The sequence below is a fragment of the Klebsiella sp. MBT K-1 genome (genome assembly GCF_002556465.1).
Lineage (GTDB): Bacteria > Pseudomonadota > Gammaproteobacteria > Enterobacterales > Enterobacteriaceae > Klebsiella > Klebsiella grimontii.
On the sequence record NZ_PDEL01000011.1, the window covers coordinates 55,055 to 112,725 of the forward strand.

Below are 57,671 nucleotides of genomic sequence, written 5' to 3' on the forward strand. Positions count from 1 at the left end.
TTTGGCCCTCACCAGATTTTGTCCATTGTGCAGTGGACTGAGAGCGGTGTGCCGTGGACCGTTCTCACCCTGTCCGGTGATGCCTCTCTTTATGCCATCGACTCCACGACAGATTCTGCCGCCGTTATTCCCTGGAATGCCGGTGTTTATCACGCTGAGATTGATATGACGTTGTTCATGACGGATGAGCCGGTTCTGAACGAGGGCATAATCTCTCTCACGCTGACCCAGAGAGGTTAACCGGATGAACGACACATATTATTATGGTCAGGGCAGAGTTTTCCTTTCCGTGCGGAACCCGGTAACAAACAAATCCGAAATCTGGCGCTGGATTGGTGACGTCTCGGCTCTGACGCTGAAACTCTCATTCGAACAGAGTGAAAGAAAAATATCCCGGGCTGGCGTGGTCATGACGTCTGACCGCCGGTACACCTCTTTTGCCGCTTCACTCGCCTCGGTCTGGCACGATTTCTCCGCTGATAACCTGTCGCTCCTCCTCTTCGGGAAGACCAGCCGGATTGCGCAGAGCTGGCAGAACGATGAAGCGTTGCCGGAGGGCATCACAGCGGGGGATCGTGTCGCGCTGGCCTATCAGAACGTCCGGGAAGTCAGTATCGATGGGCTTGCAGAGGGGACAGACTACGAGGTTGATTATGGTTTCGGTGCGATCAGCTTTCTGACCACCCCACAGAGTCAGCCCGTCAAAGTGACGTATGACTATGCTGGCAGTCAGTCCGTCAGCCTGCTTAATGCCAAATCTCCGGAGGTTTCACTTCGGTATGAAGGTATTAACCTGGCTGAAGGGGGGAAAAAAGTGCTCCTGGAACTCTGGCGAATGACATTCGATCCCCTGACGGTTCTGGAACTCATTAATAACGCCACCTCGCTTTCAGGAATGGAAACCTCATCGGCGGTCTTACCTGACCTGAACCGCCAGGCGGCGGATGTTTTTGGCCTGTTTGGCCGGATCGTAATGATAGAAGACTTCATGACTATCACTTACGACGGCACCATCGACTTCGATGGTAAATACAATTTTGCTTATTAGAGGATGTCCTGATGGCCTATTTACCTGAACAACCGGAATGGACCGATGGCGTCTATCAACTGGAAAAGAGCGATCCTGTTCGCGGTGGCGTTGACGGCCCGGCGAACCGGCCTTTAATTGACCTTCTGAAGCGTACGGCGTGGCTTAAACAGCGTTATGAAGAGGCATTCAGTGGTCTGGGCTGGGCTGAACTGGGGGAATGGGCTGTGGGACTGGAGGTCACAACCCCCTCTCAAATCGTTCACTACCAGGGCTACTGGTATCGTTATGGCGGGTCTCTGCCTCATACCATTACCGGGGCCTCTCCATCACTCGATGATAACGACAACTGGTTTAACCTCGGCAATGATGTATCTCTTCGCGCAAACCTGGGTTCAAACGAAGAGGGTATGGGGGATGCCCTGACGGCTGTTAAGCAGCCATTTTTGGGAGCCACAAGTCAAACTCAGCACGATAAAAATGCCCGTTATCCTGATGTATTTGACTGGTATATGGGGGAGAGTGACCATACTTTAATGTTTCAACGAGCGGCAAATTCAGGCGTTGCGTCAATCTTTGTTCCAGATGGTGAATACATAGTTGGCGACATTAACCTTACTGCCCCAGTTAAATTCTACGGAAAAGGTTCTATTAGCATCGATGCCCTTGGGGCCAGAATAATAAAACCATCAGGTGCGAATCATATCTTTCAGTTTCTTGGTGATCCTGAGGAAGGTGTCCGCCCGCATGGCGGTGGACTTCAAAATCTTAGCCTGAGCGGCCAGAAAGGTACTGATACAGGAATGCTTGTCAGGGCTCAGACATGGAGTTATCTGTTTTTTGAGCAAATTGCGTTTCAGAATCTTTCAGGCTGGGGATTGTCGCTTCAGGATATTGCCGAGGGAGGGCTTCACAACTATCTGTGCAGGCGACTGGGCAGTGAAGATACCGGATGTATTCGGTTTGAAGATTATATAGACATCCCCAATAACAACGTGAATAACTTCAGCCTCTGGCGCGGGATTTTCGGATTCAACTCAGGTACATGGATTTATGGCACCGACAGGTCAAACCTTGATGTGGTTTCTATCGCCGGGCATCACAAGTTTGAATATGACGATAAACCCGTTTCCGGTAACGTCACTCAGAAGTCTGTTATATACCTTGGACAAGCTAACAGGGTAGATATAAAAGATAACTTCTTTACGAACTTCAAATTAAATAATGAAAATCTTTATACGAACTGCATAAGGATAGGTGTCAACTCTCGTGTAAAACCTAACATTAGCGGTAACCAGTTCTCAGGGTGTGACAATGTCCTGATGAATATCCAGGGCGGAACAGTTGCAGGAAGTAAAAATATTTCTAACCGGGGAGATGCAACGGCTGACGGTACTTTTGTTTGCACTTCAAACCTGCCGCAGGATATCGAGCCGATTATCTATCACACTAACAATGGCGCGAAAAACAAACGCTCGTACTATGAAGCACCGGGCTTTATATCGGCCCATAAAATGACCGGGCTGGTAAACAACCCTTTCGTACCTGATGCAAACTCTATGACTCATTACGGAACGGTAATGTCGGTCGCTGCATTAACTGAAATCCGTCGCGGTACTATTTCACGCGCACTGATTTCTGACCGTGAATTTGTGCATATTACAGCGAGAATGAAGAATGTTTCTGGCACCGCTTCATCCGTCATTCTCAATCTTGACGGCGTTGATTTCGGTAGCGTCAGCGTTACTGCCAACAGTCAGTGGCATAACTACACATGGCAAATCAGGCCGGACAAAATCAGTAACGGCTCATTCATTCTTACAAATGGCTCATCACCAATACTGTTTGACGGCATATTTATTGAGAGAAAGAACTACCTGAACTGGTCATTTGCATGGGTTCCGGGAACGATAGCTGCAGGGCAGACAGCCACATCTCCGGTCCAAAGCGTGGCCGATACTACTGGCTTTATAGCTACCGGTGTTGAGGCTACTGCCAATGGAAGCCTTAACGGGGCAACATTACAGCCAAGTATGGATGCTGACGGTAATGTCATTATTTATTGCAAAAACAACACTGCTTCATCAATCACACCATCTTTCTCACGCATCCGCCTGAGATACGAGTCAGCAGGCCGAATTAGCTAAGGGGCAATATATGTTAAAAGGAAACGTGATGTTTAAGGGGATACCCGTCAACGGAGCGGGCATTTCAGTGGGGGTAATAAATATCTCTGAGGATAAAACCGTGATGTCGTTTATCGTCAATTACACCGCGCCGGGCAGTGATATCGTATTTGACCAGGAAACGTTCAGTTGTGATTACGATTTAGATGGTCCTAACCCCGAAGAAAATGCCTACACCCACCTTAGAACGCTCAGCAAATTCAGTGATGCTATTGAGGTTTAATATGCCAACCCGCCATTACTGGCGGGCGTTTGGTATTAACTACCGGAGTACAAGCCCACACCACCCTCGCACATAATATAATACCCGCCAGCCTGCGGGCTGAACTTCTCCACAAATGCCGCTGTGACTGTAATAGGGTCTGTGATTTCCTGTCCGGGCTCCGGCGTGATGATGGCCTGCCCATTCACGACATTCGTTACTGATTCAATTTTGATGGCGAATACAGGGATTAGCGGCCCCTGGCCATAGTTCTTTTCTTCTGACATATCAGTCAACCTTTATAGATACATAGTAAGGGGAAGCGGTAGTCGCGCCAGAAAATGGCGGGAGTACAAACCGGATTTTTCGCCCGGAGTTAGCTGCATAGTTAATATTGTTGTTGTCGTTAGCGTTCTTCACCGTGAGGGCATATGTTTCATCACCACCAACCCAAAGACGAGGATTTGACAGCGATACGTCCTTAACGAAGGAATCAGTGGCACCCTCTGCCGAGGTTAACGCCGCTGCTTTTGTCGTAGAGAGGTTCACTGAACCGGCAATAGGCGTGACGATGCAGGGCTCGTCCGTTCCACGAACCTCTACACTCCAGCTTTGTAGTGAGTTAGAGTGGTGGTCGTTTCCCTTCCAGCTTGCCACTTCAACCAGCAGTTTCATACCAGGTATTAACCCGTCAAGAGTGTAAACCTTCCCGGCCTGACGCTCACTGACAGTGAATTTGCCGTTAAAGTAAAGACTCATTCCCTTTGGTCTTAATGGGGAAATAGCATCGATATCTGAGGGATAAAACACCCGGGACTTTGTGTACATGCAGGACTGAAACACCAGATTAAGATAATCCAGCGTCCAGTCACCACCCTGCCCAGAATCGTTAATGACGCGGCTTCTGAATCGTGCATTCTGCCCGCCAAGACGAATAAGATGAACAACTTCAGATGCAGGGAGGACGGTTCGCGAAAGACCATATCCGTCAGCAATCAGTCTGACCTGCCCATCTTCGGCAAAATGACTGTAATCGGAACAGAGGATGCCGTTATGCCAGGAGCCATTCGACATCCAGAGGGTCAGATTAATGTCATGGCCGTACATAAAGCATTTCCCTGCTTCCGTTCCGTCGCCCAGCACAATACCTGTCACGCCAGTGCCTGAAATACCGGCATTAAAATCGACATCCGCTTTTGTCCTGAAAAAAGAATCCGTCGAAGTACTCCCCGCCTCTTTATTTCGGTGAAAGCGCACACCCGTGAGCGACTGGCGGCAATTTAATTTAATATCGGTTCCTTCGGTCCATTTTTTCCGGTTATAGACGGAGAGTGCACAGTTATTTTTTGTATATCCACTAACGAAATAATGTGCCTTGAAATTCCAGCCATCTGAAATACGAACAGGTGTAGCGATATCGCCCTCATTGACTCCGGAACCATCTTCCTTTGTCCCGTTGAACTGAACGCCAGTTACGCCACCACACACCCAGAATCGGGGCGTAACTCCATCCGGCTCTCGCTGGATGGTAATACCGATATTGTTCCCGAAATGAAATATCGAAGGGCCCGCATAATCCAGCCCCGTTCCTTCACCGGAGATGAAGAAACCTAACCGCCCGCCGGTCTCAGTCTGGCCGACGCTGTAAACTCTGCCGCCATTTAAAAAGTACGCTTCCCCCGGTGGTAATTCCGGTATCCAGAGCGTTGCCTTACAGAAGGTGCGTGTAGCGTAATAGCCATTATCCAGCATAGTATCGATAACCACACCACCACGACCGCCAAACATATCCAGCGATATTCTTGATGTGTCTTTCCTGCGGATAACCTGCCCGTAATCGTTAATTATCTGGCATCCGTTATCGTCAATATACGTTGAGTCTGATGTCAGCGAGTGACAATAAAAAATCCCGCCACCGACTCCCTGTCCGGCAGTATGCTCACGCAGAAAGATTTGCTGCCCGACAAATGAGAAAGAGATGGTTCTCAGCGCGTCAAGATTCGAGCACTGGCCCACCAGTCCAAGCCCTTCGTCTGAACCCAGGTTTGAGCGAATAACATCAGCATTTTACAATCTGCATTTTCAGGGAGTTACACAGTGCTGATTGGTTATGCCAGGGTCTCAACAGGGGATCAAAACCTCGATTTACAGAAAAACGCGCTGATTCGCGCAGAATGTGAACTGATTTTTGAAGACAAAGCCAGTGGGAAGCACGTACGCCGACCAGGTTTAAAACAGGCGATTCGACGTTCGAGAGAAGGCGATACGTTGGTTGTCTGGAAGTTAGATCGACTGGGGAGGAGCGTCAGAGACCTGATTACCCTTGTCTCAGACCTGCAATCACGTGGCGTACATTTCCGCAGTCTGACCGACTCAATTGATACCAGCACGCCCGCAGGGCGTTTTTTCTTTCATGTAATGAGCGCCCTTGCAGAGATGGAAAGGGAATTGATTATTGAGCGGACGCGTGCGGGACTGGCAGCTGCACGGGCTAAAGGCAGAATTGGAGGGCGTAAGCGAGTGATGACCGAGGAGGCAGTTGGAAGAGCCAAGAGAATGCTCGCAAACGGGGCTTCCCGCCAACAGATTGCAGAGATTTATAACGTTGGGGTTAAGACCATCTACAAGTACCTTCCAGTGGCCTCTAAGTTGTAATTCCATTTCACATATAGCAACAGGTGTGCCCGTGATTTATCGCGCCGGAATGGCCGCATTTATCGCGCGGCGCATCAGAATATTAACGATAATGCCCGCATGTAATTTATTAAACTCGCGCAGATTGGGGATCAGCCAGTGGGTGCTAAAGGTAGGGTTGACGGCCAGCTCAAGAACCTGCACCGTCGGTTGCCATGTCATAATCGAATTGGTATCACGCTCCAGTTTGTTAAGCGTTTCCTTAACGATAGTCAAATAATGCTTGCCAGCCTCATTTAAAAAAATCCTTTTTTTAGCATGGTTAAATAATGACGTATGGAGGAAATCCTCCAGCGCCGTGACTTGTCGGAACACGGCGCTTTGTGTTAAAGCCAACTCTTCCGCAGCTCGCGTATAACTTTCGTGGCGAGCCACAACCTCAAAGGTCACCAGTAATTCAGTTTTGGGTATTTTTCCTCTCATAACGTCTTCCATTTACGCCGTGCAAAAATTGTTTAATAGATAAAAAAAGCGCGCAAGGACATCCGATTAGCCCCGTGTGTTATATTTTATTTTACCCTCAGATGTCATTGATCTATTCCATGATTAACGCATACTATAATCGATCAAATAATAACCAATGATACCCAAGCGCTACAATAAACACAATTTAAACAATGTGATTGCCATGCAAATAACGGCAAGAAGTTGTCAATATTTTTTCATATTAACTTGTTTATTTGCGAAGTCAGTCGATGGGCGGTGAAATTTAATTATACGCTGATGAACATAAATGGAAAATTTTCCGCGATCGGTCACACATAATGGACGCTCCAGGAAAAATCTGTATTAAGGTTAAACGGCGGCTAATCGGCCTGCGGAGAAGCCGCCGAGAGACGCCGATCGCGGAACAGTTGCGGGCTGGTGCGGTGAGCCGCGCGAAACACCCGGCAAAAATAGCTGGTTTGCGCGAACTGAAGCTTACGCGCTACGCTATCTATCGAATACCTCGGATCGGCGAGCAGTTCCCCGGCCCGCTGCATTTTTCGCTGATTAACCCAAACTTTAAAATTCACTCCCTGGCGTTTTTTAAAAAACCGGCTAAAATAATTCGCACTCAGACAAACGTGGGAGGCAACAGACTCCAGAGACAACTCGCCATATAAATTCTCATCAATATAGCGTAGCGCCGATATTAATTTTATTTCATGCGGAGATTTTTGCGAATAATAAAACCCCCTTTTCTCCAGCGATGTTTTCGAGCCCTCTTCTTTTTCCTCTGCAGCCGCAGAAATATTATTAATGATAAAATTAAGTAATCTTATTGCCGCCGCCCGATGATGATTATCGGTCGATTTATGATGGTCGCATATAATATAGCCGAATAACTTATCGCCCTGAATCAGCGGTAAGACCAGAAAATTGCCGCTACCATAGCAATCAGGCAATCGATTGTCTTTCACATCAATCACCGTTGCCACCAGCCCTGTTGCCCGAGAAAAAACCTCTGCCAGCGCCCTGAAATAATCCAATACTGCATCTTTGCTCTTTTGCGCCACGTTATTCTCCACAACTTTTGCAAACGCTTAATATGCAAAATAGTGCGGATAAAAAGGATGATGCCGGACGCAAAAAATAATCTCATTTGCGCAGGTGAAAATGATTAAATTGCATGAACGTGCGGCCGGAAGCCGAGTGATACCGGATAGCTCATCGCCAGGCAAAAAAAAAGGCCATCATCAGATGGCCAACCATGTCGAAATTGGACCAGCCCTTAACCATGCAGAAAGTCAGGGCTGTTTTTTTACTTATTACTTAATCACGGTTTTCAGCGCTTCGCCGATATCGGCCAGGCTGCGAACGGTTTTCACGCCTGCTGCTTCCAGCGCCGCGAATTTCTCGTCCGCAGTGCCTTTGCCGCCCGCGATGATGGCGCCCGCGTGACCCATACGTTTGCCTTTCGGCGCGGTCACGCCGGCAATGTAGCCGACAACCGGTTTGGTCACGTGATCTTTGATGTAAGCAGCCGCTTCTTCTTCCGCGCTACCGCCGATCTCGCCGATCATGACGATCGCTTCGGTCTGCGGGTCTTCCTGGAACAGCTTCAGGATATCGATGAAGTTAGATCCCGGGATCGGGTCGCCGCCGATGCCCACGCAGGTGGACTGGCCGAAGCCGTAGTCGGTGGTCTGCTTAACCGCTTCATAGGTCAGGGTACCGGAGCGGGAAACGATGCCCACTTTGCCCGGCTGGTGAATGTGGCCCGGCATGATGCCGATTTTGCATTCGCCTGGGGTGATCACACCCGGGCAGTTCGGCCCGATCATGCGCACGCCCGCTTCGTCCAGCTTCACCTTCACGGTCAGCATATCCAGCGTCGGGATACCTTCGGTGATGGTGATAATCAGTTTAATGCCCGCATCGATAGCTTCCAGGATGGAGTCTTTGCAGAACGGCGCCGGAACGTAGATAACGGATGCGGTTGCACCGGTCGCTTCTACCGCTTCGCGCACGGTGTTGAACACCGGCAGGCCCAGATGGGTGGTGCCGCCTTTGCCCGGCGTTACGCCGCCAACCATTTGCGTACCGTAAGCAATGGCTTGTTCAGAGTGGAATGTACCCTGGCTACCGGTGAAGCCCTGGCAGATAACCTTGGTATCTTTATTAATTAAAACGGACATTATTTCCCCTCCACTGCGGCAACAACCTGCTGAGCTGCATCCGTCAGACTTTTCGCTGCAATAATATTCAGGCCGCTGTCAGCCAGTTTCTTCGCGCCCAGTTCGGCGTTGTTACCTTCCAGACGAACCACTACCGGGACGTTAACGCCCACTTCGGCTACCGCGCCGATGATGCCGTCGGCAATCAGGTCGCAGCGTACGATACCGCCGAAGATGTTAACCAGAACCGCTTTAACGTTGTCATCAGAGAGGATAATTTTGAACGCTTCGGTGACGCGCTCTTTGGTTGCGCCGCCGCCAACGTCAAGGAAGTTAGCCGGTTCGCCGCCGTGCAGCTTAACGATGTCCATGGTACCCATCGCCAGGCCCGCGCCGTTCACCATGCAACCGATGTTGCCGTCCAGCGCGACGTAGTTCAGTTCCCACTGCGCCGCCTGAGCTTCACGCGGATCTTCCTGAGACTGGTCGCGCATTTCGCGCAGATCCGGCTGGCGGAACAGCGCGTTGCCGTCAGCGCCCAGTTTACCGTCGAGGCAGATCAGGTCGCCCTGCCTGGTGATCACCAGCGGGTTGATTTCGATCAGCGCCAGGTCGCGCTCAAGGAAAATGGTCGCCAGACCCATAAAGATTTTGGTGAACTGCTGAACCTGTTTTCCTTCCAGACCCAGTTTGAACGCCAGCTCACGGCCCTGGTAAGGCATCGGACCCGCCAGCGGATCGATGGCGATTTTGTGGATCAGGTGCGGGGTCTCTTCCGCCACTTTTTCGATTTCCACGCCGCCTTCGGTAGAGGCCATGAAGACCACACGACGGGAGCTACGGTCAACGACCGCGCCGAGGTACAGCTCTTTATCGATATCGGTCGCCGCTTCCACCAGGATCTGGTTAACCGGCTGGCCGTTTGCATCTGTCTGGTAGGTCACCAGGCGTTTGCCCAGCCAGTGTTCAGCAAATGCGCGAATGTCTTCTTTGCTCTTAACTACTTTCACACCGCCCGCTTTGCCGCGGCCACCAGCGTGAACCTGACATTTCACTACCCACGGACCCGCGCCGATTTTTGAAGCGGCTTCTTCTGCTTCACGCGGAGTAGTACAGGCATAACCCACCGGCGCCGGTAAGCCATAGCGGGCAAAGAGTTGTTTTGCCTGATATTCATGTAAGTTCATGTGTTCAGTCCATCCTTCAGGGAATAATTATAAACCTGTAGGCCTGATAACGGCGCTAGCGCATGTTAGCCGGCCTACGGTAGGTAATACTCTTGCTGACTACACGTCCAGCAGCAGACGAGTCGGGTCTTCCAGCAGCTCTTTAATCGCAACCAGGTAGCCTACCGATTCACGTCCGTCTATCAGACGATGGTCGTAGGAGAGCGCCAGGTACATCATCGGCAGAATTTCGACCTTACCATTCACTGCCATCGGACGATCTTTAATGGCATGCATACCCAGAATCGCGCTCTGCGGCGGGTTGATGATCGGCGTGGACATCAGAGAACCGAATACGCCGCCGTTGGTAATGGTGAAGTTACCGCCGGTCAGGTCGTCTACGGTGAGCTTGCCGTCGCGGCCTTTTACTGCCAGCTCTTTAATTTTCTTCTCGATATCCGCCATGCCCAGCAGGTCGACATCGCGCAGAACCGGGGTAACCAGGCCGCGCGGCGTGGAGACCGCCATGCTGACGTCGAAATAGTTGTGGTATACCACGTCATCGCCATCGATAGAGGCGTTCACTTCCGGATAGCGTTTCAGCGCTTCAACCACCGCCTTCACGTAGAAGGACATGAAGCCCAGACGGATACCGTGACGTTTTTCAAACGCGTCACCATACTGCTTACGCAGATCCATAATCGGCTTCATGTTGACTTCGTTGAAGGTGGTCAGCATGGCGGTAGAGTTTTTCGCTTCCAGCAGACGCTCGGCAACGCGTTTGCGCAGACGAGTCATCGGCACGCGTTTTTCAGAGCGGTGGCCCAGCTGCGGAGCCGGAGCAGCTGCAGCGGGCGCAGCCGCCGGGGCTAGAGCTTTAGCCGGAGCGTTCGCCAGATGTTTCTCTACGTCTTCGCGGGTCAGGCGGCCGCCAACGCCGGTGCCTTTAATGGCCGCCGCGTCGAGGCTATGTTCCGCGAGCAGACGGCGAATCGCCGGGCTCAGCGCATCGTTGTTTTGTTCTTCCAGAGAAGCCTGCTGGCGCTGGGCCGGCGTCGACTCTTTGGCATCGGCTTTCGCGCCGGACTCTTTGCCCGCGCTGTTGCCTTCACGCAGGCGGCCGAGGATCTGACGAGAGAGCACGGTAGCGCCCTCGTCTTCAATGACCGCGTCCAGAATGCCATCCGCTGAAGCCGGTACTTCCAGTACCACTTTGTCAGTTTCGATTTCTACCAGCACTTCGTCACGAACAACCGCATCGCCCGGTTTTTTATGCCAGGTGGCAACCGTTGCGTCAGCTACGGACTCAGGCAGGTCGGGAACCAGAATATCTACGCTACTCATTATGTATCCTTTAATTAATCGACGTTCAGCGCGTCATTGACCAGATCTTGTTGCTGTTTCTGGTGAACGGACAGGTATCCTACCGCCGGAGAGGCGGAGGCCGGGCGGCCTGCATAACGCAGAGAGGCCCCAAACGGAATCACTTCACGGAAGTGATGCTGGCTGCAGTACCACGCGCCCTGGTTGAGCGGTTCTTCCTGGCACCAGACAAAATCATGCACGTGCGCATAGGGTTTCAGCGCTTCCTGTACCGCCTGGTGCGGGAACGGGTAGAGCTGCTCTATGCGAACGATAGCGACATCTTTTTGCTCTTTCTTGCGGCGCTGTTCCAGCAGGTCGTAGTAAACCTTACCAGAGCACAGCACAACACGCTTCACGGCTTTCGGGTCGAGATCGTCGATTTCACCGATTGCCGGCTGGAAGGTGCCGTTCGCCAGTTCGTCCATGTTCGACACCGCCAGCGGGTGACGCAGCAGCGATTTCGGCGACATCACGATCAGCGGGCGACGCATACCGCGCAGCGCCTGACGACGCAGCATATGGTAAACCTGCGCCGGCGTGGACGGTACGCAAACCTGCATGTTCTGCTCGGCGCAGAGCTGCAGATAGCGTTCCAGACGCGCGGAGGAGTGCTCCGGTCCCTGGCCTTCGTAGCCGTGCGGCAGCAGCATCACCAGACCGCACATACGGCCCCACTTCTGCTCGCCGGAGCTGATGAACTGGTCGATAACCACCTGCGCACCGTTAGCGAAGTCGCCGAACTGCGCTTCCCAGATGGTCAGGGTGCGCGGCTCCGCGGTAGCGTAGCCATATTCAAACGCCAGTACCGCTTCTTCCGACAGTACGGAGTCCCAGACTTTGAAATGGCCCTGGCCGTTGTGGACGTGCTGCAGCGGCGTATAGGTTGAACCATTTTTCTGGTTGTGGATCACCGCGTGGCGGTGGAAGAAGGTCCCGCGCCCGGAGTCTTCGCCGGACAGACGCACCGAAATGCCTTCATCGACCAGCGTAGCGTAGGCGAGGTTTTCCGCGCCGCCCCAGTCGAACAGCTTCTCACCGGCGGCCATTGCCTGACGGTCGCCGTAGATTTTCGCGACGCGCGACTGCATCTCAACGGCTTCCGGCACCGTACTGATGCGTTTCGCCAGCTCCTGCAGACGCTTAGGTTCAACTTTATCCGGGTAGCTCTCATCCCACTCGTGGTTGAGGTACGGGGACCAGGTAAAGGAGTGCATGTTCATCGGACGCCACTCCTGCACCACGCATTCGCCGGCATCCAGCGCGTCGCGGTAGAGGTTCACCTGCTCGGTAGCGTCTTCCAGCGTCGCGACCTTATCGGCTTCCAGCTTGTCAGCGTAGATTTTGCGCGGGGTCGGATGCTTTTTGATTTTCTGGTACATCAGCGGCTGGGTCGCGCTCGGCTCGTCGGCTTCGTTGTGGCCATGACGGCGGTAGCACACCAGGTCGATGAAGACATCGCGTTTGAAGGTATTACGGAAATCCAGCGCCAGGCGGGTCACGAAAGCCACGGCTTCCGGGTCATCGGCATTAACGTGGAAAATCGGCGACTGCACCATCTTACCGATGTCGGTGCAGTACGGGGTAGAACGCGCATCCAGCGGGTTGGAGGTGGTGAAGCCAACCTGGTTGTTGATAACGATGCGTACGGTACCGCCCACTTCGTAACCGCGCGCTTTGGACATGTTCAGGGTTTCCTGAACCACGCCCTGGCCGGTAACCGCGGCGTCGCCGTGAATAGTGATCGGCAGAACTTTGTTGCTGCTCGGTTCGTCGAGACGATCGAGACGCGCGCGTACGGAGCCGATAACCACCGGGCTGACGATTTCCAGGTGCGACGGGTTAAACGCCAGCGCCAGGTGCACCAGACCGCCTTCGGTTTCCATATCGGACGAGAAGCCCATGTGGTACTTCACGTCACCGGTACCAAGGTGCTCTTTATGTTTACCGGCGAATTCGTCGAACAGGTCCTGCGGTTTTTTACCCAGCACGTTGACCAGTACGTTCAGACGACCGCGGTGCGCCATGCCCAGCACCACTTCGCGGGTGCCGCTCTTACCCGCGTGGCGGATAATCTCTTTGAGCATCGGGATCAGCGCATCGCCGCCTTCCAGCGAGAAGCGTTTAGCGCCCGGGAATTTTGCGCCGAGGTAGCGCTCCAGGCCTTCCGCCGCGGTCAGCTCGCTGAGGAAGCGCTTTTTCTCTTCGGCGCTAAAGCTCGCTTTGCCCGCTACCGACTCAATACGCTGCTGGATCCAGCGTTTTTCTTCGGTAGAGGTAATGTGCATATATTCCGCGCCGATGGAGCCGCAATAGGTCTGCTTCAGGGCGGAGATCAGATCGCCCAGCTTCATCGTGTCTTTACCGATGGCAAAAGAGCCTACGTTATAGATCTCCTGGAAATCGGCCTCGGTCAGATCGTGGTAAGCCGGATCGAGATCCGCCACTCTCTCTTGCTGCCACAGGCCCAGCGGATCGAGATTCGCATGCTGGTGACCACGGAAGCGGTATGCGTTGATGAGCTGCAGGACTTTAACCTGCTTCACATTGGTGTCAGGGTCGGAAATCGAAGAAGTGTAACGCGAGGCATCCTTCGCCAGGCGGCGGAAATAATCACGCGTTTTGGAATGAAATTGATCCGGTTTGACTCCGGTGCCAGGTAACTGCTGGAACATAGAACGCCAGTTGGCGTCAACAGAGTCAGGATCGGTTAAGAAGTCTTCATAGAGCTGTTCTATCCAGCTCTGGTTCGAACCAGAGAGGTAAGAAGAGTCCAGCCAGGCTTTCATTGCGCCGTTCTGCATCGTGATCCCTTAAGCATTTATATGCTTATTTCGCCGTAGAAACTACCACGCACAGAAGTTGTACGTGCCGGGGTTCACTTTTTGCGGAGGAGTTGTGGTTTCGTCCGCTAAGGAACCTTTAAAAACTGTCTAATAATCTTCTTTGTTCAGGCTGCGACTGTGTTGCGACCCTCACTCACTCCGGTCACATCGTTCACTATGCTCCCGGAGATTCGTTCTGCTCGCGCCTTGTCTCGCGCTGAACATCTCGATTATTACTATTAATGTGGCAGTTTTTAGAGGTTTCCTGCTATATCCCCCGGCGGCGCGAACGCTTGCCGGGGCAACTGCTTCGGGTAGCCCGGATAAGCGATAGCGCCATCCGGGACAGACCGGGTTGCTTACGCACTGCGCTGCAGCAGCATCGACTTAATATGGCCGATGGCGCGCGTCGGGTTCAGCCCCTTAGGACACACACTGACGCAGTTCATAATGCTATGACAGCGGAATACGCTGAAAGCATCGCTCAGCCCTTCGAGGCGCTCGCTGGTTTCGGTATCGCGGCTGTCGATCAGGAAGCGATACGCGGCCAGCAGGCCAGCCGGGCCGATAAACTTGTCCGGGTTCCACCAGAACGACGGGCAAGAGGTTGAACAACATGCGCAGAGAATACACTCGTACAGACCATCGAGTTTCTCACGCTGCTCTGGCGACTGCAGATGCTCGCGAGCAGGAGGATTTTGCCCATTATTCAACAAGTAAGGCTTAATCTTCTCATATTGTGCATAGAATTGCCCCATGTCTACCACCAAATCACGGATAACCGGTAATCCTGGCAGCGGACGGATAACAATTTTCTTGCCCGGCTGATTCAGCGCCGAGATCGGCGTGATGCACGCCAGACCATTTTTCCCGTTCATGTTCAGACCGTCGGAGCCACATACCCCTTCACGGCAGGAGCGGCGGAACGACAGCGACGGATCTTTCTCTTTCAGCTGGATTAACGCATCCAGCAGCATCATGTCACGACCTTCTTCCGCTTCGAGGGTGTAGTCCTGCATGCGCGGAGCATCGTCTACGTCCGGGTTATAACGATAAACTGAAAACTCGAGTTTCATATTCCTGTCTCCGCATTAATAAGTACGAATCTTCGGCGGGAATGCCGGACGCAGCTTCGGTTCCATATTGACGCTACGACGCGTCATGGATTCCGACTCTGGCAGATACAGGGAATGGCACAGCCAGTTTTCATCATCACGATCCGGGAAGTCGAAGCGGCTATGCGCACCGCGGCTTTCGGTACGGTAGTTCGCAGACATTGCGGTGGCGTAAGCGGTTTCCATCAGGTTATCCAGCTCCAGACACTCAACGCGCTGAGTGTTGAACTCGCTGGAAGTATCATCCAGGCGGGCGTTTTTCAGACGCTCGCGGATCGCTTTCAGCTGCTCAAGGCCCTTCGCCATTGCGTCCCCTTCGCGGAATACCGAGAAGTTATGCTGCATACACTCTTGCAGCGCTTTGCGGATTTCGACCGGGTCTTCACCATTGCGGTTGCCGTTCCAGCGGTTCAGACGTTCCAGCGAAGCATCGATCTCGTCATCCGTCGCATCGCGCAGTACGCCCTGTTCGGCGATAGACTCCTGCAGATGCAGGCCCACCGCGCGGCCAAAGACCACCAGGTCAAGCAGCGAGTTGCCGCCCAGACGGTTCGCGCCGTGTACCGATACGCAGGCGATTTCGCCTACCGCGAACAGCCCCGGAATCACCACGTCTTCGCCCTGCTCGTTAACGGTCAGCGCCTGGCCGCTCACTTTGGTCGGAATACCGCCCATCATATAGTGGCAGGTTGGGATAACCGGAATCGGCTCTTTCACCGGGTCGACGTGAGCAAAGGTACGAGAGAGTTCCAGAATACCCGGCAGACGGGATTCGAGAACCTCTTTACCGAGATGGTCAAGCTTCAGCTTGGCGTGCGGGCCCCAAGGACCGTCGCAGCCGCGACCTTCACGGATTTCGATCATGATGGAACGCGCCACCACGTCACGACCCGCCAGGTCTTTCGCGTTCGGCGCATAACGCTCCATAAAGCGCTCGCCGTGTTTATTCAGCAGATAGCCGCCTTCACCGCGGCAGCCTTCGGTCACCAGAACGCCCGCACCGGCGATACCGGTCGGGTGGAACTGCCACATTTCCATATCCTGCACCGGAACGCCGGCGCGGATCGCCATACCCACGCCGTCGCCGGTATTGATATGAGCGTTGGTGGTGGACTGGTAAATACGGCCTGCGCCGCCGGTCGCCAGCACGGTGGCGCGAGCTTTAAAGTAAACCACTTCACCCGTTTCGATGCACAGGGCGGTACAGCCGACCACCGCGCCATCGGCGTTTTTCACCAGATCCAGCGCGTACCACTCGGAGAAAATAGTGGTGTGGTTTTTCAGGTTCTGCTGATAGAGGGTGTGCAGCAGGGCGTGACCGGTACGGTCAGCCGCCGCAGCGGTACGTGCCGCCTGCTCGCCGCCGAAGTTTTTCGACTGGCCGCCGAACGGACGCTGATAAATAGTGCCATTTTCGAGACGCGAGAACGGCAGACCCATATGGTCCAGCTCCAGAATCGCTTCCGGGCCGGTTTTACACATATATTCGATGGCGTCCTGATCGCCAATGTAGTCCGACCCCTTGACGGTGTCGTACATATGCCATTCCCAGTTATCTTCATGGGTATTACCGAGCGCGACGGTGATGCCGCCCTGCGCGGAAACGGTATGGGAACGGGTCGGGAAGACTTTGGAGAGCAGCGCACAGGTCTGGCCGCTTTGGGAAATCTGCAGCGCCGCGCGCATACCTGCGCCGCCGGCACCGATCACAACTGCATCAAATTCTCTGACTGGCAATTTCATTACACACCCCACACCACAACAAATCCATAAAGAACGTAAGCCACCAGCGCAACAACGATCAGCAGTTGCAGAATTAAGCGCACGGCCAGTGGTTTAACGTAGTCCGTTAACACCTGCCACATCCCAATCCAGGCGTGGATCAGAATGGAAACGAGAGCCAGCAGGGTGAAGACTTTAGTGAACGCGGAGGAGAAAAAGCCCGTCCAGACTTCCCATGAAATTTCACCGGTAGTGGCAAAAAAGCCCACCATATAGATGATGTAGAGGGTCAGAACGATAGCGGTAGCACGGACCAGAATAAAGTCATGTACGCCGTTGCGTCCTAGTGCTGAGGCGTTGCTTACCATACGAGGACTCCTGCGAGAAGTGAAAGCACGACAGTAATAACAAAAGAAATTTTGGCGGAGCGTGTCCCTACTTCGAGGGTTTCTTCAAGGTAGCCAAAATCCATCAGCAGGTGGCGAATACCGACCACCGCGTGATACGCCAGCGCGGTCAGGATGCCCCACATGATGAACTTCACAAAGAAGCTATCCATAATGGATGCCGCAGTGAGAAAACCTTCGGGAGAGGAAAGGCTGGTGCCCAGCAGCCAAAGCAGAATCCCGACCGCCACGAAGGTGATCACTCCGGATACGCGATGGAGAATGGACGCTATCGCCGTGATTGGGAACCGGATCGTTTGCAGATCCAGATTGACAGGTCTTTGTTTTTTCACATTTCTTACCATGAATAACGCCCACATGCTGTTCTTATTGTTTCCTTCCTCCGGTCTGCTTGCGGGTCAGACAGCGTCCTTATCTATAACTAAAAGTCATGTTAAAACGCCTTTTCAGGAGTTAAAGCGTGACAAAATAACGCTGGGTGGCTCGGGATTGCAGGGTGTTCCGGAGACCTGGCGGCAGTATAGGCCGTTCACAAAATCATTACAATTAACCTACATATAGTTTGTCGGGTTTTCTCCCGAACAGTGATCAATGTCACGATAACAACATATTTTTAATTTTTAATCATCTGATTTGACAAATATTAAACATTATTGTTACAACCATTACCAGATAAATGCAATAATACGCAAAAGTTATGGGGTCACTCTTTTACCTGAGAATAAGTTATGCAACAGTGAGAGAGTATTGACCGATGTAATCAGGACAGTTATTAGTGGTATATAGTTTTAAAATATTCGGGCTGCTAAAACGCTGATTTGCTGTTGTTTCATCGTAGGCTGAAGTCGTACCATCAAGCGCCCTTGCTCTGTACCCTGCCCCTTTCGCGACGCAGAGCGATGTGCAACATAACAAACTGGTAACGTCATCTGCTACGGGCCGAATGCAAATCCACCACCCGGCAGTCTTAAGCAATAAAGGCGCTAAGGAGACCATAAATGTCTGATGCTAAAGCAAAAATCACCCTGGGTGGTGATACTGCTATCGAACTGGATGTGCTAAAGGGCACTCTCGGTCAGGATGTTATTGATATTCGTAGTCTTGGTTCAAAAGGCGTATTTACTTTTGACCCTGGTTTCACCTCAACCGCATCCTGCGAATCTAAAATCACCTTTATCGACGGTGATGAAGGTATCCTGCTGCACCGCGGTTTTCCGATCGATCAGTTAGCAACCGACTCCAACTATCTGGAAGTATGCTACATCCTGCTGAACGGTGAGAAGCCAACCCAGGCCCAGTACGACGAATTCAAAACTATCGTTACTCGCCACACTATGATTCACGAACAGATTACCCGTCTGTTCCACGCGTTCCGCCGCGATTCACATCCGATGGCCGTTATGTGCGGTATCACCGGCGCGCTGGCCGCCTTCTATCACGATTCGCTGGATGTAAATAACCCACGCCACCGCGATATCGCCGCATTCCGCCTGCTCTCCAAGATGCCGACTATGGCGGCAATGTGTTACAAATATTCTATCGGCCAGCCTTTCGTTTATCCGCGCAACGACCTCTCCTACGCGGGTAACTTCCTGAATATGATGTTCTCCACGCCGTGTGAAAAATATGAAGTGAACCCGATTCTGGAACGCGCCATGGACCGTATCCTGATCCTGCACGCCGACCATGAACAAAACGCTTCGACTTCCACCGTGCGTACCGCCGGCTCTTCCGGCGCCAACCCGTTTGCCTGCATCGCTGCGGGTATTGCCTCCCTGTGGGGACCGGCGCACGGCGGCGCCAACGAAGCGGCGCTGAAGATGCTCGAAGAGATCAGCTCCGTTGAGCACATTCCGGAATTCGTCCGTCGCGCGAAAGACAAAAACGACTCTTTCCGCCTGATGGGCTTTGGCCACCGGGTGTACAAAAACTACGACCCGCGCGCCACCGTTATGCGTGAAACCTGCCATGAAGTGCTGAAAGAGCTGGGCACCAAAGACGATCTGCTGGAAGTGGCCATGGAGCTTGAGCACATCGCGCTCAACGACCCGTACTTCATCGAGAAGAAACTTTACCCGAACGTCGATTTCTACTCCGGTATCATCCTCAAAGCGATGGGCATCCCATCCTCCATGTTTACCGTTATCTTTGCGATGGCGCGTACCGTGGGCTGGATTGCGCACTGGAACGAAATGCACAGCGACGGCATGAAAATCGCCCGTCCGCGTCAGCTGTATACCGGCTATGAAAAGCGCGATTTCAAAAACGATATCGCCCGCTAAGTCGGCTATCGCTACGACAAAAAACGCGCCTTCTGGCGCGTTTTTTTATTGCTGGCATCCCGGGCACCAGTAAAACGGTCGCGACGACAGCATGGTCCTCTCGATAATCCCGCCGCAGCGCTCGCAGGCCTCCCCTTCGCGATGAAAAACCTTAAAGCGAAACAGCGCGCCGTGGTGCTTATTCTCATCGGCCAGACCGCGGGTGTTGTAGGACAATCGCGGGATCTCCAGCAGCGCATGCGCCAGCGCATCGAGCTGTTTTTCATCCAGTTCAGAGGCTTTATGCCGCCCGGTCAGCCCCACCTGCCAGAGGATCTCCACGCGCAGATAGTTGCCTAATCCGGCAAGAAACGCCTGATCCAGCAGCAGACCGGAGAACTGGCGGTTGCGAAATTTCGCCGACAGCAGCCGCGCTTTAACCTGTTCAACGCTAAGGCGCATATCGAGCACATCCGGCCCGACCCGCAGCAAAAATGGATGGCGGGCGAGCTGCCCGGGCGTCAGCATTTCAATATCGGAGGCGCTGTAGAGCAAAATCGCCCTGCGCGCGGTCTGCAGCCGGACGCGCAGAACGCGCGTCGTTTCAGGCTGCTCCCCCGCGTCCACCACTCGCCAGACGCCGTACAGCTGATTGTGGCTATACAGCGTTAGCCCGCCGGAGAAGTGGGTCAGCAGCGCCTTGCCGCGAGTTTCAATGTGCGTCACTCGCTGGCCGACCAGCTGAGATTGGTATTGTTGTAACTGCGGGAAGGCGAACCACGCCCCGGTCAGGGGTTCGCCTTTAATCGCCGCTTCCAGGCTATCCGCCGCGCGGCGAATTTCCGGACCTTCCGGCATAATCTTATCCTTGTGTTAATGCGTTGCGCCGCCGCCGACTTTCACGTCCCCGTCCTGCTGCAGGGCAACGGCGATAGCCGTTTCCAGCGCCGCACGCACCGTGTCTACCGCCATACTCGCTTCGCCGGGGTGAGCCGCGGCCTGCTCCGGCAAATACGGTATATGGATAAACCCGCCCTTCGCGCCGCTGCGATGACGCAGGCTATGCAGCAGGCCATACATCACGTGATTACAGACAAACGTCCCCGCCGTCTGCGACACCGACGCCGGAATGCCTTTGCTCCGCAGGGCGGTCACGATCGCTTTGATCGGCAGCGTGCTGAAGTACGCCGCCGGGCCTCCGGCTACGATCGGCACGTCGATCGGCTGCAGGCCTTTATTGTCCGGGATCCGCGCATCATCGACGTTGATCGCCACCCGTTCAACGGTGATGTCGACGCGACCGCCCGCCTGGCCAATCGCCAGCGTTAAGACAGGTTTCAGCTCATCCAGCGCGGCGTTCAGCGCCGTCAGGGCGTCGCCAAAGACGCACGGCAGCTGCCGCGCCACCACCGGCTGCCCGGCGATGATAGCGCCGTCCAGCCGCTTTACCACTTCCCACGAAGGGTTAACCGCTTCGCCGCCAAACGGTTCAAAACCGGTAATCAGTACGCCAGCCATGATCCCTCCTTACAGGAACATCAGGAAATAGAGCAAAAATACGTTCACGATAAGCAGCATAACGCCGGTCGGCACCTGGGCTTTGATCACCGCGTTTTTATCCGGCAGCTCCAGCAGCGCGGCCGGGACGATATTGAAGTTCGCCGCCATTGGGGTCATCAGGGTCCCGCAGTAGCCGGAGAACATGCCAATTGCCGCCATCACCGCCGGGTTACCGCCGTGCTGCAGCACCAGAATCGGGATCCCGACGCCCGCCGTCACGATGGGAAACGCGGCGAAAGCGTTGCCCATCACCATCGTCAGCAGCGCCATACCCAAGGTATAGACGGCCACGGCGATAAACCGGCTGTCTACCGCCAGATAGTGCTGCGTCAGCCAGGAGATGCTATTGCCGACGCCCGCGGCGGTAAACAGCAGCCCGAGCACCGCGAGGATCTGCGGCAAAATAAACGCCCAGCCCACGGAATCCAGCAGGCGACGAGCTTCCTGCAACGGCTGCGCCGCCGTTTCATGGGTCATGCGGATAGCCATCACCAGGCCGAGCAGCGTACCTGCGGTCATTGAAAACAGCGTGATCAGCGTGGCGTGATTGCCCGGCCCAAAGATAGCGACCTGTAGCGAGGGGAGATTATTAAACAGCAGCACGCCGATCACCGTCACCACCGGTATCGCCAGCGCCGGGAAAAACAGCCGGTTGCCAAGACGCGCTGCGCTGGCGGTACGTTCTTCCTGCGAGCGCTGATGATAGCGACCGAGGCGCACGCCGCCAAAACCGGCGATCAGCGCCAGTACCACCACCACCACGCCAACGCCGATATTGACGGTGCGCTTGTCGCCGACCAGCTCATAGGTCCAGTCGCCAAACAGAAACACCAGGCCGTACAGCCCCCAGAACAGGCCGGTTGTCAGCCTGCGCGGGTTGGCCTTATCGCGCCATGACATCACCGCTACCACCAGTAGAACGACGCCCGCCAGCCAGTAAAGCCAGGTTTGCTGAAAATTCATGCGGCACCGCCTTTCGCCTGGCCGGCGTTAACCTTGTCCAGCTCGCGCTGGAGATGGCGGTCGAGGCGCCACAGGCGGGCAGAGTGGATCAGGAAAGCGCAGACCGCCGTGGGGATCCCCCACAGGGCGATGTGCAGCGGCTCGGTCTGAATGCCGCCCGACTCCAGCATAAAGTTATGCATAAAGATAATCGCGCCGAAGGCGACGAAAATATCTTCCCCGAAGAACAGGCCGACGTTATCGGTCGCCGCCGACATCGCGCGCAGGCGATAGCGGACCTCGCCAGGCAAGGCGCCAAAGTTTTTCTCCGCCGCCCCTTCCGCCATCGGCGCCAGCAGCGGGCGCACCATCTGCGGATGTCCGCCCAGGCTGGTGAGGCCCATCGCCGCGGTCACTTCACGCACGAACAGATAGACGATAAGCAGACGACCGGCGGTGGCGCTGCGGATCTTCGCGATCCACATCTGCGCGCGCTCTTTCAGCCCGTGCCGCTCCAGCAGGCCAATCACCGCCAGCGGCAGCAGCAGAATAAACGGCAGGTTGCGAGTATTGAGAAACCCTTCACCCAGCTTTTCCAGAATGGTCGCGATCGGCATATGCGCCGTCAGACCGGTGATGATCCCGGAGACAATAACCACCAGCACCGGGTTAAAACGCAGAACAAATCCGACCACGATCGCCGCAATGCCAATCAGTGGCCAGAGAGATAATGACTCTCCCATAGTAACATCCTGTATGTTGTTGTGAGTTGTTGTCTAATTTTAAGAAATTGATTTTATTGTTTTTATTCTTGCACTTCCGCACTGACCTGTATATTGCGCCCGGCAAACGCCGCGCGCAAGCGGCGCGCAAAATCCAGCGCGTGCTCGCCGTCACCGTGCAGGCAGACGGTTTCCGCCACCACGTGCGCCCATTCGCCGGTGATACTGCGCACCCGGCTGTGCTGCACCATTTCCAGGGTTTGCGCCAGCGACTGTTCTTCGCTTTCGATCAGCGCGCCGGGCTGGGTACGCGGCACCAGGCTGCCGTCCGCCAGATAGCCGCGGTCGGCGAAGACCTCCTGGCGAGTGGTCAGCTGATAACGCTGCCCGGCGCGAATCAGCTCGCTGCCCGCCAGGCCCACCAGCACCAGACCCGCGTCAACGTCATATACCGCTTTGGCGATAGCGTCAGCTAGCTGCGGATCTTTTGCCGCCTGGTTATAGAGCATACCGTGCGGCTTGACGTGCCGCAGCTCGCCGCCCTGAGCGCGCACCAGCGCCGCCAGCGCGCCAACCTGATACAGCGTTTGCGCATAAACCGTTTCCGGCGGCAGCTGCATCGCCGTACGGCCAAAATTTTCCCGGTCGGGAAAGCTGGGATGCGCGCCCACCGCGACGCCATATTTCAGCGCTTCGCGGACGCACTGCAGCATCATTAGCGCATCGCCCGCATGGAAACCGCAGGCGATATTGGCGGAAGAGACCAGCTGTAGCAGCGCGCTATCGTTGGCGCAGCCTTCGCCGAGATCGGCGTTTAAATCAATCTTCATCGTTAAGTCTCCATGCCAGTTGTTCAAAGTAACGTTGCCTGTCGGCGCGCGCTTTCAGCGCTTCCTCCAGGGAGCAGGGAACAAAGTGGATCGGTTGTCCCAGCGGGATCTGCGCCAGCTGGTACATGTCGGCTTCGATAATGGTCGCAATCCGCGGATAGCCGCCGGTGGTCTGCGCGTCGTTCATCAGTACGATGGGCTGGCCGTTATGCGGAACCTGCACCACCCCAGGCAGCAGGCCGTGGGACAGCATCTCGCGATCGGTCATTCGCTTCAGCGGTTGCCCCTGCAGGCGGTAGCCCATGCGATTGCTCTGCGGGCTAAGCCGCCACGGCGAACGCCAGAAGGCGTCCTGCGACACGCTATCGAACTCCTGGTACTCCGGCCCGGGCAGCGCGCGGATGCGGTTGCCGATGGGCAGCTGCTTCACGCCGCGCGGTCCGCGGAACTGCTTATCCGATTTCCCCAGCTTCAGCCGGTCGCCGTCCTGCAAGCGTCGCCCTTCAAGGCCGCCAATTCCCACTTTCAGGTCAGTGCTGCGCGAACCCAGCACCTTCGGCACCGCAATTCCCCCCGCCACCGCCAGATAGCTGCGCACGCCGTGCTGGGGATTCTTGAGCACCAGATGCTGCCCGGCCTTGACCGCCGTTCGCCAGCCCACCCATACCGGCTCGCCATCGAGCTTCGCCTCGCAGGCGGCGCCGGTCAGCGCAAACCAGCCGCTACGCTCAAACTGAATATCCACCTGGCCCAGGGTTATCTCCAGCGCCGCGGCGTTGGCGCCGTTACCCACCAGCAGATTGGCGGTGACCAGCGCCGGCTTATCCATCGCGCCGCAGCGGCTGATGCCCAGCTGACGCAGCCCTTCACGCCCGCCGTCCTGCACCGAGGTATACATTCCGGCGCGGATAATTTTTAACATACGCCCTCCTTTTGCGGCACGAAACGCACTCTGTCGCCGGAACGCAGCAGCACCGGTTCCTTGCGCTTCGGATCAAATAGCGCCAGCGGCGTACGCCCCAGCAGCTGCCACCCCCCCGGCGTCGCCAGCGGATAGATCCCGGTTTGCGCGCCGCCAATACCGACGGACCCGGCGGGCACCAGCAGGCGCGGCTCCGCCCGTCGCGGCATCGCCAGCTTTTCTGGCAGGCCGCCGAAATACGGGAAACCCGGCTGAAAGCCGAGGAACCACACCACGTACTCCACCGACGAATGCAGCTCAACCACCTGCTTCTCGCTCAGGCCGCTGTGGCGGGCAATTTCCCCCAGATCCGGTCCGTATTCGCCGCCGTAAACCACCGGAACCGACACCTGCCGCGATTCCGGTTCGAGCGTATCGCACTCCTCCCACCAGAGCTGCAGGCGCTCAATCGCATCCCACGCCGTCTGCTGCGGATTACGCAATATCACGGTAATGTTGTTCATCCCCGGGATGGCTTCCACCACCTCGGTATGGCCTACCAGCCGCTGGGCTAACCGCCAGATCCGCTTCTGGCTTTCCAGGGTTACCGGCGGCTCAAGCTCCAGTACCACTGCCGTTTCACCTAACAAATAACAACGCGCTCGCTGCACTTTTGCCTCCGTTCATCAAGCCGGGTTGGGGATATCAATAAACGTGACGTCCAGTTCGGTATTTTCCGTTAGCCATTCGCTTAACGCGCGAATTCCGCCGCGCTCGGTGGCATGGTGCCCGGCGGCGTAAAAATGCAGCCCCTGCTCGCGCGCCGAGTGGATGGTTTGCTCTGAAACCTCACCGGTAATAAACGCGTCGACGCCAAAGCGGGCGGCGCTGTCGATAAAGCTCTGGCCGCCGCCGGTGCACCACGCCACGCGAGCGACTTTGTCCGGCCCGGTGTCGCCGCACCACAGCGGTTTGCGTCCCAGCCGCGCTTCAATCCACGAAGCCAGTTCCAGACCCGATACCGCCATCGACAGTTCGCCCCACGGCACCAGCGGCTCGATTTCGCCCATCACGTTGATGCCGAGCAGCGACGCCAACTGGGCGTTATTGCCCAGTTCCGGGTGGGCATCAAGCGGCAGGTGCCAGCCGTAGAGGTTAATGTCGTTAGCCAACAGCGTTTTGAGGCGGTTGCGCTTCATGCCGCGAATCACCGGCGATTCACCTTTCCAGAAGTAGCCGTGATGGACGATCACCGCATCGGCCTCCAGGCGCACGGCTTCATCCAGCAGCGCCTGGCTGGCGGTTACGCCGGTGACGATTTTTTGTATCGTCTCGCGCCCTTCCACCTGGAGCCCATTGGGGGCGTAATCACTGATGGCCGCGCTATTCAGCTTTTCATTAATCAGTTGTTCCAGTTCACTATTTTTCATTGCCGCTCCACCAGGTCATCATTCTATGCAGAGGGATAACATAACGGTATCCGCCCGGTCAGTCGATAGTTCTGCCGCTTCGCCGTCCATTTTGACTTTTCGCGAAATCCCGCAATTTGTCTACTCCCTCCTGCGCGCATTCGTGTATATTTATGCACTATTACAGCATATTAAATAACCAGAAAGCCTATAACGCCATGAATATCGCTAGTTAATAGCTATTCATGCAGAAAGATCGACTTTCTTTTTTATGGCAGGACGAAGCATTACATGAACACACAATCCTCACAGCCGCGGGCGATTTATTACGTCGTCGCGCTGCAAATCTGGGAATACTTCAGCTTTTACGGCATGCGCGCGCTGCTGATTCTTTATCTCACCAATCAGCTCAAGTATGACGATAATCACGCTTATGCGCTGTTCAGCGCCTACTGTTCTTTAGTTTACGTCACGCCGATTCTCGGCGGCTTCCTGGCCGATAAGCTGCTGGGCAACCGCATGGCGGTGATGCTCGGCGCGCTGTTGATGGCCATCGGCCATCTGGTGCTCGGCGCCAGCGAAATCGCCCCCACCTTCCTCTATCTGTCGCTGGCGATTATTGTCTGCGGCTACGGGCTGTTTAAATCCAACGTCAGCTGCCTGCTCGGCGAACTGTATGAACCCACCGACCCGCGCCGCGACGGCGGTTTTTCGCTGATGTACGCGGCGGGCAACGTCGGGTCTATCATTGCGCCAATCGCCTGCGGCTACGTGCAGGAGGAGTACAGCTGGGCGATGGGCTTTGCGCTGGCGGCGGTAGGCATGATCGCCGGGCTGGTCATTTTCCTCAGCGGCAACCGCCATTTCCGCCATACCCGGGGCGTCAATCGCGAAGCGCTGCGGGCGCGGAGCTTTGTTTTACCAAACTGGGGCTGGCTGCTGGTGCTGCTGATCGCCGCTCCGCTGCTAATCACCGTGCTGTTTTGGCAGGAGTGGTCGGTCTATGCGCTGATTGTGGCGACGGTTATCGGCCTGGCGGTACTGACGCGGATCTACCTGCGCGCGGAGACCGCCGGGCAGCGTAAAGATCTGCGGCTGATTATGGTGCTCACCTGCTTCAGCCTGCTGTTCTGGGCCTTTGCGCAGCAGGGCGGCAGTTCCATCAGCCTGTATATCGACCGTTTCGTTAACCGCCATTTTATGGGCTATGAAATACCGACCGCGATGTTCCAGTCGGTCAACGCCTTTGCGGTGATGCTCTGCGGAGTGGTGCTGGCGTGGCTGGTGAAAGAGAATATCAACGGCAACCGTACCGTGCGCATCTGGGGCAAGTTTGCGTTGGGCCTCGGCCTGATGAGCGCCGGGTTCTGCATCCTGACCCTCAGCGCCCGCTGGTCAGCCGCCTATGGCCACTCCTCGATGCCGCTAATGGTATTGGGTCTGGCGGTGATGGGCTTTGCCGAGCTGTTTATCGACCCGGTTGCGATGTCGCAAATCACCCGCATTCAGATCCCCGGCGTGACCGGCGTGCTGACCGGCATTTATATGCTGCTCTCCGGCGCAATCGCCAACTATCTGGCGGGGGTGATTGCCGACCAGACCTCGCAGGGGTCGTTCGACGCCGCCGGGGCCATCAACTACTCGATTAACGCCTACATTGAGGTGTTCAGCCAGATAACCTGGGGCGCGCTGGCCTGCGTCGGCCTGGTGCTGGCGATCTGGCTGTATCACTCCGTTAAGATCAGGGCTCGTCGCCTGGCGATGGAGTCTTAAGTTCTCTGGCGGCTTCCCAGGCCGCCAGCGTCTCCAGCCGCGCCTGCTTGTGGTCAACAATCGGGCGCGGATAATCCAGCTTTACGCCCTGCTTTTCCGCCCACAGCCACGGTTGATGCACCGCTTTCTCTGGCACTCCGGCCAGCTCCGGCAGCCAGTGACGAATAAACCGCCCCGCTTTATCGAAGCGTTCTCCCTGGGTCGTCGGGTTAAAAATACGAAAATAGGGCGCGGCATCGGTACCCGTGGAGGCCGCCCACTGCCAGCCGCCGTTATTCGCCGCCAGATCGCCATCAATAAGCTGTTCGATAAAGTAGCGCTCGCCCAGCCGCCAGTCGATTCGCAGGTCTTTCACCAGGAAGCTGGCGACAATCATCCGCAGGCGGTTATGCATCCACCCAGTGGTATTAAGCTGACGCATGGCGGCATCGACAATCGGGAAACCGGTTTGCCCGCGCTGCCAGGCCTGAAGCGCGGATTTATCATCCAGCCACGCCACGTTATCGGTCCAGCCGATAAAAGGGCGACCTTTACACAAGTTTGGGTAGTAAACCATCAGATGACGGTAAAACTCGCGCCAGATAAGCTCGTTGAGCCATACCGCCCCGGCTTCGCCATCCAGCGCCCGCGGCTGCTCAACCAGCAAACGGTGCAGGCACTGGCGCGGCGAGAGCGCGCCCACCGCCAGGCACGGCGACAGCCGGCTGGTTCCTTCGACGGCGGGAAGATCGCGCTGCTGTTCATAATCGGCGGCTTTTTGCTGGCAGAAACCGCGGAGCCGGGCGATAGCGCTTTTTTCATCCGCGGCGAACAGCTCGCTATCAAAGGGCGTCTGCGGATAGTCTATTTCCACATTAGAGGCGGCAGCGATGGGGCCACTCGCGCGGACTTTCGGCGCGGCGACGCACTCGGGCAGCGCTTCCTGTAAACGGCGAAGAAAGGCATTTTTAAACGGCGTAAACACCTTATACATTTCGCGATTGCCGGTCAGCGCGCTGCCCGGCGGCAGCAGGACGCTGTCATCAAAACCCTGACAAGTCACTCCGGCCAGGGTATTTTCCACCGCGGCATCGCGCTGGCGTTCGTTAATTTCGTACTGATAGTTGTAAAACAGATGTGTGACCTGCTGCTGCCCGCAGAAGCTGGCGAGCCGTTTTACGCTGGCGGCAAAATCTTCCGCCTGTTCAACGTGCAGCGGGATCCCCTTTTCCGCCAGCGCCGCTTGCAGGCTGTGAAGATGGCTAACGATAAATGCAGCCTGACGCGCCGCCATCCCGTGCTGGCGCCATTGCCCTGGCGTGGCGATAAATAACCCCAGCACCTCGGCATGGGGATCGCGGCAGGCGGCAGCAAGCGCCAGATTATCGTGCATGCGCAAATCCGCGCGAAACCAGACCAGATGGGTGGCCATAACATTCCTTTCATCATTAAAATGGATACATACGACGTCTAAAACAGCTATCCCCCGGGCTTAGCCTGCGGGAAGTTAATAAGTGTAAGCCACTCCAGGCAAAAAAAAACCGCCGGATAAACCGGCGGCGTGATTGATAACAAAATTCTTAGGCGCAGCGCCTGCGCTTCAGCAGGCTTAGCCGTTCGGCCATCTGCAAAGGTTAATAAAAATCTGCGGAGGCCTTTTCCGCCTGCGCCATCCATACCGGCTGTTCGCTGGTTTTTGCCCACACGCGGTGCAGCCAGCTGTAGAAACGCGCGCGGTCTTTCCAGAACAGCATTACCGGCAGCGCCAGCACGCCAGCCGTCACGGCGAAAGCGCGACGCGCAAAGATGATATGAGCAGGATAAGTTTTGTACAACGCCATAATTTCTCTCCCCTTTGTCAGGCCGGCAAGCAAGGCCGGAAAAGTTACAATGTTTCTCTGCTTAAAATAGTACCGCTTTGGCTGTAATTTTACTACTCATCCGACCACTAAAAAGCGCCTATTTAGCTTTTATTTACATTCATCCGGTAACTTAGTTACAAAAAAGTTAAATTAATACTAACCATTAGTTAAATTGTGGGCTTGGTGATTTTTATATTTTTTTTACACCCCCGTCGCTGATTTTTGCGAAATCTTTGCGCCCGACTGCCTATTCTCCTCGTAAATCGAAAATACACCCGGAGGTGGATTGTGACTGCAGGCGTAATCGCTGGCGTAGCGCTGGTGTTCCTGTTGCTGGTTTATCTGGTTTATGCCCTGATACACGCGGAGGCATTCTGATGGCCGCTCAAGGATTTTTGCTCATTGCGAGCTTTATTCTGCTACTGATGATCCTGGCGCGTCCGCTGGGCGCGGCGCTGGCGACCATGATCAATGATGCCCCGCTACCGGGCCTGGCCGGTATCGAACGCGGTTTATGGCGGGCGGCGGGCATTCGTTCGCAGGAGATGAACTGGTATCAATATTTATTCGCTATCCTGCTGTTTAACGCGCTGGGTCTGGTGGCGCTGTTCGCGCTGCTGACGTTCCAGGGCTCGCTGCCGCTTAACCCGCAGCATCAGCCCGGCCTGTCGTGGGACCTGGCGCTGAATACGGCGGTGAGCTTTGTCAGCAACACCAACTGGCAGGCCTATGCCGGTGAAACCACCATGAGTAGTCTTAGCCAGATGGCCGGGCTGGCGGTGCAAAACTTCCTCTCCGCCGCCACCGGCATCGCGGTGATCTTTGCCCTCACCCGCGCCTATGCCCGACAGAAAGTCAGCACCCTGGGCAACGCCTGGGTCGACCTGACCCGCATCACCCTCTGGCTGCTGCCGATTTCGCTGCTCATCGCGCTGTTCTTTATTCAGCAGGGCGTACCGCAGAGCTTTTCCCCCAATCAGGGATTTACCTCGCTTGAAGGGGTACGCCAGATGCTGCCGATGGGGCCGGTGGCCTCGCAGGAAGCGATAAAAATGCTGGGGACCAACGGCGGCGGCTTCTTTAACGCCAACTCGGCGCATCCGTTTGAAAACCCCACCGCGCTGACCAACCTGGTGCAGATGCTGGCTATCTTTCTCATCCCGGCGGCGCTGTGCTTCGCCTTCGGCGAGGTGGTGGGCGACCGCCGTCAGGGACGCGCGATTCTGTGGGCGATGACGCTGATCTTCATCGTCTGCGTGGCGGTAGTGATGTGGGCGGAGACCCGCGGCAACCCGCATCTGCTGAGCCTTGGCGCCGATAGTAGCCTGAATATGGAAGGCAAAGAGAGCCGGTTCGGCATTCTCGCCAGCAGCCTGTTCGCCGTGGTCACCACCGCCGCGTCATGCGGCGCGGTCAACGCCATGCATGACTCCTTTACCGCGCTGGGCGGGATGGTGCCGATGTGGCTGATGCAGATAGGCGAAGTGGTCTTCGGCGGCGTGGGCTCTGGCCTGTACGGCATGCTGCTGTTCGTCATGCTGGCGGTCTTCATCGCCGGGCTGATGATTGGCCGCACACCGGAATACCTCGGCAAAAAGATCGACGTGCGCGAAATGAAAATGATCGCGCTGGCGATCCTCGTGACCCCAACGCTGGTGCTGCTCGGTACGGCGCTGGCAATGATGACCGAGGCCGGGCGCGCGGGCATGTTCAACCCCGGACCGCACGGCTTCAGCGAAGTGCTGTACGCCGTCACCTCCGCGGCCAACAACAACGGCAGCGCCTTTGGCGGCCTGAGCGCGGCGACGCCGTTCTGGAACCTGCTGCTGGCGTTCTGCATGCTGGTTGGCCGCTTCGCGGTGATTATCCCGGTGATGGCCATTGCCGGTTCGCTGGTGACCAAGAAAATTCAGCCCGCCGGCAGCGGCACGCTCGCCACCCACGACGCGCTGTTTATCGGCCTGCTGATCGGCACCGTACTGCTGGTGGGCGCCCTGACCTTTATTCCCGCGCTGGCGCTCGGCCCGCTGGCGGAACACTTTTCCTTACTTTAAGCGATTGCGGAGCAACCTGTTATGAGTCGCAAATCATTAGCCCTGCTGGAGCCGACGCTGGTGCGCCAGGCGCTGCTGGACGCCGTGAAAAAACTGAGCCCTGCCGTACAGTGGCGTAACCCAGTGATGTTTATCGTCTGGATCGGCAGCCTGCTGACCACCCTGCTCGCTATCGCCATGGCGAGCGGGCATATCGCCGGCAGCGCCGGTTTTACCGCCGCCATTAGTCTCTGGCTGTGGTTCACCGTCCTGTTCGCCAATTTCGCCGAAGCGATGGCCGAAGGCCGCAGTAAAGCGCAGGCCAACAGCTTGAAGGGGGTCAAAAAGACCGCCTTTGCCCGTAAGCTGCGCGCGCCGCAGCACGATGCGCAAATTGACCACGTACCCGCTGAAGATCTGCGTAAAGGCGACGTGGTGCTGGTCGAAGCGGGGGATATTATTCCCTGCGACGGCGAGGTTATCGAAGGCGGCGCATCCGTGGATGAAAGCGCCATTACCGGCGAATCCGCGCCGGTTATCCGCGAATCCGGGGGCGACTTCGCCTCGGTGACCGGCGGGACGCGTATTCTCTCCGACTGGCTGGTGATCCGCTGCAGCGTCAACCCGGGCGAAACCTTCCTCGACCGGATGATCGCCATGGTTGAAGGCGCCCAGCGGCGCAAGACGCCGAACGAAATCGCCCTGACGATCCTGCTTATCGCCCTGACCCTGGTGTTCCTGCTGGCCACCGCCACCATCTGGCCCTTCTCCGCCTGGAGCGGTAACGCGGTCAGCGTGACGGTGCTGGTGGCGCTGCTGGTGTGCCTGATCCCGACCACTATCGGCGGCCTGCTGTCGGCTATCGGCGTCGCCGGGATGAGCCGCATGCTCGGCGCGAACGTGATTGCCACCAGCGGACGCGCGGTTGAAGCGGCGGGCGATGTCGACGTTCTACTGCTGGATAAAACCGGCACCATTACCCTCGGCAACCGCCAGGCTTCAGCGTTCCTGCCCGCGCAGGGCGTGGAAGAGAAAACCCTTGCCGATGCCGCCCAGCTCTCTTCGCTGGCCGACGAAACGCCGGAAGGCCGCAGCATCGTGGTGCTGGCAAAGCAGCGCTTTAATCTGCGCGAGCGCGATCTGCAATCGCTGCACGCCACCTTCGTGCCCTTTACCGCCCAGACCCGGATGAGCGGGATTAACATCGACCAGCGGATGATCCGTAAAGGTTCCGTGGATGCCATTCGCCGCCACGTTGAGGCTAACGGCGGCCACTTCCCGGCCGATGTCGATAAACAGGTTGAAGACGTGGCGCGTCTTGGCGCCACGCCGCTGGTGGTCGCCGAAGGCGAGCGGGTGCTGGGGATTATTTCGCTGAAAGATATCGTCAAAGGCGGCATCAAAGAGCGTTTTGCCCAGCTGCGTAAAATGGGGATTAAAACGGTGATGATCACCGGCGATAACCGCCTGACCGCCGCCGCTATCGCCGCGGAAGCGGGCGTGGACGACTTTCTCGCCGAAGCGACGCCGGAAGCCAAGCTGGCGTTAATCCGCCAGTATCAGTCGGAAGGACGGCTGGTGGCGATGACCGGCGACGGTACCAACGACGCCCCGGCGCTGGCGCAGGCCGACGTCGCGGTGGCGATGAACTCCGGTACCCAGGCGGCGAAAGAGGCGGGTAACATGGTGGACCTCGACTCCAACCCCACCAAACTGATCGAGGTCGTGCACATCGGTAAACAGATGCTGATGACCCGCGGTTCATTAACCACCTTCAGTATCGCCAATGACGTGGCGAAGTACTTTGCCATCATTCCGGCCGCCTTTGCCGCGGTCTATCCGCCGCTGGCGATGCTTAACGTGATGCATCTGCACTCGCCCTCTTCGGCGATCCTGAGCGCGGTGATTTTTAATGCGCTGATTATCATCTTCCTGATCCCGCTGGCGCTGAAGGGGGTGAGCTATAAGCCGCTGACGGCCTCGGCGATGCTGCGCCGCAACCTGTGGGTCTATGGCCTGGGCGGACTGCTGGTGCCGTTTATCGGTATCAAAGCGATCGACCTGTTACTGACCCTGACCGGGCTGATGTGAGGAAAAAACCATGTCATTGATTCGTCCTGCTGTTGTGCTGTTTATTCTGTTAACGCTGCTCACCGGCGGCGTCTATCCGCTGTTAACCACCGCGCTAGGACAGTGGTGGTTCCCGCAGCAGGCCAACGGCTCGCTTCTGAGGATTGACGGCGAAGTGCGCGGTTCCAGCCTTATCGGGCAGAACTTTACCGCGCCGGGCTATTTCCAGGGTCGCCCATCCGCCACGGCGGAGATGCCGGATAATCCGCTGGCATCCGGCGGCAGCAACCTCGCGGCCAGCAATCCGGCGCTGGATAAAGCCATCAGCGAACGAGTGCAGACCCTGCGCGTCGCCAACCCGGACGCCACGTCCAGGGTTCCGGTGGAGCTGGTCACCGCCTCGGCAAGCGGACTGGATTACAGCCTGACCCCGGCCGCCGCCCTGTGGCAGGCGCCGCGCGTCGCCAAAGCCCGGCAGCTGAGCGTGGAGCAGGTCACGCAGCTGGTCAACGAGGCAACGCAAAAACCGTTGCTCAGCTTTCTCGGCCAACCTGTGGTAAATATACTGCAGCTGAATATGTCGCTGGATGCCCTGAAGGATAAGTGAAATGAGTGACGAGCCGCTGCGTCCGGACCCCGATCGCCTGCTGCAACACACCGCCGCCCCGCATCGCGGTAAGTTAAAGGTTTTTTTCGGCGCCTGCGCGGGGGTGGGGAAAACCTGGGCGATGCTGGCGGAAGCGCAGCGGCTGCGCGCCCAGGGGCTGGATATTCTGATTGGCGTGGCGGAAACCCACGGGCGTAAAGAGACGGCGGCGATGCTTGAGGGGCTCTGCACCCTGCCCCAGCGCCGCCTCTCCCACCGCGGGCGCTACGTTAAAGAGTTTGACCTTGACGGCGCCCTGGCCCGCCGCCCGGCGCTGATCCTGGTCGATGAGCTGGCGCACAGCAACGCGCCCGGCTCCCGTCATCCTAAACGCTGGCAGGACGTCGAAGAGCTGTTGGAAGCCGGCATCGACGTGTTTACCACCATTAACGTCCAGCACCTCGAGAGCCTGAACGACGTCGTCAGCGGCATCACCGGCGTGCAGGTCCGTGAAACCGTCCCCGATCCGTTTTTCGACGCCGCCGACGACGTAGTGCTGGTCGACCTGCCCCCGGACGATCTCCGCCAGCGGCTCAATGAAGGGAAAGTCTATATCGGCGGCCAGGCCGAGCGGGCTATTGAGAACTTCTTTCGCAAGGGCAACCTGATCGCCCTGCGCGAGCTGGCGCTGCGCCGTACCGCCGATCGGGTCGATGAGCAAATGCGCGCCTGGCGCGATCGTCAGGGACAGGAAAAAGTCTGGCACACCCGCGACGCCATTTTGCTCTGCATCGGCCACAACACCGGCAGCGAAAAGCTGGTTCGCGCCGCCGCCCGCCTCGCGGCCAGGCTGGGGAGCGTCTGGCATGCGGTGTATGTGGAAACCCCCTCTCTGCATCGCCTGCCGGAAGCGAAACGGCGGGCGATCCTCGCCGCGCTCAGGCTGGCTCAGGAACTGGGGGCGGAAACCGCGACCCTCGCCGATCCTTCTGAAGAGCGGGCCGTTCTGCACTACGCCCGCGAGCATAACCTCGGCAAGATAGTGATTGGCCGCCAGCAAAAAAGGCGCTGGTGGGACCGCAGCGGCTTCGCCGATCGGCTGGCCCGCCACGCGCCGGACCTCGATCTGGTCGTGATCGCGCTGGATGAAAAGGCCGCCCCCCTGCCCGCTCGCGCCAGCGATGGCCGGACCGCAATGGAAAAATGGCGTTTGCAGCTCCAGGGATGCGTCGTCGCCATCGCCCTGTGCGCGGTGATAACCGTCGTCGCCATGCAGTGGCTGATGGCCTTTGAAGCCGCCAACCTGGTGATGCTGTATCTGCTGGGCGTGGTAATTATCGCCCTGTTGTATGGACGCTGGCCGTCGGTGCTGGCGACGGTGATTAACGTGGTCAGCTTTGACCTGTTTTTTGTCGCGCCGCGCGGTACGCTGGCGGTTTCCGATGTGCAGTATCTGCTGACCTTTAGCGTGATGCTCACCGTCGGGCTGCTTATCGGCAACCTCACCGCCGGCGTACGCTATCAGGCGCGGGTGGCGCGCTATCGCGAACAGCGCACCCGGCATCTGTACGAAATGTCAAAAGCGCTGGCGGTGGGCCGCAGCCGTGAGGATGTCGCCGCCACCAGCGAGCGCTTTATCGCCTCGACGTTTCAGGCGCGCAGCCAGCTGCTGCTGCCCGATGAAACGAACCGGCTCTCTCCGCTGACTCCGCAAACGGCGGCCATCACCTGGGATGACGCCATTGCCCGCTGGAGCTTCGATAAAGGGCAGCCCGCCGGGGCGGGTACCGATACGCTACCCGGCGTGCCGTACCAAATCCTGCCGCTGAAAAGCGCCGCCCGCACCTGGGGGCTGCTGGTCGTGGAACCCGCCAACCTCCGCCAGCTGATGATCCCCGAACAGCAGCGCCTGCTGGAAACCTTCACCCTGCTGGTCGCCAGCGCGCTGGAGAGACTGACGCTTACCGCCAGCGAAGAGCAGGCGCGGCTGAACAGCGAACGGGAAAGCCTGCGTAACTCGCTGCTGGCAGCGCTGTCCCACGATCTGCGGACGCCGTTAACGGTGCTGTTCGGCCAGGCTGAAATCCTGACGCTCGATCTCGCCAGCGAAGGGTCGAAACACGCGCCGCAGGCCAATGAGATTCGTCAGCACGTGTTGAACACCACCCGGCTGGTAAATAATCTCCTCGACATGGCGCGGATCCAGTCCGGCGGCTTTAATTTGCATAAAGAGTGGCTAACTCTGGAAGAGGTGGTCGGTAGCGCGCTGCGTATGCTGGAGCCGGGGCTCGGCGGCCGGCATATTCAGCTCGCGCTGCCGGACCCGCTGCTGCTGGTTCACGTCGACGGGCCGCTATTTGAACGGGTACTGATTAATCTGCTGGAAAATGCGGTGAAGTACGCGGGAACAGAGGCGCACATCGGCATTACCGCGCACGTCGACCCGCACAATTTACTGCTTGAGGTTTGGGATAACGGACCGGGTATTCCTGCCGGCCAGGAACAGGCTATCTTTGATAAATTCGCCCGCGGGAATAAAGAGTCGGCGATCCCCGGCGTCGGTCTGGGCCTGGCGATTTGCCAGGCGATCGTTGAGGTGCACGGCGGAACGATTAGCGCCGCGACGCGCCCGCAAGGCGGCGCCTGTTTCCGTGTTACACTGCCGAGAGAAGCGCCCCCTGAACTGGAAGATTTAGCCGAGGAAATGTGATTAACGTTTTGATCATCGAAGATGAGCATGCTATCCGCCGCTTTCTGCGCACCGCGCTGGAAGCCGACGGCATGCGCGTATTTGAAGCGGAAACGCTGCAGCGCGGGCTGATCGAAGCCGCGACCCGCAAGCCGGATTTAACCATTCTCGATCTTGGCCTGCCCGATGGTGACGGCAACGCGTTTATCCGCGAGGTTCGCCAGTGGAGCCAGATGCCGATTATCGTCCTCTCTGCGCGCACCGAGGAGCAGGACAAAATCGCCGCGCTTGACGCCGGCGCCGATGATTATCTCAGCAAACCCTTTGGTATCGGTGAACTGCAGGCGCGGCTGAGGGTGGCAATGCGCCGCCATGCCGGCGCCCAGGCCGATGAGCCGCTGGTGCTTTTTGCCGATGTCGAAGTCGATATCCCCGCCCGCCGCATCGTGCGCGGCGACGAAGAGATCCACCTGACGCCCATTGAATTTCGCCTGCTGGCGGTACTGCTGAATAATCCCGGCAAAGTGCTGACCCAGCGGCAGCTGCTCAACCAGGTCTGGGGGCCGAACGCGGTGGAACACAGCCACTATCTGCGGATCTATATGGGACATCTGCGACAGAAGCTGGAGGCCGACCCGGCGCGCCCGCAGCATCTGCTGACCGAAACCGGGATCGGCTATCGGTTTATGCCCTAGCAGTCAGGCCCTGCGACATCGCCAAAGGGTGACGACTTTTGCCGCCTCTGAAACCAGCAGGAACCCAATATAAAACGCGCTCCCCTTAAACTCCATCTCGCGCAGCATCCAGAACACCAGCGAAAGCGAAGGTAGCATGAAGATCAGACGCAACGGCGTCTGCGCATACGCCAGCCACAGCGCATAGCGACTGTGTCGCCAGAAGAGAATCATCGAGACGGGAATAGTGATAATCAATATGGCATTAAGCGGATATAGCCAGGCTGCCGCGGAACCGTAGCTTTGCACAAGCTGTAGATAAGCGAGGATATCGCTGTAGAAAGGCACTCGCTGATGGTAGACATTCCAGACAATAAACTGGAGGAGATAGAACAGATCCATCCCACCCCAGAACCAAAAAACGTTTTTTCGTTCCAGTTTCATCGCTATCCCTGCGAAAAAATCAGGCCCTGAAAAGGGCCTGATTATCATGATGTCAATTACGCGTTTTTCAGCACTTCGCTGACAATCTCCACCGCTTCTTTCTCAATCTGCTGACGATGTTCAGCGCCGAGAAAGCTTTCACAGTAGATTTTATAGGCGTCTTCGGTTCCTGACGGACGCGCGGCGAACCAGCCGTTGTCGGTCATTACCTTCAGGCCGCCAATCGCCGCCCCGTTACCCGGCGCCGCGGTCAGACGCGCGGTAATCGGGTCGCCCGCCAGGGTGCTGGCGCTGACCATTTCCGGAGAGAGCTTAGACAGCGCCGCTTTCTGGGCAGAAGTCGCGGAGGCCTGCAGACGGTTGTAGCTCGGCGCGCCAAAGCGCTCTGCCAGCTCGTCGTAATGCTGCTGCGGGTTTTTCCCGGTGACCGCGGTGATTTCCGCCGCCAGCAGGCACATGATGATGCCGTCTTTGTCGGTGGACCACGGGGTGCCGTCAAAGCGCAGGAACGAAGCCCCCGCGCTCTCTTCACCGCCGAAGCCGAAGCTGCCGTCAAACAGACCATCAACAAACCACTTAAAGCCGACCGGCACTTCCACCAGCTTACGGCCGAGGTCGTTAACCACACGGTCAATCATCGCCGAGGAGACCAGGGTTTTACCCACGGCGACATCTTTGCCCCACTGCGGACGATGCTGGAACAGGTAGTTAATCGCCACCGCCAGATAGTGGTTCGGGTTCATCAACCCGGCCGGCGTGACGATACCGTGACGGTCGTAATCCGGGTCATTCGCGAAGGCCAGGTCAAATTTGTCGCGCAGCGCCAGCAGGCCCGCCATCGCGCACTCGGAGGAACAGTCCATACGGATTGCGCCGTCTTTATCGAGATGCATAAAGCGGAAGGTCTGATCGACGTGGTCGTTGACGATGGTCAGATTGAGGTTGTAATGCTCAGCGATACGCTTCCAGTATTCGATACCGGAGCCGCCCAGCGGGTCGACGCCGAGGGTCAATCCGGCTTTCTGGATCGCCGCCATATCGACGATATCCGCCAGCCCTTCAATAAACGGCTGCACCAGATCCTGTTCTTTAACGTGGCCGGAGGCCAGCGCCGCGTCAAGAGAAATACGCTTGACGCCCTGCAGACCGGCAGCCAGCAGTTCATTGGCGCGATTTTCGACAACCTTGGTCACGTTGGTATCAGCCGGGCCGCCGTTTGGCGGATTGTACTTGATACCACCGTCTTCCGGCGGGTTGTGGGACGGCGTGATCACAATACCGTCAGCCAGCGGACCGCCCTTTTTGTTATGCACCAGAATCGCATTAGAAATCGCCGGCGTCGGGGTGAAACCGTTGTTTTCCTGAACGATGACGTCAACGCCGTTCGCCGCCAGCACTTCCAGTACGGAAATGAAGGCCGGTTCGGAGAGTGCATGAGTGTCCTTCCCGACGTAGCATGGGCCGGCGATCCCGTTCTTCGCGCGGTCTTCCGCAATTGCCTGAGCAATCGCCAGAATATGCTGCTCGTTGAAGTTGTGGCGCGCCGCGCTGCCGCGGTGACCGGAGGTGCCAAACTTCACCGCATGTTCCGCGTTGCCGACTTCCGGCTTCAGCACATAGTACTGGGCAGTCAGCTGGGCGACGTTAATCAAATCACTCTGTTGCGCAGGTTGACCCGCGCGCTTATCGATTGCCATTGCCTGATCCTTCTGGTGCAAAAGTTAATTAACTAGATCGTACCGCAAACCTTTTCGATCAATTCCGCAGGGAACTGCATAGACTGCATGATATGTTCGATCATGCTGCATTTGCGACCGGTATTGGTATTTGTAATGACCCACCACGGCGTGCCCGGAACCTGCTTAGGTTTCGTCTGATTACCGTTTTTCTGCAGCGTGCGCTCATCCTCAGCGAAATAAACGCGAGTGCGGCCGTGGAGGGACTCGGTCGCCTCCGCGAACGCTTTGCTGTCTAAGGAGTAGAGGGTAGTCAGAACCAGCATGAAACGGTTTACCGCGCGCTTTTGATCAGCGTACTCATCAGATAACAGCAGCTCACGCATCGCGCGGACTTTATCCTTCAGAGGATTAGCGGGCTTCACTTCAGCGACAGGCGTTGGCGCAGGGGCCGGAGCGGCTTTCGCTACCGGCGCGACAGGCTGGGAAACGGCGGAAAACTTCAACATACGCCGTAAAATGTCGGATGCGCTCTCGCCAATATGCTTGGTGTGGCTGGCAATATAGCTATAGAGTTCATCATCAACTTCAATTGTTTTCATCTTAATCCAGTGCGATATCTTTTTCTGAATACAAGTTGTCGGGATTATAGGGTCAAATCCCAACCGCGGATAGCGTCAAACCAGGATGGCGGTAAAACTCGGAAATCTTCCGGGTCTTGCAGCCGGATGGCAGAATGTCCAACATAATACCCTAACCCGACGGAGCGAAAAAAAGAACTTTGCCATGAAATTAAATAGCCGAGCGCAATCTGCACAGAATCCGCACAATAATCCCCCTATCGTCCTGGTCCACGGCCTTTTTGGCAGCCTGGATAACCTTGGGATCCTCGCCCGCGATCTGGTTCACGATCGCGATATTTTACAGGTCGACATGCGAAACCACGGTCTTTCGCCGCGCTCGCCGGAAATGACCTATTCCGCGATGGCCCAGGATCTGCTTGATACTCTCAATGAATCACAGATTGAGAAAGCTACCTTTATTGGTCACTCAATGGGCGGAAAGGCTGTGATGGCGCTGAGCGCGCTGGCGCCGGAGCGCATCGCGGGCCTGGTCGCCATTGATATCGCCCCGGTGGATTATCACGTTCGCCGTCATGATGAAATCTTCGCCGCCATCAACGCCGTCACCGATGCGGGCGCCGCAACGCGTCAACAGGCGGCGGTAGTCATGCGCCAGCACCTTAACGAAGAGGGCGTGATTCAGTTTCTGCTGAAGTCTTTCGTGGACGGCCAGTGGCGGTTTAACGTACCGGTGCTGTGGGAGCAGTACGATAATATCGTCGGCTGGCAAGCCGTCCCGGCCTGGCCGCATCCGGCGCTGTTTATCCCCGGCGGTAACTCCCCCTACGTCACCGACGCATACCGTGATGCACTATTGGCTCAGTTTCCCCAGGCGCGCGCGCACGTTATCGCCGGCGCCGGTCACTGGGTGCATGCCGAAAAACCGGAGGCCGTGATCCGCGCAATTCGCCGTTATTTAACCTCGATCGCCGCCTGACTGGCTAAAATCTGCCCGACCGCGCGGCTTAATGCCCGCGGTCGTTGGCGCAGCCCGTCGCCTGATGTATTATGGCGCGCTGTCTGCGTCGGCTATGCCCGATAGCTTGTTTCCCCCGAAGTCACTCTGAATCATGGCAAAAGAACAAACGGACCGTACGACATTAGATTTGTTCGCAACCGAGCGTCGGCCGGGTAGACCGAAAACCAATCCGCTTTCGCGCGATGAACAGCTGCGCATCAACAAACGCAATCAGCTTAAACGCGATAAGAGTCGCGGTCTTAAGCGCGTGGAGCTAAAGCTGAATGCCGATGCGGTCGATGCGCTTAATGAGCTGGCGGAAGCCCGTAATATGAACCGCAGCGATCTTATCGAAGAGATGCTGATGAGCCAGCTGGCGGTCCTGCGCGGCCAGGATAAAGCCTAAAACCCTTAAAAAATAAGCTTTCATGTAGCAGAGTGTGCAGTTGGGCGTGATTGCTGTTTCCGCGCCCTTCTCTGTTCTGCTATCATTGCCCCTATCTGCGGGCATTACGCCACTACCACATCATTAAGTTTCAAGAGGTTATTTTACTCATGGCAATCATCGGCATCTTTTTTGGCAGCGACACCGGCAACACCGAAAATATTGCAAAAATGATCCAAAAGCAGCTTGGTAAAGATGTTGCTGATGTTCACGACATTGCCAAAAGCAGCAAAGAGGATCTGGAAGCTCACGATATCCTGCTGCTCGGCATTCCGACCTGGTACTACGGCGAAGCCCAGTGCGACTGGGACGATTTCTTCCCGACGCTGGAAGAGATCGATTTCAACGGCAAACTGGTCGCGCTGTTTGGCTGTGGCGATCAGGAAGACTATGCTGAATACTTCTGCGATGCGCTGGGTACCATCCGCGACATCATCGAACCGCGCGGCGCAACTATCGTTGGCCACTGGCCGACCGCGGGCTACCATTTCGAAGCGTCTAAAGGCCTGGCCGATGACGATCACTTTGTTGGCCTGGCCATTGACGAAGACCGTCAGCCAGAATTGACTAACGAACGCGTGGAAAAATGGGTAAAACAGATTTCTGAAGAGCTGCACCTTGAAGAAATCAAGAATGCCTGAGTCTAAACGGCGAAATCATCAGATTTCGCCGAATTGATAGATAAAAGCAATCAAAGTTATAGCTACAAGTTTTTAACTTTTAATCACATATCTGTACAATGTCCTCTGATTTAACGGGGTCGCGTGAAGCACTTTGTAGCGAGTGCCTCGTTTTTGACAGCATACAAGGCCCGATGCTTGCAGTTTTCATTTCACCATGGCAGTTCTATAATGAGACGCATTACATCGGGTGATTCTCTGTATTACTTCCGCTGATGGAAGTAGATCGTTTAGCAACAGGACAGATTCCGCATGACTGACAACAATACCGCATTAAAGAAAGCTGGCCTGAAAGTGACGCTTCCGAGATTAAAAATCCTGGAAGTGCTGCAAGGACCGGATAACCATCATGTCAGTGCGGAAGACTTATACAAACGCCTGATTGATATGGGTGAAGAGATTGGCCTGGCCACCGTCTACCGCGTACTGAACCAGTTCGACGACGCCGGTATCGTCACCCGTCATAATTTTGAAGGCGGTAAATCCGTTTTTGAACTGACGCAGCAGCATCATCACGATCACCTGATTTGCCTCGACTGCGGCAAAGTGATCGAATTTAGCGATGATTCCATCGAAGCGCGCCAGCGTGAAATTGCCGCAAGGCACGGTATTCGTCTGACCAACCACAGCCTGTACCTGTACGGACACTGTGCGGAAGGCGACTGCCGCGAAGATGAACATGCCCACGACGCGGCAGAGAAATAATCACCGCATCGTATACCGCCAAAAGCCAACCTGAAGGTTGGCTTTTTTTTGCCCGGAATTTGCCGCCTCTTTCTCTCGCGCTGCAATACGTTTACTGTCAGTGCATCCTGAGGTGTACGGAGAGTCGACATGGAGCTTCGCCAGCTACGCTATTATGTGCGCATTATTGAAACCGGCAGTATGGGCCGCGCCGCGCTTGACCTGAATATCGGCGTCTCCGCGCTGAGCCAACAGATGGCGCGCCTGGAGAACGAACTCGCCATCCGTCTGCTGCAGCGGACATCGCGCGGCGTAATGCCGACCAGCGCTGGTCTCGCCTTCTACTCCCAGGCGCAGCTGGCGCTGCGCCACGCCGACGATGCGGTTCTCGCCGCGCGCGAGGCGCGCCTTTCCGGCCACGTCAGCGTCGGTATGGCCCCCAGCACCGCCTCTGTACTGGGGGTACCTTTTATTCACGCGATGCGCGAAAGCTATGCCGACGTCCGCCTGCATTTGGTCGAGAGCCTCTCCGGTAATCTGGAACGCATGATCAACACCCGCCAGCTTGATTTAGCTATCGTGTTCCAGAAGGAGAAGCTTGCGCGCTGGAGCGCCAGGCCGATTCTCGAAGAGCGTCTGTTTCTGATTGGCACCCATGACGTGCTGGCCCCCCTTCCCGAAGCGAGCATCTCGCCTGGCCAACTGGCCGCTATCCCGCTGATAATGCCAAGCCTGGGGCATGGCCTGCGCGGCAGGCTGGAGGCGATCTGCCAGGAGCACGCCCTGAGCGTCGATGTGGTGGCTGAAATCGACGGTCTGGCCCTGCTGATGCGCGCCGTCCGCGACGGACTGGGCGCCACGCTGCAGCCGGGGGCGGCGATTTCCCATCTCGACGGCGAGTCCCTGAGAGTGATCGGCGTCGAGAATCCGATACTCAGTCGGCCAAACTTTCTCGTCAGCCTTTCCGATGATGAACTGACCCCAGCGGGCCTTGCCGCGCGGGTGATACTGGCGAAAGTCATGCGTCAGCTCGTGGAGTCAGGCCGCTGGCCCGGCGCCAGCCTTTACGCGCACTAAACCCCCCTTTAGCAATACGCCATAGCGTCCTTACGGCCAAAACGAATACATTTCCATTACAAATTTAACAATCAAGCAAAGCGTAATGGAGCCAAAAATGGTGGATGTACTGGTGATTGGCGGCGGCAATGCCGCGCTATGCGCCGCATTAACCGCCCGGGAAGCCGGCGCGTCCGTGCTGCTGCTGGAGGCTGCGCCGCGGGAATGGCGAGGCGGAAACTCTCAGCACACGCGGAATCTTCGCTGTATGCACGATGCTCCGCAGGATGTTTTAATCGACAGCTATCCGGAAGAAGAGTACTGGCAGGACCTGCTGCGCGTCACCGAGGGCAACACCAACGAAGCGCTGGCGCGGCTGGTGATCCGCACTTCAGCGCAATGCCGGGACTGGATGCGCCAGCACGGGGTTAACTTTCAGCCGCCGCTCTCCGGCGCCCTGCACGTTGCCCGCACCAACGCCTTTTTTATGGGCGGCGGTAAAGCCCTGGTCAACGCCTATTACCGCAGCGCGGAGCAGATGGGCGTTAAGATCCGCTACAACACGCCGGTACAGGCGCTCGAATTAGATAACGGCGAATTCGTCGCCGCGCTGGCGGGCGAAGAAAGGATCGTCGCCAAAACCTGCGTCCTCGCCGCCGGCGGGTTTGAATCTAACCGCGAGTGGCTGCGTGAAGCATGGGGACAGAACGATCGTGGTGAATGGCCAGCCGATAACTTTCTCATCCGCGGCACCCGCTTCAACCAGGGCGTGCTGCTCAAGTTTATGATTGACGCCGGGGCTGACATCATCGGCGATCCTTCACAATCCCACTGCGTCGCCATTGACGCCAGGGCGCCGCTCTACGATGGCGGGATCTGTACGCGCGTGGACTGCGTGTCGCTGGGGGTGGTCGTCAACCGTGACGCCAGGCGCTTTTATGACGAAGGGGAAGATTTCTGGCCCAAACGTTATGCCATCTGGGGCAGACTGGTCGCCCACCAGCCGGGGCAAATCGGCTACTCAATTATCGACAGCAAAGCGATCGGCCACTTTATGCCGCCCGTTTTCCCCGGCGCCCAGGCCAATACCATTGAAGAGCTGGCTCGCCAGCTGGGATTGGACGCAGAAAGCCTGGCGCAAACCATCGCCCGCTACAACGCCGCCTGCGCGCCCGGCCAGTTCGATCATACCCGCCTTGATAACTGCGCGACATCCGGCCTGACGCCGCCGAAAACCCACTGGGCGCGGCCCATCGATACGCCGCCCTACTACGGCTATGCCCTACGACCGGGGATCACCTTCACCTACCTCGGGCTGTACGTCAATGAACACGCCGCCGTCCATTTTGCGGGCAAGCCCAGCCGAAGCCTGTTCGTTGCCGGTGAAATGATGGCCGGCAACGTGCTGGGCAAAGGCTATACCGCCGGCGTGGGCATGTCGATCGGGACGACATTCGGCCGCATTGCCGGCCAACAAGCCGCCAGGGCGGCACTGCAGGAGAGACACCATGAAGTCGCTTGAAAAGCTAATCATTGACGCGCAAATCATCACCCAGCCCGAAGCGGAGGTCGAACGGGTGATGCAGGTCTGTAACGCCTGCCGCTATTGCGAAGGGTTTTGCGCCGTGTTTCCGGCCATGACCCAACGCCTGGCTTTTGGTAAAGCGGATATAAACTACCTGGCCAACCTGTGCCATAACTGCGGTGCCTGCCTGCATGCCTGCCAGTACGCGCCGCCGCATGAGTTTGCCATTAATGTCCCGAAGGCGATGGCGGAAGTGCGGCTGGAAACCTATCAACATTATGCCCAGCCCGCGGCTTTCGGCAGCCTGTATCGTCGGGCCGGCGTGACCACGGCGCTGGCGCTGGTCGGTGGGTTGATCCTCTTTCTGCTGCTGGCGATGGGGCTCAAAGGCTCCCTGCTACATCCGCCGCTGGCCGGCGATTTCTACCAGATTTTTCCCCATAACCTGCTGGCGTGGATGTTTGGTTCGGTCTTCGTACTGGCCATGGGCTTACTGATGGCCGGCGTGATCCGTTTCTGGCGCGAGATCTCCCCGGGGCATCCCCACGCCGTTGATATCGCCGAAGCCTCGCATAACGCGCTGACCTTAAAATATCTCGACGGCGGCCACGGTAAGGGCTGCAACGAGGCTGATGACGCGTTTACCCTGATGCGCCGTCGTTTCCATCATCTTACCTTTTATGGTTTTCTGCTCTGTTTCGCTGCCACCCTGGTGGCCACGGGCTATCACTATTTTGCCGGATGGGAAGCGCCCTACCCGTTCTTCAGCGCACCGGTTCTGCTGGGCACGCTTGGCGGAATCGGCCTGCTGGTGGGCCCGGCAGGCCTGCTATGGCTGAACCTTCGTCGTTCGCCGCTGCACGGCGACCCGCGGCAAAAACCGATGGATCGCGCCTTTATCCTGCTGCTGCTGCTGACCAGCTTCACCGGCCTCGCCCTGCTGGCGGGACGGGACACCTCGTGGATGGGCATTCTGCTTGCCATTCATCTCGGCGTGGTGATGGCGCTGTTTTTAACCCTTCCTTACGGAAAATTCGCCCACGGATTTTATCGCTGTGCGGCGTTACTCAAGTGGGCGATTGAGAAACGGCGCGGAAAACAGGCGGCAGTCGCAGGCGACTAGCCCCCCTCTTACCTCTATAAAAACAAGATAAAGACAATGGAGAGCAAACCCTATGACGCAACCCTCATCGCGCGCCGGTACCATTGGCGCCATCCTCCGCGTGACCAGCGGTAATTTTCTCGAACAGTTCGACTTTTTTCTGTTTGGTTTTTACGCCACCTACATCGCCAGAACGTTCTTTCCGGCGGAAAGCGAGTTTGCGGCGTTAATGCTCACCTTCGCCGTCTTTGGTTCGGGCTTCCTGATGCGCCCTATCGGCGCGATAGTGTTGGGGGCCTATATCGACAGAATCGGCCGCCGTAAAGGGCTGATGGTGACGCTGGCGATTATGGGCTGCGGGACGCTTCTGATAGCGCTGGTGCCCGGCTATCAGACTATCGGCATTCTCGCCCCCATCCTGGTGGTTGTCGGGCGGCTGTTGCAGGGTTTCTCGGCGGGCGTCGAGCTCGGCGGCGTGTCGGTCTATTTATCGGAAATCGCCACGCCGGGGAACAAGGGATTCTATACCAGCTGGCAATCCGCCAGCCAGCAGGTGGCTATCGTTGTGGCGGCGCTGATTGGCTACGCGCTGAATGAAACGCTCGGCCACGATCAGATCGCCGAATGGGGCTGGCGCATTCCCTTCTTTATTGGCTGTATGATTATTCCGCTGATTTTTGTGCTGCGGCGTTCGTTACAGGAAACCGAAGCCTTCCTGCAGCGTAAACATCGTCCTGATACCCGGGAGATCCTGAGCACAATTGTCAAAAACTGGCGCATCATCTCGGCGGGCACCTTGCTGGTGGCAATGACCACGACAACTTTTTACTTCATTACCGTCTATACCCCGACCTACGGCAGAGCCGTGCTGCACCTGAGCGCCCGCGACAGTCTGCTGGTGACCATGCTGGTCGGCATCTCCAACTTTATCTGGTTACCGATCGGCGGGGCAATTTCTGACAAAATAGGCCGTCGAGCGGTGCTGATGGGCATTACCCTGCTGGCGCTGCTCACTACCTGGCCGGTAATGCACTGGCTCACCGCCGCGCCGGATTTCACCCGCATGACGCTGGTCCTGCTCTGGTTCTCGTTCTTCTTTGGTATGTATAACGGCGCGATGGTGGCCGCGCTGACGGAAGTGATGCCGGTCTACGTCCGCACCGTCGGCTTTTCACTGGCCTTTAGCCTCGCCACCGCGATCTTCGGCGGCCTGACGCCGGCAATTTCCACCGCGCTGGTAGAGATAACGGGCGATAAAAGCTCGCCGGGCTGGTGGCTGATGTGCGCCGCGCTATGCGGATTCGCCGCTACCGCAATGCTCTTCGTACGCCTGAGCCGCGGCTACCGGCCGGCAGAAATACCCCGCTAAAATAGCAACGGGCGGAGTTTTCGCTCCGCCCGTTTGCTTGCCGCCATCTGGCTTAACGCGGTGTATTATTGCTGCGGATCTCTTTCCAGATCTGGTCGCAGCGCGCCTCTACAGCCTGATCGTTCCCGGTTTTGCGCGCCTGGATGCACTGCTGATAATCCAGAACCCGCACGCTTTCCTGGGTCGCGAACTGCTGATGCTGTTTCTCCTGTTTCAGCACGTTCAGTACGCTCTGACAGGCTTCCACTTTATCCGGATTGCCCTCAGCGCTATTGATGCAGGCGCTGTAGGCATCTTTTAACTTTGAGTCTTCCTTAGGCGCTGGCGACTGGGTACAGGCAACCAGACCTGCTGCCATAATGGCGACAAGCATTAACTTTTTCATCATGAACCTCGGGAAATTGCGGCGGGTTTTCCCCGCCGCAGTGGCATCAGAAAATGGTGAACGGAGCGATAACCATGAACTTCACGTCGCGCTCATCCTGGAAGATGTTGCCGTAACCGCCGCTCCAGCTTGGGATATCGGAGTGGTTGTCGTATTGCGTAAAGTGGAGTTTGAACAGCGTGCCCTTCGCGCGTCCTTCCTGAACGGTGTACATGGCATCCAGGCTATAAGCGGACTCTTCCAGACGTTTATCCGGGTTGTAGTACGCATCAGGTGAGGACATTCTCCCCGGCTTCGCATCCCAGGCATAAACGTAGGATGCGCCGAAGGCCCAGCCCGGCATGTTCCAGTTCTTCATGTCATACATCGCGCCGAAGAACACCGCTTTTTCACCGTTGGCGTTGAAGTCCGAACGGTTATCCCACCAGATATCCAGTCGCCCGTTAGACGATGCATAGGTAGGCGTCATACGCTGCAGGAAGTAGCCCTGCTGGCCATCAGCTTTAACCCAGGTGCCTTCCAGACGCAGATCCAGAACGTCGGCAACCTTATAGCCAAAGGTCAAGGCCTGCAGCCACGCGGTGCCGTCATAGATATCGTTAGCCCCGCCGTTGCTGACTTTATCGCGGGTGCCATAGAACTGATAGCTGGTGGTTAACGGCGTGCCGGCGACATCAAACTTATAGCTGGCCTTGGCAAAATACTGGTCGATGTAACCCTGTGCCTGGCCAAACGCCGCTTCGAGTACAAGGTCGTTTTTAAAATCATATTTGGCGCCGAGAGAGTGGAGATAATCCACCTTGGTTTTCTTGTCGTTCTGATAGAACTCATCCATCTCAATGTGCCACGGCGCTTTATATTCGTTTGTCCACATATAGGAGAAACTCAGCGCGCCCGCATCACCGTAGTCAAAGTTCGCGCCAGCTTCCGCGCCCTGGTAAGTACCGGGCATAAAGCTCCAGTGCGGCGCCAGCAGCGTTTGGCCGGTTGGCTGAATATAGCCCGCGCGCGCCCATGCCGGACCAAATTTAAATTTCGCGGCTGCTTTATACAGGCTGATCCCGCTCTTATCGCCGGAATAGTCTTCATCGTAGCCTTTATTACGCGAGGAGAAAGCGATTTCGTTCGGGTGACCGCTCTCGCTGCTTTCACCCATTTCGATGGCGGTAAAGGCAGCGACGTCAATACCGAACATGTCGGCGGCATAGCCGGACTGGAAGTCGAGGTTGGCGTTCCAGGTGGAGTGTGACAGGTTAGTTTTATATTTATCGCCGTCGGTCACATCTTTACGGTCGCGTTCACGCTGCCAGTAATAGATGCCGCCGGTTAACGTTGAATCATCAATGAACCCTTCTGCTTTTGCATCCGGCACCATTGCAAATCCTGACAGGGCTGTGACACCGGCAATAGCCAGCGCCAGCGTACTACGTTTGCCACTAAACGTACGCATATGCATATCCTCTTTGACGTTTTAAAGTGCGGTCACCAAAGGGCAACACGCAAAAAATAAAATAAAACTGCTAAAAAAGTGGTGCGCTAAAAATTCGCATAACCACTGGGTATAGACTATTTTTCGTGACGCGAATTATCAATCTCTTTCGCCGACCAAAGATGAAGATTATGACAAAGCGCACATAATTTATGTCTTTATGTTTCAGTCTTAGACATCACACATTTAGCGTGGAAGTGCTTGCAAAAACAGAGAAAATCAATAGAAATGAAAGTGCTTACCTGATTTCAGGTGATATACCGGAAGGATTAAAAATAACGCTTATTACAATCTGTAAACAAGATTAATTCGCATCGCGAAAATATGGTAATTTAATTCGCTGATTCTGAATAAAAAAACGCCGCAGTTAGCGGCGTTCTTAATGATGGCGAATAGCTACGCGCCGACTTTCGTCCAGGTATCGCGCAGGCCGACGGTGCGGTTAAACACCAGATGGCTTGCGGTGGCATAGCGGCTATCCAGGCAGAAATAACCTTCACGCTCGAACTGGTAGGCTTTTTCCGCCTGCGCCTGCGCCAGGCTCGGCTCAGCGAATCCCTGTTTAATCACCAGCGATTCCGGGTTCATCACCGCGAGGAAATCTTCCGCCGCGCCCGGGTTCGGTACGCTGAACAGGCGATCGTAGAGGCGGATTTCTACCGGCAGCGCGTGCGCCGCGCTCACCCAGTGAATCACGCCCTTCACCTTGCGACCGTCGGCCGGGTCTTTGCTCAGGGTGTCGGCATCGTAGGTGCAGAAGATAGTCGTGATGTTGCCTTCCGCATCTTTCTCCACGCGCTCCGCTTTAATCACGTAAGCGTTACGCAGACGAACTTCTTTACCCAGCACCAGACGCTTGTACTGCTTGTTCGCTTCCTCACGGAAGTCGGCGCGATCGATCCAGATTTCGCCGCTGAACGGCACCTCGCGGCTGCCCATCTCCGGCTTGTTAGGATGGTTAGGCATCGAGACCAGTTCGCTTCCACCCTGCGGATAGTTTTCGATGACCAGCTTAACCGGGTCGATAACCGCCATCGCGCGCGGCGCGTTTTCGTTCAGGTCTTCGCGAATGCAGGATTCCAGAGACGCCATTTCGATGGTGTTGTCCTGCTTGGTCACGCCGATACGTTTGCAGAACTCGCGGATAGATTCAGCGGTATAGCCGCGGCGGCGCAGACCGGAGATGGTCGGCATACGCGGATCGTCCCAGCCTTCAACGTGCTTGTCGGTGACCAGCAGGTTCAGCTTACGCTTGGACATCACGGTGTATTCCAGGTTCAGACGAGAGAACTCGTACTGACGCGGATGCACAGGAATGGTGATGTTATCCAGCACCCAGTCGTACAGACGACGGTTGTCCTGGAATTCCAGCGTGCATAGAGAGTGCGTAATGCCTTCCAGCGCATCGCTGATGCAGTGGGTGAAGTCGTACATCGGGTAGATGCACCACTTGTTACCGGTCTGGTGGTGATCGGCAAACTTAATGCGGTACAGCACCGGATCGCGCATGACGATAAACGGAGAGGCCATATCGATTTTTGCGCGCAGGCAGGCTTTACCTTCAGCAAATCCGCCGCTACGCATTTTTTCAAACAGCGCCAGATTCTCTTCCACGCTGCGATCGCGGTACGGGCTATTTTTACCCGGCTCTTTCAGCGTGCCGCGGTACTCACGGATCTCCTCCGCTGACAGTTCGTCAACGTAGGCCAGACCTTTATTGATCAGCTCAACCGCATACTGGTGCAGCTGATCGAAATAATCAGACGAGTAGCAAACATCCCCGGACCAGTGGAAACCTAACCACTGCACGTCGTTTTTAATCGACTCAACGTATTCGATATCTTCCTTCACCGGGTTGGTGTCATCGAAACGCAGGTTGCATTGGCCCTGGTAATCCTGGGCGATGCCAAAGTTCAGGCAAATAGACTTCGCGTGGCCAATGTGCAGATAGCCGTTCGGTTCCGGTGGGAAACGGGTATGAACGGTGGTGTGCTTACCAGTAGCCAGATCTTCATCAATGATCTGACGAATAAAGTTAGTCGGGCGGGCTTCTGCCTCACTCATCGTGGGTTCCTCAAAGCGTAAACAACGTATAACGGCACATGATCTTACAAGCAGGGCGTAGAGACAACTATTAGTTACGCAAAATAGCGATTAGAAGGAGATTATGGGGGTGTTTGCGGTAAAAAAAAGCGGCGCAGCTTTCGCTGCGCCGCTGAGGCACAAACGCCACTCAGGAGTCTTACTTGCCTTTAATTTCGTACAGCGGCGTCTGGCCCGCAACAACCTTACCGGTTGCCTGGATAACCAGCGCGCTGTAGTCGTCGCTGTTGCTGCAGACGACCGGGCTAATCATCGAACGCGCGTTAGCGTTGAGGAACTCAAGATCCAGTTCCAGAATCGGCTCACCCGCTTTCACTTCCGCGCCCTCTTCCACCAGGCGTTTAAAGCCCTGGCCGTTAAGCGCAACGGTATCGATGCCCATATGGACGACGATTTCCGCACCGTTTTCAGTTTCCAGACAGAAAGCATGGTTGGTGTTGAAAATCTTCACCACGGTGCCCGCCGCCGGCGCAACAACAATCTTATCGGTCGGTTTTACCGCCACGCCGTCGCCGACGGCTTTGCTGGCGAAGGCTTCATCCGGAACCTGCTCCAGCGCCACAATGTCGCCGGTAATCGGCGAAACCAGCGCTTCGACAGTCTTCGCGTTAGCAACAGCCTGTGGTTTAACTGCCTGAGCGGCTACGGGTGCGCTATGAGACGCTGCAGCCGCTGCGGCAACCGGGCCACGGGCAACCACTTTCTTCATTTCATCGCCCACGGATTCCGCTTTCGCGCCCACGATAACCTGGATGGTCTGCTTGTTCAGTTTAACCACACCGGAAGCGCCGAGGCGCTTACAGGCCGCGTCGTTAACCAGCGCAGAGTCCGCCACGGTCAGACGCAGACGGGTAATACAAGCATCAATCGCTTTCAGGTTATCCGTACCGCCGACCGCCGCGATGTAGTTGGTCGCCAGCTGAGTTAAGCCTTCTTCGGTGTTGCTGTTGGCCTCTTCAGTGACCACGTCATCCACTTTATCTTCACGACCCGGCGTTTTCAGATTGAACATGCGGATAACCGCGCTGAACAGCAGGAAGTAGATAACGAAGAACACGACGCCCATCACGATCAGCATCCAGACGTTTTTACTGGCTGCCGGCAGGCTGTACATCAGAACATAGTCGATGGCGCCTGCGGAGAAGGAGAAGCCCGCGTGGATACCCAGCGCCGTCGCAACGAACAGGCTGATACCGGTCAGGATGGCGTGCAGGAGGTACAGCAGCGGCGCCAGGAACATGAACAGGAATTCCAGCGGTTCGGTCACACCGGTCAGGAACGCGGTGATGGCCACCGACAGCAGCATACCGCCGACCATCGGACGACGCTCTTTCGGGGCTGCGAAATACATCGCCAGCGCCGCACCCGGCAAACCGAACATCATGATCGGGAAGAAACCGGACATGAACATCCCCGCGGTGCCGTCACCCGCATAGAAGCGGTTGATGTCGCCGTGGAACACCGCGCCAGCAGCGTTGGTGAATTCACCAATCTGGAACCAGGCGATGGTGTTCAGCACCTGATGCAGACCCGTCGGGATCAGCAGACGGTTGATGAAACCAAAGATACCGGAGCCGAGCGCGCCCGCGCCGACAATCCATTCACCGCCGGCATGAATGGCGTTCTGCACCGGCGGCCAGACGTAGCCGAAGATGGCTGCCAGCACCAGACAGAAGAAGCCGGTGGCGATGGGCACAAAGCGTTTGCCGCCGAAGAAGCTCAGGAAGTCAGGCAGTTTGATGCCCGACCAGCGGTTATACACGGCGCCGCCGACCAGACCGGTAATGATACCCGCCAGCACGCCCATGTTGATGGCCGGGTTGATGGTGACCATCGCTTTGGTCAAAACGAAGTAACCTACCGCCCCCGCCAGCGCCGCGGCGCCGGCGCTGTCTTTCGACCAGCTGGATGCGACACCGATAGCGAAAATCAGCGCCAGGTTGTCAAAGATTGCCCCGCCCGCCTGGGCGATAAACGAAATGTTAAGCAGATCCGGTTGACCGAATCGCAGCAGCAGCGCCGCGACCGGCAGCACTGCGATAGGGAGCTGTAACGCCCTACCGAGACGCTGAAAAAAACCTAAAATATTCATCTTATTCCCCCTATGAGACCCCGATGAGGCTCACTAAAGCCACTTTATTATTGTGTAACCTGGTTAATTTTTTAACTTACCTGCAAAGTGTCTGAAAAATTAATTCGTCTCGCAAATTAAATGGGTATTTTTTGTGACAATAGTCACCAAATATCGTATTCACCTCCGCCTTTGACTGGCTAACAACGAAAACTTATTTTATCATTCAAAAAATCAACACGGATTGACCCCGGTCGGCGCAGTTACTGCGATACTCTTAATAGTATGCTGGCGCCAATCCGCCAGGTTCTAATTTAACTATAGAGGTGAACAATGAGACTGATCCCCCTGGTAACAGCTGAACAAGTCGGTAAATGGGCTGCCCGGCATATCGTTAACCGCATCAATGCGTTCAAACCGACAGCGGACCGCCCGTTTGTCCTCGGTCTGCCTACCGGCGGCACGCCTCTGACCGCTTATAAAGCCCTGGTTGAGATGCACAAAGCAGGCCAGGTTAGCTTTAAGCATGTCGTCACCTTCAACATGGATGAGTACGTAGGCCTGCCGAAAGAGCACCCGGAAAGCTATCATAGCTTTATGCATCGCAACTTCTTTGATCACGTTGATATCCCGGCGGAAAATATTAACCTGCTGAATGGTAACGCGCCGGATATTGATGCAGAATGCCGTCGCTATGAAGAAAAAATTCGTTCTTACGGTAAAATCCACCTGTTTATGGGCGGCGTGGGTAACGATGGCCACATCGCTTTTAACGAACCAGCCTCTTCTTTGGCTTCACGCACACGCATCAAAACCCTGACCCACGATACTCGCGTAGCGAATTCCCGTTTCTTCGACGGTGACGTTGACCAGGTGCCTAAATACGCGCTGACCGTTGGCGTGGGCACGCTGCTCGACGCGGAAGAAGTGATGATTCTGGTGCTGGGTCATCAGAAAGCGCTGGCGCTGCAGGCGGCGGTGGAAGGCAACGTAAACCATATGTGGACCATCACCTGTCTGCAGCTGCACCCGAAAGCGGTTGTCGTCTGCGATGAGCCGTCAACTATGGAACTGAAAGTTAAGACACTGAAATATTTCAACGAATTAGAAGCCGAAAATATCAAAGGTCTGTAATGTAGTTTCGTCCCGCAGCAGACCCTGCGGGACAACCATTTTTGACAACCGGGGGTCGTAATGTATGCATTAACCCAAGGCCGGATTTATACCGGTCATGAAATTCTGGATGACCATGCGATTGTTATCGCCAATGGCCTTATCGAACGTATCTGTCCGCAGACTGAGCTGCCCACCGGGATCGAACAGCGCTCGGTTAATGGTGCGATCCTTGCCCCCGGTTTTATCGACGTCCAGCTTAACGGCTGCGGCGGCGTGCAGTTCAACGACACGGCGGATGCGGTCACCGTTGAAACGCTGGAAATTATGCAGAAGGCGAATGAACGCTCCGGCTGCACCAGCTATCTGCCCACGCTCATTACCGCCAGCGATGACCTGATGAAACAGGGTGTCCGCGTGATGCGCGAGTATTTGCAAAAGCATCCCAACCAGGCGCTGGGCCTGCATCTTGAAGGCCCGTGGCTGAATATTGTCAAAAAAGGCACCCATAACCCGGATTACGTCCGTAAACCGGACGCCGCGCTGGTCGATTTCCTGTGCGAAAACGCGGATGTAATAACCAAAATCACCCTCGCGCCGGAACGCGTTGAACCAGAAGTTATCCGCAAACTGGTGGCCGCAGGTATCATCGTCTCCGCCGGTCATTCCAACGCGACGCTAAAAGAAGCGAAAATCGGTTTTCGCGCCGGGATTACGTTTGCCACCCACCTGTTTAACGCTATGCCGTATATTACCGGCCGCGAACCGGGTCTGGCCGGGGCGATTTTCGACGAACCGGATGTCTACTGCGGTATCATCGTCGATGGCATGCACGTCGATTACGCTAACGTCCGCCTCGCTAAACGCTTGAAAGGCGACAAGCTGTGCCTCGTCACCGACGCAACGGCGCCGGCGGGTGCCAATATTGAGCAGTTCATTTTTGCTGGTAAAACAATATACTACCGGAACGGCCTGTGCGTAGATGAGAACGGTACCCTCAGCGGCTCTTCATTGACCATGATTGAAGGGGTGCGTAACCTCGTTGAGCATTGCGGCATTGCGCTGGATGAAGTGTTGCGTATGGCGACGCTCTACCCTTCCCGCGCCATTGGCGTAGACAAACAGTTAGGCAGCATTGCCCCGGGGATGGTCGCTAACCTGACCGCATTCACCCGCGATTATAAAATCACCAAGACCATCGTTAATGGTAACGAGGTCGTCACTGAGTAAGTAAAAGTATGACAGCAGGCGGACAGGCTCAAATTGGTAACGTCGATCTCGTAAAACAGCTGAACAGCGCAGCCGTCTATCGGCTCATCGATCAGCACGGCCCCATCTCGCGTATCCAGATTGCGGAACAAAGCCAGCTTGCCCCTGCCAGCGTAACCAAAATTACGCGTCAGCTTATTGAACGCGGACTGATCAAAGAAGTCGATCAGCAGGCCTCCACCGGGGGCCGCCGCGCTATCTCAATTATTGCCGAAACCCGCAGCTTTCACGCCATCGGCGTACGTCTTGGCCGCTATGACGCCACCCTGACGCTCTATGATTTAAGCAGTAAGACCCTCGAAGAAGAGCACTACCCGCTGCCGGAAAGAACCCAGGAAACGCTGGAACACGCCCTGCTCAACATCATCGCCTCCTTTATCGAGAGCTGTCAGCGCAAAATCCGCGAGCTAATCGCCATTTCGGTGATCCTGCCGGGGCTGGTCGATCCGGAAAGCGGCGTCATTCGCTATATGCCGCATATTCAGGTGGAGAACTGGGGGCTGGTTGAAGCGCTGGAAAAACGCTTTAAAGTCACTTGCTATGTCGGGCACGATATTCGTAGCCTGGCGCTGGCGGAGCACTACTTTGGTGCGAGCCACGACTGTGAAGACTCCATTCTGGTGCGCGTACACCGTGGGACCGGCGCAGGGATCATCTCCAACGGGCGGATTTTTATTGGCCGTAACGGTAACGTCGGGGAAATCGGCCATATCCAGGTCGACCCGCTGGGCGAGCGCTGCCACTGCGGCAACTTCGGCTGTCTGGAAACCGTCGCCGCCAACGCCGCCATTGAACATCGCGTTCGTCATCTGCTGGAGCAGGGTTATCAGAGCAAAATCTCCCTCGATGACTGCACGATAAAAACGATCTGCAAAGCCGCAAATAAAGGCGATGCGCTGGCCTGCGAGGTGATCGAGCACGTTGGCCGTCATCTGGGTAAAACCATCGCTATCGCCATTAACCTGTTTAATCCGCAAAAAGTGGTGATTGCCGGGGAGATCGTGGAAGCGGAGAAAGTTCTCCTGCCGGCGATTGAAGCCTGTATCAATACCCAGGCCCTGAAGGCATTTCGCAAAAATCTG

The 57,671-nt window shown here is 56.3% G+C and carries 52 protein-coding genes and 1 pseudogene (2 of these 53 running past the window's edge); 24 read left to right on the plus strand and 29 right to left on the minus strand.

Features of this window, described 5'->3' with window-relative positions; all coding sequences use genetic code 11:
- The 4 genes in view from CMQ96_RS17450 to CMQ96_RS17465 are tightly spaced (at most 11 nt apart) and all read left to right on the plus strand, a layout consistent with a single transcriptional unit that may run on beyond the window.
- Positions 1–240 carry the end of a phage tail protein gene (locus CMQ96_RS17450; RefSeq protein WP_098067070.1) on the plus strand. Its footprint begins 2,466 nt before the window's first position, so the window shows 240 of its 2,706 coding nt (coding positions 2,467–2,706); its start codon lies off the left edge, out of view; its stop codon occupies positions 238–240.
- Between the two features lie 4 nt (positions 241–244).
- Positions 245–1,048, plus strand: a complete 804-nt coding sequence (locus CMQ96_RS17455; protein ID WP_098067071.1) for a hypothetical protein — start codon at positions 245–247, stop codon at positions 1,046–1,048.
- Positions 1,049–1,059: 11 nt separating this feature from the next.
- A complete protein-coding gene (locus CMQ96_RS17460) occupies positions 1,060–3,174 on the plus strand; it encodes a hypothetical protein (protein ID WP_098067072.1) in 2,115 nt (704 codons plus the stop codon).
- A gap of 10 nt (positions 3,175–3,184) precedes the next feature.
- On the plus strand, positions 3,185–3,436 hold the full coding sequence (locus CMQ96_RS17465) for a hypothetical protein (RefSeq protein ID WP_141522392.1): 252 nt from the start codon (positions 3,185–3,187) through the stop codon (positions 3,434–3,436).
- Between the two features lie 35 nt (positions 3,437–3,471).
- Here the strand turns inward: CMQ96_RS17465 and CMQ96_RS17470 are convergent, their stop codons facing one another.
- Both CMQ96_RS17470 and CMQ96_RS17475 read right to left on the minus strand, forming a co-directional pair.
- Positions 3,472–3,702, minus strand: coding sequence for a hypothetical protein (locus CMQ96_RS17470; protein WP_098067074.1), 231 nt, complete (start codon positions 3,700–3,702; stop codon positions 3,472–3,474).
- A gap of 1 nt (position 3,703) precedes the next feature.
- Positions 3,704–5,431, minus strand: a complete 1,728-nt coding sequence (locus CMQ96_RS17475; RefSeq protein ID WP_141522393.1) for a hypothetical protein — start codon at positions 5,429–5,431, stop codon at positions 3,704–3,706.
- An 81-nt stretch (positions 5,432–5,512) separates the two neighbouring features.
- Between CMQ96_RS17475 and CMQ96_RS17480 the strand changes: the two genes are divergently transcribed.
- Complete coding sequence (locus CMQ96_RS17480) at positions 5,513–6,070, plus strand: recombinase family protein (RefSeq protein ID WP_098067076.1); 558 nt, start codon at positions 5,513–5,515, stop codon at positions 6,068–6,070.
- Between the two features lie 78 nt (positions 6,071–6,148).
- Here the strand turns inward: CMQ96_RS17480 and CMQ96_RS17485 are convergent.
- The 10 genes and pseudogenes from CMQ96_RS17485 to sdhC form a co-directional block, all read right to left on the minus strand.
- Positions 6,149–6,532, minus strand: a pseudogene (locus tag CMQ96_RS17485) (LysR family transcriptional regulator); the annotation flags it as partial.
- 383 nt (positions 6,533–6,915) lie between these two features.
- Positions 6,916–7,608, minus strand: coding sequence for an AraC family transcriptional regulator (locus CMQ96_RS17490; RefSeq protein WP_024358783.1), 693 nt, complete (start codon positions 7,606–7,608; stop codon positions 6,916–6,918).
- A 252-nt stretch (positions 7,609–7,860) separates the two neighbouring features.
- Complete coding sequence (gene sucD / locus CMQ96_RS17495; protein ID WP_004100288.1) at positions 7,861–8,730, minus strand: succinate--CoA ligase subunit alpha; 870 nt, start codon at positions 8,728–8,730, stop codon at positions 7,861–7,863.
- Positions 8,730–9,896 (minus strand): ADP-forming succinate--CoA ligase subunit beta, encoded by a 1,167-nt coding sequence (sucC, locus tag CMQ96_RS17500; RefSeq protein WP_004130532.1) that lies wholly within the window; start codon positions 9,894–9,896, stop codon positions 8,730–8,732. The genes sucD and sucC overlap by 1 nt, the downstream gene beginning before the upstream one ends.
- A 99-nt stretch (positions 9,897–9,995) precedes the next feature.
- Positions 9,996–11,219, minus strand: coding sequence for a 2-oxoglutarate dehydrogenase complex dihydrolipoyllysine-residue succinyltransferase (odhB, locus tag CMQ96_RS17505; protein WP_098067077.1), 1,224 nt, complete (start codon positions 11,217–11,219; stop codon positions 9,996–9,998).
- A gap of 14 nt (positions 11,220–11,233) precedes the next feature.
- Entirely contained in the window at positions 11,234–14,041 is a 2,808-nt protein-coding gene (sucA, locus tag CMQ96_RS17510) for a 2-oxoglutarate dehydrogenase E1 component (protein WP_098067078.1), read from the minus strand.
- A gap of 380 nt (positions 14,042–14,421) precedes the next feature.
- Positions 14,422–15,138: a succinate dehydrogenase iron-sulfur subunit SdhB gene (sdhB, locus tag CMQ96_RS17515; protein ID WP_004130526.1), complete on the minus strand. Its 717-nt coding sequence runs from the start codon at positions 15,136–15,138 to the stop codon at positions 14,422–14,424.
- A gap of 15 nt (positions 15,139–15,153) precedes the next feature.
- A complete protein-coding gene (gene sdhA / locus CMQ96_RS17520) occupies positions 15,154–16,920 on the minus strand; it encodes a succinate dehydrogenase flavoprotein subunit (RefSeq protein WP_009651647.1) in 1,767 nt (588 codons plus the stop codon).
- Positions 16,920–17,267 (minus strand): succinate dehydrogenase membrane anchor subunit, encoded by a 348-nt coding sequence (sdhD, locus tag CMQ96_RS17525; RefSeq protein WP_004100278.1) that lies wholly within the window; start codon positions 17,265–17,267, stop codon positions 16,920–16,922. The genes sdhA and sdhD overlap by 1 nt, the downstream gene beginning before the upstream one ends.
- Positions 17,261–17,665: a succinate dehydrogenase cytochrome b556 subunit gene (gene sdhC / locus CMQ96_RS17530; RefSeq protein WP_004130523.1), complete on the minus strand. Its 405-nt coding sequence runs from the start codon at positions 17,663–17,665 to the stop codon at positions 17,261–17,263. The genes sdhD and sdhC overlap by 7 nt, the downstream gene beginning before the upstream one ends.
- 639 nt (positions 17,666–18,304) lie before the next feature.
- On the opposite strand from sdhC, the gene gltA reads away from it, so the two are divergent.
- Entirely contained in the window at positions 18,305–19,588 is a 1,284-nt protein-coding gene (gltA, locus tag CMQ96_RS17540) for a citrate synthase (RefSeq protein WP_004100276.1), read from the plus strand.
- A gap of 45 nt (positions 19,589–19,633) precedes the next feature.
- On the opposite strand, the gene nei is transcribed toward gltA, so the two are convergent.
- From nei to ybgI, 8 genes are all read right to left on the minus strand, one after another.
- A complete protein-coding gene (gene nei / locus CMQ96_RS17545; RefSeq protein ID WP_098067079.1) occupies positions 19,634–20,425 on the minus strand; it encodes an endonuclease VIII in 792 nt (263 codons plus the stop codon).
- A gap of 15 nt (positions 20,426–20,440) precedes the next feature.
- A complete protein-coding gene (gene pcp, locus CMQ96_RS17550) occupies positions 20,441–21,085 on the minus strand; it encodes a pyroglutamyl-peptidase I (protein ID WP_024358784.1) in 645 nt (214 codons plus the stop codon).
- A gap of 9 nt (positions 21,086–21,094) precedes the next feature.
- Complete coding sequence (locus tag CMQ96_RS17555) at positions 21,095–22,090, minus strand: DUF979 domain-containing protein (RefSeq protein ID WP_049086579.1); 996 nt, start codon at positions 22,088–22,090, stop codon at positions 21,095–21,097.
- On the minus strand, positions 22,087–22,812 hold the full coding sequence (locus tag CMQ96_RS17560; RefSeq protein WP_049086580.1) for a DUF969 domain-containing protein: 726 nt from the start codon (positions 22,810–22,812) through the stop codon (positions 22,087–22,089). The genes CMQ96_RS17555 and CMQ96_RS17560 overlap by 4 nt, the downstream gene beginning before the upstream one ends.
- Before the next feature lie 62 nt (positions 22,813–22,874).
- Complete coding sequence (pxpA, locus tag CMQ96_RS17565) at positions 22,875–23,621, minus strand: 5-oxoprolinase subunit PxpA (protein WP_004132170.1); 747 nt, start codon at positions 23,619–23,621, stop codon at positions 22,875–22,877.
- A complete protein-coding gene (gene pxpC / locus CMQ96_RS17570) occupies positions 23,611–24,543 on the minus strand; it encodes a 5-oxoprolinase subunit PxpC (RefSeq protein ID WP_024358786.1) in 933 nt (310 codons plus the stop codon). Before pxpC ends, pxpA begins: the two co-directional genes overlap by 11 nt.
- Positions 24,537–25,193: a 5-oxoprolinase subunit PxpB gene (gene pxpB, locus CMQ96_RS17575; protein ID WP_004132173.1), complete on the minus strand. Its 657-nt coding sequence runs from the start codon at positions 25,191–25,193 to the stop codon at positions 24,537–24,539. The genes pxpC and pxpB overlap by 7 nt, the downstream gene beginning before the upstream one ends.
- Positions 25,194–25,208: 15 nt before the next feature.
- On the minus strand, positions 25,209–25,952 hold the full coding sequence (gene ybgI, locus CMQ96_RS17580; protein WP_024358787.1) for a radiation resistance protein YbgI: 744 nt from the start codon (positions 25,950–25,952) through the stop codon (positions 25,209–25,211).
- Positions 25,953–26,222: 270 nt separating this feature from the next.
- On the opposite strand from ybgI, the gene dtpD reads away from it, so the two are divergent.
- A complete protein-coding gene (gene dtpD, locus CMQ96_RS17585; protein ID WP_004132624.1) occupies positions 26,223–27,704 on the plus strand; it encodes a dipeptide permease DtpD in 1,482 nt (493 codons plus the stop codon).
- On the opposite strand, the gene phrB is transcribed toward dtpD, so the two are convergent.
- Complete coding sequence (gene phrB / locus CMQ96_RS17590; protein WP_098067080.1) at positions 27,673–29,115, minus strand: deoxyribodipyrimidine photo-lyase; 1,443 nt, start codon at positions 29,113–29,115, stop codon at positions 27,673–27,675. The genes dtpD and phrB overlap by 32 nt on opposite strands.
- 202 nt (positions 29,116–29,317) lie before the next feature.
- Complete coding sequence (locus CMQ96_RS17595; RefSeq protein WP_162626030.1) at positions 29,318–29,527, minus strand: YbfA family protein; 210 nt, start codon at positions 29,525–29,527, stop codon at positions 29,318–29,320.
- A gap of 306 nt (positions 29,528–29,833) precedes the next feature.
- On the opposite strand from CMQ96_RS17595, the gene kdpF reads away from it, so the two are divergent.
- From kdpF to kdpE, 6 genes are read left to right on the plus strand one after another with little or no spacing between them, the layout of a single operon-like run.
- A complete protein-coding gene (gene kdpF, locus CMQ96_RS17600; RefSeq protein WP_049250631.1) occupies positions 29,834–29,923 on the plus strand; it encodes a K(+)-transporting ATPase subunit F in 90 nt (29 codons plus the stop codon).
- Positions 29,923–31,599: a potassium-transporting ATPase subunit KdpA gene (kdpA, locus tag CMQ96_RS17605; protein ID WP_098067081.1), complete on the plus strand. Its 1,677-nt coding sequence runs from the start codon at positions 29,923–29,925 to the stop codon at positions 31,597–31,599. The genes kdpF and kdpA overlap by 1 nt, the downstream gene beginning before the upstream one ends.
- Before the next feature lie 21 nt (positions 31,600–31,620).
- On the plus strand, positions 31,621–33,669 hold the full coding sequence (gene kdpB / locus CMQ96_RS17610) for a potassium-transporting ATPase subunit KdpB (RefSeq protein ID WP_024358790.1): 2,049 nt from the start codon (positions 31,621–31,623) through the stop codon (positions 33,667–33,669).
- Positions 33,670–33,679: 10 nt separating this feature from the next.
- On the plus strand, positions 33,680–34,255 hold the full coding sequence (gene kdpC, locus CMQ96_RS17615) for a potassium-transporting ATPase subunit KdpC (RefSeq protein WP_004132632.1): 576 nt from the start codon (positions 33,680–33,682) through the stop codon (positions 34,253–34,255).
- Between the two features lies 1 nt (position 34,256).
- Positions 34,257–36,944 carry a two-component system sensor histidine kinase KdpD gene (gene kdpD / locus CMQ96_RS17620; protein WP_098067082.1) on the plus strand — a complete coding sequence of 896 codons (2,688 nt, stop codon included), beginning with the start codon at positions 34,257–34,259 and terminating at the stop codon, positions 36,942–36,944.
- The gene (gene kdpE, locus CMQ96_RS17625; RefSeq protein WP_098067083.1) at positions 36,941–37,618 is read left to right on the plus strand and encodes a two-component system response regulator KdpE; all 678 of its coding nucleotides are present in this window, start codon (positions 36,941–36,943) and stop codon (positions 37,616–37,618) included. Before kdpD ends, kdpE begins: the two co-directional genes overlap by 4 nt.
- A gap of 3 nt (positions 37,619–37,621) precedes the next feature.
- Here kdpE and CMQ96_RS17630 read toward each other — a convergent pair whose 3' ends face one another.
- From CMQ96_RS17630 to seqA, 3 genes are read right to left on the minus strand one after another with little or no spacing between them, the layout of a single operon-like run.
- A complete protein-coding gene (locus CMQ96_RS17630) occupies positions 37,622–38,041 on the minus strand; it encodes a hypothetical protein (protein ID WP_004132637.1) in 420 nt (139 codons plus the stop codon).
- Between the two features lie 56 nt (positions 38,042–38,097).
- The gene (gene pgm / locus CMQ96_RS17635) at positions 38,098–39,738 is read right to left on the minus strand and encodes a phosphoglucomutase (alpha-D-glucose-1,6-bisphosphate-dependent) (RefSeq protein WP_004130488.1); all 1,641 of its coding nucleotides are present in this window, start codon (positions 39,736–39,738) and stop codon (positions 38,098–38,100) included.
- A 32-nt stretch (positions 39,739–39,770) separates the two neighbouring features.
- Positions 39,771–40,319, minus strand: coding sequence for a replication initiation negative regulator SeqA (gene seqA / locus CMQ96_RS17640; RefSeq protein WP_004132642.1), 549 nt, complete (start codon positions 40,317–40,319; stop codon positions 39,771–39,773).
- Positions 40,320–40,503: 184 nt separating this feature from the next.
- On the opposite strand from seqA, the gene ybfF reads away from it, so the two are divergent.
- From ybfF to CMQ96_RS17680, 8 genes are all read left to right on the plus strand, one after another.
- On the plus strand, positions 40,504–41,277 hold the full coding sequence (ybfF, locus tag CMQ96_RS17645; RefSeq protein WP_098067084.1) for an esterase: 774 nt from the start codon (positions 40,504–40,506) through the stop codon (positions 41,275–41,277).
- A 133-nt stretch (positions 41,278–41,410) separates the two neighbouring features.
- Positions 41,411–41,704: a LexA regulated protein gene (gene ybfE, locus CMQ96_RS17650; protein ID WP_098067085.1), complete on the plus strand. Its 294-nt coding sequence runs from the start codon at positions 41,411–41,413 to the stop codon at positions 41,702–41,704.
- A 149-nt stretch (positions 41,705–41,853) separates the two neighbouring features.
- Positions 41,854–42,384, plus strand: coding sequence for a flavodoxin FldA (gene fldA / locus CMQ96_RS17655; RefSeq protein ID WP_004100234.1), 531 nt, complete (start codon positions 41,854–41,856; stop codon positions 42,382–42,384).
- Positions 42,385–42,675: 291 nt separating this feature from the next.
- Positions 42,676–43,128 (plus strand): ferric iron uptake transcriptional regulator, encoded by a 453-nt coding sequence (gene fur, locus CMQ96_RS17660; RefSeq protein ID WP_004130476.1) that lies wholly within the window; start codon positions 42,676–42,678, stop codon positions 43,126–43,128.
- Between the two features lie 129 nt (positions 43,129–43,257).
- Positions 43,258–44,184, plus strand: coding sequence for a tricarballylate utilization LysR family transcriptional regulator TcuR (tcuR, locus tag CMQ96_RS17665; protein ID WP_004134132.1), 927 nt, complete (start codon positions 43,258–43,260; stop codon positions 44,182–44,184).
- Between the two features lie 97 nt (positions 44,185–44,281).
- On the plus strand, positions 44,282–45,685 hold the full coding sequence (gene tcuA / locus CMQ96_RS17670) for an FAD-dependent tricarballylate dehydrogenase TcuA (protein ID WP_004134134.1): 1,404 nt from the start codon (positions 44,282–44,284) through the stop codon (positions 45,683–45,685).
- Positions 45,672–46,811 (plus strand): tricarballylate utilization 4Fe-4S protein TcuB, encoded by a 1,140-nt coding sequence (tcuB, locus tag CMQ96_RS17675; protein WP_082237430.1) that lies wholly within the window; start codon positions 45,672–45,674, stop codon positions 46,809–46,811. The genes tcuA and tcuB overlap by 14 nt, the downstream gene beginning before the upstream one ends.
- Before the next feature lie 52 nt (positions 46,812–46,863).
- A complete protein-coding gene (locus tag CMQ96_RS17680) occupies positions 46,864–48,159 on the plus strand; it encodes an MFS transporter (RefSeq protein WP_082237431.1) in 1,296 nt (431 codons plus the stop codon).
- A 52-nt stretch (positions 48,160–48,211) separates the two neighbouring features.
- Here CMQ96_RS17680 and chiQ read toward each other — a convergent pair whose 3' ends face one another.
- From chiQ to nagE, 4 genes are all read right to left on the minus strand, one after another.
- Positions 48,212–48,544 (minus strand): ChiQ/YbfN family lipoprotein, encoded by a 333-nt coding sequence (gene chiQ / locus CMQ96_RS17685; RefSeq protein WP_004134140.1) that lies wholly within the window; start codon positions 48,542–48,544, stop codon positions 48,212–48,214.
- Between the two features lie 46 nt (positions 48,545–48,590).
- Positions 48,591–49,994 (minus strand): chitoporin, encoded by a 1,404-nt coding sequence (gene chiP, locus CMQ96_RS17690; protein ID WP_024358798.1) that lies wholly within the window; start codon positions 49,992–49,994, stop codon positions 48,591–48,593.
- Positions 49,995–50,429: 435 nt separating this feature from the next.
- On the minus strand, positions 50,430–52,097 hold the full coding sequence (gene glnS, locus CMQ96_RS17700; RefSeq protein ID WP_098067087.1) for a glutamine--tRNA ligase: 1,668 nt from the start codon (positions 52,095–52,097) through the stop codon (positions 50,430–50,432).
- Between the two features lie 178 nt (positions 52,098–52,275).
- Positions 52,276–54,228 (minus strand): PTS N-acetyl glucosamine transporter subunit IIABC, encoded by a 1,953-nt coding sequence (nagE, locus tag CMQ96_RS17705; RefSeq protein WP_004134146.1) that lies wholly within the window; start codon positions 54,226–54,228, stop codon positions 52,276–52,278.
- Positions 54,229–54,540: 312 nt separating this feature from the next.
- Here nagE and nagB point away from each other — a divergent pair, with 312 nt between their 5' ends.
- The 3 genes in view from nagB to CMQ96_RS17720 are tightly spaced (at most 60 nt apart) and all read left to right on the plus strand, a layout consistent with a single transcriptional unit that may run on beyond the window.
- The gene (gene nagB / locus CMQ96_RS17710; protein ID WP_004130458.1) at positions 54,541–55,341 is read left to right on the plus strand and encodes a glucosamine-6-phosphate deaminase; all 801 of its coding nucleotides are present in this window, start codon (positions 54,541–54,543) and stop codon (positions 55,339–55,341) included.
- 60 nt (positions 55,342–55,401) lie between these two features.
- Positions 55,402–56,550 carry an N-acetylglucosamine-6-phosphate deacetylase gene (gene nagA, locus CMQ96_RS17715; protein WP_049131922.1) on the plus strand — a complete coding sequence of 383 codons (1,149 nt, stop codon included), beginning with the start codon at positions 55,402–55,404 and terminating at the stop codon, positions 56,548–56,550.
- Between the two features lie 8 nt (positions 56,551–56,558).
- Positions 56,559–57,671, plus strand: partial view of an N-acetylglucosamine repressor gene (locus tag CMQ96_RS17720; RefSeq protein WP_098067088.1) — the 5' portion only. The gene runs 108 nt beyond the window's last position; 1,113 of the gene's 1,221 nt are visible here — the first part of the coding sequence; the start codon lies at positions 56,559–56,561; its stop codon lies beyond the right edge, outside the window.

Excerpts from the sequence above, each read along its gene's own strand:
- pxpA (WP_004132170.1), bottom strand. The coding sequence starts at position 23,621 with ATGAAGATTGATTTAAACGCCGATCTCGGCGAAGGCTGCGCCAACGAT.
- fur (WP_004130476.1), top strand. The coding sequence starts at position 42,676 with ATGACTGACAACAATACCGCATTAAAGAAAGCTGGCCTGAAAGTGACG.
- ybfE (WP_098067085.1), top strand. The coding sequence starts at position 41,411 with ATGGCAAAAGAACAAACGGACCGTACGACATTAGATTTGTTCGCAACC.
- nagB (WP_004130458.1), top strand. The coding sequence starts at position 54,541 with ATGAGACTGATCCCCCTGGTAACAGCTGAACAAGTCGGTAAATGGGCT.
- kdpA (WP_098067081.1), top strand. The coding sequence starts at position 29,923 with ATGGCCGCTCAAGGATTTTTGCTCATTGCGAGCTTTATTCTGCTACTG.
- nagE (WP_004134146.1), bottom strand. The coding sequence starts at position 54,228 with ATGAATATTTTAGGTTTTTTTCAGCGTCTCGGTAGGGCGTTACAGCTC.
- dtpD (WP_004132624.1), top strand. The coding sequence starts at position 26,223 with ATGAACACACAATCCTCACAGCCGCGGGCGATTTATTACGTCGTCGCG.
- chiQ (WP_004134140.1), bottom strand. The coding sequence starts at position 48,544 with ATGAAAAAGTTAATGCTTGTCGCCATTATGGCAGCAGGTCTGGTTGCC.
- ybfF (WP_098067084.1), top strand. The coding sequence starts at position 40,504 with ATGAAATTAAATAGCCGAGCGCAATCTGCACAGAATCCGCACAATAAT.
- ybgI (WP_024358787.1), bottom strand. The coding sequence starts at position 25,952 with ATGAAAAATAGTGAACTGGAACAACTGATTAATGAAAAGCTGAATAGC.
- nagA (WP_049131922.1), top strand. The coding sequence starts at position 55,402 with ATGTATGCATTAACCCAAGGCCGGATTTATACCGGTCATGAAATTCTG.
- sdhC (WP_004130523.1), bottom strand. The coding sequence starts at position 17,665 with ATGTGGGCGTTATTCATGGTAAGAAATGTGAAAAAACAAAGACCTGTC.
- CMQ96_RS17560 (WP_049086580.1), bottom strand. The coding sequence starts at position 22,812 with ATGGGAGAGTCATTATCTCTCTGGCCACTGATTGGCATTGCGGCGATC.
- CMQ96_RS17460 (WP_098067072.1), top strand. The coding sequence starts at position 1,060 with ATGGCCTATTTACCTGAACAACCGGAATGGACCGATGGCGTCTATCAA.
- pgm (WP_004130488.1), bottom strand. The coding sequence starts at position 39,738 with ATGGCAATCGATAAGCGCGCGGGTCAACCTGCGCAACAGAGTGATTTG.
- odhB (WP_098067077.1), bottom strand. The coding sequence starts at position 11,219 with ATGAGTAGCGTAGATATTCTGGTTCCCGACCTGCCTGAGTCCGTAGCT.
- pcp (WP_024358784.1), bottom strand. The coding sequence starts at position 21,085 with ATGGCTGGCGTACTGATTACCGGTTTTGAACCGTTTGGCGGCGAAGCG.
- CMQ96_RS17455 (WP_098067071.1), top strand. The coding sequence starts at position 245 with ATGAACGACACATATTATTATGGTCAGGGCAGAGTTTTCCTTTCCGTG.
- CMQ96_RS17470 (WP_098067074.1), bottom strand. The coding sequence starts at position 3,702 with ATGTCAGAAGAAAAGAACTATGGCCAGGGGCCGCTAATCCCTGTATTC.
- glnS (WP_098067087.1), bottom strand. The coding sequence starts at position 52,097 with ATGAGTGAGGCAGAAGCCCGCCCGACTAACTTTATTCGTCAGATCATT.
- gltA (WP_004100276.1), top strand. The coding sequence starts at position 18,305 with ATGTCTGATGCTAAAGCAAAAATCACCCTGGGTGGTGATACTGCTATC.
- tcuR (WP_004134132.1), top strand. The coding sequence starts at position 43,258 with ATGGAGCTTCGCCAGCTACGCTATTATGTGCGCATTATTGAAACCGGC.
- tcuB (WP_082237430.1), top strand. The coding sequence starts at position 45,672 with ATGAAGTCGCTTGAAAAGCTAATCATTGACGCGCAAATCATCACCCAG.
- CMQ96_RS17465 (WP_141522392.1), top strand. The coding sequence starts at position 3,185 with ATGTTAAAAGGAAACGTGATGTTTAAGGGGATACCCGTCAACGGAGCG.
- kdpC (WP_004132632.1), top strand. The coding sequence starts at position 33,680 with ATGTCATTGATTCGTCCTGCTGTTGTGCTGTTTATTCTGTTAACGCTG.
- CMQ96_RS17680 (WP_082237431.1), top strand. The coding sequence starts at position 46,864 with ATGACGCAACCCTCATCGCGCGCCGGTACCATTGGCGCCATCCTCCGC.
- pxpC (WP_024358786.1), bottom strand. The coding sequence starts at position 24,543 with ATGTTAAAAATTATCCGCGCCGGAATGTATACCTCGGTGCAGGACGGC.
- kdpB (WP_024358790.1), top strand. The coding sequence starts at position 31,621 with ATGAGTCGCAAATCATTAGCCCTGCTGGAGCCGACGCTGGTGCGCCAG.
- CMQ96_RS17630 (WP_004132637.1), bottom strand. The coding sequence starts at position 38,041 with ATGAAACTGGAACGAAAAAACGTTTTTTGGTTCTGGGGTGGGATGGAT.
- chiP (WP_024358798.1), bottom strand. The coding sequence starts at position 49,994 with ATGCGTACGTTTAGTGGCAAACGTAGTACGCTGGCGCTGGCTATTGCC.
- fldA (WP_004100234.1), top strand. The coding sequence starts at position 41,854 with ATGGCAATCATCGGCATCTTTTTTGGCAGCGACACCGGCAACACCGAA.
- tcuA (WP_004134134.1), top strand. The coding sequence starts at position 44,282 with ATGGTGGATGTACTGGTGATTGGCGGCGGCAATGCCGCGCTATGCGCC.
- sdhA (WP_009651647.1), bottom strand. The coding sequence starts at position 16,920 with ATGAAATTGCCAGTCAGAGAATTTGATGCAGTTGTGATCGGTGCCGGC.
- CMQ96_RS17555 (WP_049086579.1), bottom strand. The coding sequence starts at position 22,090 with ATGAATTTTCAGCAAACCTGGCTTTACTGGCTGGCGGGCGTCGTTCTA.
- nei (WP_098067079.1), bottom strand. The coding sequence starts at position 20,425 with ATGCCGGAAGGTCCGGAAATTCGCCGCGCGGCGGATAGCCTGGAAGCG.
- phrB (WP_098067080.1), bottom strand. The coding sequence starts at position 29,115 with ATGGCCACCCATCTGGTCTGGTTTCGCGCGGATTTGCGCATGCACGAT.
- sucC (WP_004130532.1), bottom strand. The coding sequence starts at position 9,896 with ATGAACTTACATGAATATCAGGCAAAACAACTCTTTGCCCGCTATGGC.
- sdhD (WP_004100278.1), bottom strand. The coding sequence starts at position 17,267 with ATGGTAAGCAACGCCTCAGCACTAGGACGCAACGGCGTACATGACTTT.
- sdhB (WP_004130526.1), bottom strand. The coding sequence starts at position 15,138 with ATGAAACTCGAGTTTTCAGTTTATCGTTATAACCCGGACGTAGACGAT.
- sucA (WP_098067078.1), bottom strand. The coding sequence starts at position 14,041 with ATGCAGAACGGCGCAATGAAAGCCTGGCTGGACTCTTCTTACCTCTCT.
- seqA (WP_004132642.1), bottom strand. The coding sequence starts at position 40,319 with ATGAAAACAATTGAAGTTGATGATGAACTCTATAGCTATATTGCCAGC.
- kdpD (WP_098067082.1), top strand. The coding sequence starts at position 34,257 with ATGAGTGACGAGCCGCTGCGTCCGGACCCCGATCGCCTGCTGCAACAC.
- sucD (WP_004100288.1), bottom strand. The coding sequence starts at position 8,730 with ATGTCCGTTTTAATTAATAAAGATACCAAGGTTATCTGCCAGGGCTTC.